Consider the following 57,671-nt stretch of genomic DNA (forward strand, 5'->3'; position numbering starts at 1 on the left):
GCTCCAGCGAGTGCATCGTGGGCCTCCTGAACCAAGGCGACGAGGAGCAGGGCGCGCGTGTCTGGCAATGCCTGACCAGTGCTGGCGAGCAGTGGCAGGACCACCCCCGACTTCCTCCCCGTCTGGGAGAACCCTTAACTCGCGCAGGTCCGTATGCAACTTGCGGGTGGCTGACGCCTTTGCGGATGGTCGACACTACGCCCGGCGGCGCTGAAAGCGTGAGGTTGGAGTGGCCCGAACCGCCCCTCAGCCGCTCCTCCTGGCCAGCGCCGCCGATGTCCTGGAGGCGTCCCGATCACGCGGCGCTGCCCCTGACTCGGCGAGTAGGGGTACGACTAGAGATCTTCAAGTGTGCGGGTTACGTGGGGTCGTGACGGTTGTCGTGGTTCGCGCTATGCCGGAGGGGTGAGGTATCCCGATGGCGGTGGGCTGACGGCCGAGGAGCGCGATCGGCGTGAGCAAGTCCGGCTCGCGGCAGCTGACTTGATCGATGCGGGGGCCAGTGACCGGGAGGTGGCCCGGCGGTTCCGGGTGACCCGGATGTCGGCGAACCGCTGGCGCCGGGCCCTGGCCTCGGGCGGCCGTCAGTCGCTGGTCTCCAAAGGCCCCGGTGGCGCCCGCTGCAAGCTGAGCGCCGGTCAGCTGCGTGCTCTGGAGGTGGTGCTGGAGGCGGGTCCGGCCGTGTGGGGCTGGAGTGACCAGTGCTGGACGCTGGCCCGCATCGGCGAGATCGTGCGCCGCCGTTTCGGTGTTGAGTACACGCTGGCCGGGCTGGATCTGCTGCTGCATCGCATCGGCTGGAGCGTGCAGGTCCCGGCCCGCAAGGCCACCGAGCGGGATGAGGCGAGGATCGCCGCGTGGAAGGACGAACAGTGGCCCGTCATAAAAAGAGGGCGGCGGACCTGGGCGCCTGGCTCTGCTTCGAGGACGAGGCAGGTCAGGGCCTGAGGCCGCCCAAGGGCCGCACCTGGGGGCGCCGGGGCCGCACTCCGGTCGTGAAGGTCACCTCCGCGGGCACCAGGCGGGTCTCGATGGCGGCGCTGATCTGCACGAAAGCCGACCGCAGCCCACGGCTGATCTACCGTATCCACCTGGACCGCGGCCCCGCCAAAGGCCGGCGCAAGGGCTTCACCGAGACCGACTACGCCCGCCTGCTCGATGCCGCACACCAGCAGCTCGGCGACCCCATCGTCTTGATCTGGGACAATTTGAACACCCACGTCAGCGGCACCATGCGACGGCTGATCGCGGCGCGATTATGGCTGACCGTCTACCAGCTGCCGCCGTACGCACCGGAGTTCAACCCGGTCGAGGGCGTGTGGTCGCACCTGAAGAGATCCCTGGCCAACCTCACCAAACACAGCCTCGACCAGCTCACCGCACTGGTGAAGACCCGGCTGAAACGTATGCAGTACCGGCCCCACCTCATCGAGGGACTCATTGCCAAGACCGGGCTCGACCTCCAACCGCCGTAACCCCAGCCATTGAAGATCTCTAGCAGTACTGCCCAGGCAGGTTGGTCGAGTTAGTGCTCTGACACCGTCTGAATCGGGTGAGGGGTGAAGGCCTCCGGTTGTGGAGTGGAGCTGTCGAAGAACCGCTCCGCCAACCAGGAGGCTGAAACCGTGGGCGGCATCAGCCCGCATGAACGGACTGGGGCCCAGCCGAGCACGTCGGCTGGGCCCCAGTCATGTCCCGGACTACGCGTTGTCGGGCGAGCAGAGGGCGTTGGTGTTGATCTTCCCGCGCTGCAGCTGCGCGTTGTGCGGTGCGTTGAGGCCGCCGTCGGTGACGTAGAGGTGGCCGTCACTGACCGCGGTGGCGCTGGGAGACGCCAGGCCGTCGGCGTGGGTCAGAACCGCCTTGACCTTGCCGTCCGGGTAGATCACGGACACCTTGTCAGGAGCGTTCTGAGCGGCGAAGACCACGTCCGAGTGGGCGTTCAGGAAGCTGAAGTCGTCGACGCCGTCGATGTTCTTGGTGACGACGTGGATCCCGCCGGGCTTGCCGTGCGCCGTGACCGGGATGCGCAGCAGGCTGTCCTTCGCGAGGTTGGATACCCAGACCGCTCCCTTGTGGAAGCGCAGGCCGTTGGCGCCGAAGGGCACGGCCTCGGACGAGACGGGGGCCAGCGCGGCATTGGTCAGCCACGCCTTCGCCTTTCCGCCCGCCACCGGGACGGCCCAGATCGTGCTCTTCAGGCTGTCGGCGACGTAGATGGTGCGCCCGCTCGGGTCGAGGGCCATGCCGTTGGGCAGGCCGTCGGTGGGCAGTGCGGCGAGCCGCTTCGGAGCCTTGCCGGGCGCGATCTTCCATACGCCGGAACGGGCAGCGCTGGACGACCAGACGTTGTAGTAGACCGTGCCGTCCTTGCCGCGGATGTTGCCCGTGATGCCGTCGCCCTCGGCGGACGTGGCGAGGACGGTGCGGTGGCCGGAGGTCGAGATGCGCACCAGCTTGGGCGCCCTCTTGGCCGCCGCGCCGATCATGGACAGCGTGATCGAGCGGTCCGGGTTGATGGTGATGTTCTCCGGGATCTCTCCCGCGGCGTAGTCAAACTTGGCCACCGTCTGGACGTGGCTGATGACGGGCGCCGGAGCGGCGGCGAACGCGGAGGGCGCGGACACCAGGACCGCCGAGACCGCGGTGAGGACCGTGGCCGCGCGGATTCTCTTCTTCAGGGTGGATGAGCTATAGGACATGAAGCTTCCTTGCGTTGCCGACTGCTGCCCGGCGTGCACGCCGGGCAGCAGTCGGGAGGGCACATGGGGGCATTCGGTGATGACTGGCCGCGAGGGCCTCATCGCAGGTGGCTGCACCGGGAAACGCGCCCCGGGGCCGAGCCGATGACAACCGGGATGGCCGTGGCGGAGTCCGCGTACAGTGCTCCTGAGGGGCTGAACCACGACGGTTGAGCAAGCGGCTGAGTTTCGCCTGCGCTCCCTGCTGGCTGCCGCTTTGATTCTTGCAGCGGAAGATCAGCGGCGCCATACGCCAGGGGGGCCGTGTCGCTGCCAGGAACAGTGCTCCCTCTCAACCTGGTGACGGGGCGACGGACAGCCAGGGGCTGCCTGGTCAGCTTGTGTCGTGCTGGGAGCGGGCTGCTCGGTTCTCGGCTCCCGCTGTGTCCAGAAGCGTCAGTTTGTAGTGGTCGGGAGTGCCGGGCTCGGCGTAGAAGGCCACGAGGCGTTGTCTGTGCGTGCCTTCGATCTGCATCGACTGGTAGCCGGGGGAGAGGTCGCCGACCTCCGGATGGTGGAACGTCTTGTTGCCGTGGGTGTGCAAGCGGACGGCGTAACCGTTCCAGAGATCCGTGAATTCCGGGCTCTTGCCGAGGAGTTCGTCGACGAGCTCGGCCAGGCCCGGTGCGCCGGGCTCCAGACTGTGCAGGGAGCGCAGGCGGCCGACGGCGGCACAGACCTGGTCGTCCCAGTCGTCGAACAGCTTGGGCGCTTCCGGGTGGAGGAAGACGTAGCGCACGATGTTGCGCTGGTGCGGTGGCCAGTCCGCCATTCCGGCGAACAGCCGCAGGCCTCCGGGGGTGCAGGCGAGGATGTCCATGAGGCGCCCGACCACGTATGCGGGGTACGGGCGCAGGTTCTCCAGCAGGAGCGCCATGCCGGGTCGGACGGTTTCCCTGAGGGTCGCATCGGGGGTCAGTGGGACCGCGCCACCGAGGTGGGAGACCAGGACTCGCATGTGTTCGTGCTCGGCGGGGTCAAGGCGCAGGGCTCGGGCGAGTGCGTCAACGACTGAGGGGCTCGGGTTGCACTCCTTGCCGCGCTCAAGCCGCACGTAGTAGTCCACGCTGACGCCGGCGATGGTAGCGAGTTCCTCGCGGCGCAGGCCGGGTGTGCGCCGCACGCCCGGTCCGGTCGGCAGTCCAACCGCTTGCGGGGTCACTCTCGTGCGGTGGGCTCGCAGAAAGGTTCCCAGCTCCGTGCTGTTGTTGCCGTCGCGCTCACGTGCCATGTCCATAGTGTGCCATTTTGTCTCTATTGAGGTCATGGGCTGTGGGTATAGCGCGGGGTGCCGACTTGATCCCCTCTGCCGGCAGGCGCCCTAGTACTGCAACGGTGCTTGTTCTGATTGCTGGGCAGCTTTCAGGGGCTGTGTCCGCGTCGTTTGTAGTGACTGGTGCGGGCTTGCTGTTGCCGTCTGCGGCGCCATGTCGACCAGTGCAGGATGTGGTCGACCGGGGTGGGGCGGCGGTCGGTGAGGCGGGTGATCAAGCGTCTGATCTCGCCGAGGCTGAGGTGGATGAGCTGGGAGGATCCGTTTCTGCTTTGTCGGCGTCGAGTTCTCGGGCCCGCAGGACGGTCAGGCAGGCGTGGGCGGCCATGGCCAGGGTCATGTGGCGGTGCCAGCCGGGATAGCGGCGGACCTGGTAGTCGTCCAGGCCGCATTCCTGCTTCGCACTCTGGAAGCATTCCTCCACCGCCCAGCGGCTGCCCGCGATGCGGATCAGCTCATCCAGCGTGGTGTCGGCCGGGCAGTAGGCGATGTAGTAGGAGATCTCCTCCGGGCGGCTGACGCTGCGGCGGGCGATCACCCAGTGCCGGCGGTCGGGTCGGTGCCAAGGGCGGACCTCGACGCGGGCCCAGTCGTAGATCCGCTGTCCATGGGCACCTTGGCCGCAGGAGCGGCGCTTCCACTTCTGCCGGGCCAGGCCGGGGAACAGGTCATGGACGGGGTGGTCGAGGGCCCAGCGGGTGACGACGGTGTCGTGGCGGGTGGTGGCCATGACGTGGAAGACGTCCGCCTGCTCCAGCTCGAAGCGCCAGCCCTTGCTGAAGCCGTAGGCGGCATCCGCGGTCACCCATCCGAACGGAATCTTCTCCGCGATCGCCCGGCGGACCATTGCCTTGGCCATGGCCACCTTCGTCTCGAAGGCGACGCTGCCGTCGATGCCGGCCTGTCGGCACCGTTCCCGGTCGTCCGTCCATGACGTGGGCAGATACAGGCGGCGGTCGATCAGCGTGCGTCCGCGGCCGGTGGCGTAGGCGAGGAACACACCGACCTGGCAGTTCTCGGTGCGGCCCGCGGTGCCGGAGTACTGCCTTTGCACGCCGGCCGAACGGATGCCCTTCTTGAGGAAGCCGGTGTCATCGACGATCAGGACGGCATCCCGGTCTCCGAGATGTTCCACGACGTACTCGCGCACGTCGTCCAGGACCTCGTCGGCGTCCCACTCGATCCGGTTCAGCAACCGGTGGATGCGATCGGGGCCCGCGTGCCCGGCCTCCTCCGCCAGCGTCCAGCCGTTCTTCCGCTCCAGCGGCGCAACCAATCCCCGCATGTATGCCAGCGCCGACTGACTCGGCTCCGACCGGCTGAACCGGTGCACGAACCGCCCGTGCACAGCGTCCAGTTCGCTCGCCCACAACCTGACATCAGCAAGGTCCCCACCCATAACCTCACCAACGACTGACCTGGCCAGCAGTCACGGCAAGCACCGTTGCAGTACTAGTCGGCTTACGCAGCCGCATCGTCCTGGGCTGCGGCCGATGGACGGTTCGGCCGGGCGGCGGGCGCCTGCGACGGCTGGGAGCCGAGCATGTCCAGGAGGACCAGGGCGTCGTGCTCGGGCGTGTCCGGTTCGGCGAAGAAGGCGACCAGACGGTGGCCCGGGGTGCCTTCCAGGTGCATGGACTGGTAACCAAGAGTGACGTCGCCGACCTCGGGGTGAAGGAGGGTCTTGCGACCGTGCGCGTGTGTCCTGATGTCGTGGCGTTCCCACAGCCGGGCGAAGTCCGGGCTCTTGAGGAGGAGTTCGCCCACCAGCTGAGTGAGGTCCGGTGCGTCCGGGTCTGTTCCCGCGAGTGCGCGCAGCCGGGCGACGCTGCCGCGCACCTGGGACCCCCAGTCGTCGAAGAGCTCGCGGGCGGCAGGGTGGAGGAAGACGTAGCGGGCGATGTTGCGGTCCTTGACCGGCCACTTCTCCATCTCGGGGAGCAGACGCAGCCCGCCGGGATTCCACGCGAGCACGTCGGTGGTGCGGCTGAGCACGCACGCGGGGTAGGGGCGCAATCTCTCCAGCAGCAGTTTGGTGCCCGCTCGGACCGTCCGTGACGGCGACGTCCGGGGTTCGGGGACGCTGCGGGCGGCCAGGGCCGCGAGGCTGCGCAGGTGCTCCTGCTCGCCGTCGTCCAAGCGGAGGGCCCGGGCGAGAGCGTCGATGACGGCGGGGCTCGGGCGGGTCTCCTTGCCGCGTTCGAGACGGGCGTAGTAGTCGACGCTGATGCCGGCGAGGGTGGCGATTTCCTCGCGCCGCAGGCCAGGGGTGCGGCGCGGCCCGGTACCTGCCGCGAGCCCGGCCTCGGCAGGCGTCAGCCGAGTGCGGCGGGCGCGCAGAAAGCGCCCCAGCTCGGTGCCGTCGCTGGAGGTGTGCTCACGTGTCATGTCCTCCAGTGTGGACACACCGGCCGAGGCACGGGAGGGATCTGGGGGGCCCTGTCACTCCCCGGCACGACACGGCCTGCCATGTCGTACGTCACTCCCGCAGGGTGGATAGCAGTGCCGAAGACGTGCCGACAGCGCTTGTCGCCTTCGCCGCCGTACCGGTCGGGTGCGAGGACCCGCCCCGGGCGGAGATCGACAGGCACCGGACCGCCGTGAGAGCACCCGCGAGAACAGAGACGAGGGGTTCGGAACATGAGCACAGACGCGAAGGAAGTAGTCGTCGTCATCGGCTCGGGCAGCATCGGCCTTGCCATCGCCCGGCGTGTCGGTGCCGGCCGCACCGTGCTGCTCGCCGACTACAGCGACAAGGCGGCCGAAGCCGCAGCCGAGCGCCTCCGGGGTGAGGGACACGAGGTGACGACCCACGTCACCGACGTCGCCGACCACGCTGCGGTCGAAGCCCTGGCCGACGCCGCGGCCGCCCTGGGGCCGGTCACCCAGGTGGTGCACACCGCCGGTGTTTCTCCCACCCAGGCCAGCATCGACCGGATCCTGCACGTGGACCTCGTGGGCACCGCGATGGTCCTCGACGCCTTTGCCCGCGTCATCGCACCCGGCGGCGCCGGCATCGTGATCGCCAGCATGGCCGGGCACCGGGAGAGCCCCTACGCGCCGGAGATCGAGCACGCCCTCGCCACCACCGAGACCTCGAAACTGCTGGAGCTGCCCTTCCTTCAGGCGGAGAAGATCGGCACGACCGTGCACGCCTACGCGCTCTCCAAGCGGGCCAACTCGCTGCGGGTGCAGACGTCGGCCGTCGCCTGGGGCAAGCGAGGTGGCCGCGTCAACGCCGTCAGTCCCGGCGTCATCATCACGCCGCTCGCCCTGGACGAGCTGTCCGGACCCCGTGGTGAGTGGTTCGAGCAGGTGCGGAAGGTGTCGCCGGCCGGACGCTTCGGTACGTCGGACGAGGTCGCCGACGCGGCGGTCTTCCTCCTCGGCCCGCAGGCCGGCTTCATCACCGGCGCCGACCTCCTGATGGACGGCGGAGTGACCGCGGCCCTGCGCACCGGTGAACTGACCATCCCCTGACCGGCGAAGAGCCCGGCACACCCACTGGACGACGTCCTTTCCCACGCAAGTCGCGGAGAAGGACACCAGGTCCCTCGGACCCGTAGGAGACGAACCATGGCAACAACACCTCTGACCGTGCTGGTGGTCGGCGCGACGGGCAGCATCGGACGCCTCGTCGTGGCCGAGTCGCTCGCCCAGGGCCACACGACCCGCGCACTGGTACGCGACGCGGCCAAGGCCGGACGGCAGCTCCCCTCGGACGCGGAGCTCGTCGTCGGCGACGTCACACAGCCCGACACCCTGACCAAGGCCGTGGACGGGGTCGACGCGATCGTGCTCACGCTCGGGTCCTACGGCAGCGCGCACTCCTCGCCGGAGAGCGTCGACTACGCCGGTGTCCGCAACATCCTGTCCGCCCTGAACGGGCAGACGCCCCGCATCGCGCTGATGACCGCCATCGGGGTCACCGCCCGCGGCAGCGCGTACGACCACCTGCTCGACTGGAAGCGCCGCTCCGAACGCCTGGTCCGGGCCAGCGGGCTGCCCTATACCATCGTGCGGCCGGGCTGGTTCGACATGCATGCCCCCGACGAGCGCCAGCTTGTCTTCCTCCAGGGCGACACCCGGCGCTCGGGCAGCCCCTCCGACGGAGTCATCGCCCGCGAACAGATCGCCCAGGTGCTGGTCCGAGCCCTCACTGCCCCCGAGGCCACCCATCGCACCTTCGAGCTGGTTGCGGAAAAGGGCCCTGCCCCCAGTGACCTGGGACCGCTGTTTGCCGCACTGACTGAGGACACCCCTGGCGCCCTGGACGCGGCCCGCGACGAGGCCAACATGCCCTTGGCGCGGGAACCGCAGGGCGTGCGCGACGATCTCGATGCCGTCTCGAAGCTCCGGAACAGCTCCTCATGACCGAGAACGCGACCCCCGCGCAACGGTTGATCGGTGACACCGCTCCGAAGCTCGTCGAACTGACCGACGAGGTCCTCTTCGGCGACGTGTGGGCCCGCGAGGAACTCTCCCCGCGCGACCGCAGCCTGGTCACCGTCACCGCATTGGTGGCTCTGTACCGCAACGAGCAGCTCGGCTCGCACCTGCGTCGCGCCCTGGACAACGGCCTGACCACGGAGGAACTGGCCGAAGCCATCACCCACCTGGCGTTCTACGCGGGATGGCCCAACGCCATGAGCGCCGTCACCCAGCTCAAGGCGATCGTCGAAAACCCGGACACGCCCCGCTGAGCCGTACTCCGGCCGACGGTCCCCCCCCCACGTCCCGGAGAGGAACTATGGAAATCCTCAAACACCCACCCACCACCAAGGCGCCCGACGACTGGTTCACCGGCGACGTCTGGTTCGACGTCATCTACGCCGGCGAGGAACCGTCCCGGATGCGCGCCAACACGGTGCGCTTCTCGCCCTGCGCCCGCACGGACTGGCACTCCCACGCGAGAGGCCAGACCCTGCACATCCTCTCCGGAGTCGCGCTGATCGGTACCCGGGACGGCACCGTCATCGAGGCGCACCCCGGCGACACGATCCACACCCCGCCGGGCGAGGAGCACTGGCACGGCGCCACCCGCGACCACTTCATGACCCACCTGGCCCTGTGGGAGGGCACCGGCCCGGGCGGCGGCCCGGAGACCTCCTGGCTGGAGAAGGTCGACGACGCGGAGTACGACGCGCCGCGCAGCCGCACCCGCTGACAACCAATTCGACGACAAACGAACTGGGAACAGGACCATGCGAGCAACACTGATGTACGGCGCCGGCGATGTCCGCGTCGAGACCGTGCCCGACCCGAAGATCCAGCAGCCCACCGACGCGATCCTGCGTGTGCTGCGCGCCTGTATCTGCGGCAGTGACCTGTGGCCGTACGGCTCCATGCCCGCCTCGGAAGACGGCGCGCGCATGGGCCACGAGTTCCTCGGCATCGTCGAGGAGACCGGCTCCGAGGTGTCCACGCTGCGACGCGGCGATCTCGTCGTCGCACCCTTCGTCTGGTCGGACAACACCTGCGAGTTCTGCCGCGAGGGCTTGCAGACCTCCTGCCTGCATGGCGGGCTGTGGGCCGCAGACGGCAACGACGGTGGTCAGGGAGAGGCCGTGCGGGTGCCGCAGGCGGACGGAACGCTCGTCAAGCTGCCGGTCGGCGAGGACTCCGCCCTGCTTCCCTCCCTGCTCAGCCTGTCCGACGTGTTCTGCACCGGGCACCACTGCGCCGTCACCGCGGGCGTTAACGCCCGAACGACCGTCACGGTCGTCGGTGACGGCGCCGTCGGCCTGTCCGCCGTCCTCGCCGCCAAGCGGCTCGGCGCCGAACAGATCATCCTCATGGGTCGGCACACGGGCCGCACTGACCTTGGACGGGACTTCGGAGCCACCGAAGTCGTCCCCGAACGCGGCGAAGAAGGCATCGAGCGCGTTCGCGAACTGACCGGCGGTCACGGCACGCACACCGTGCTGGAGTGCGTGGGCACCCTGCCCGCCCTGGAGATGTCGCTGGGCGCCGTCCGACCCGGCGGTACGGTGAGCCGGGTGGGTGCCCCCCAGTACACCGATGTGCCCCTGGGATTCCCGGAGTTCATGAACAACATCACCCTGACCGGTGGTGTCGCCCCGGCACGCGCCTATATCGAGGAGCTGATGCCGGACGTCCTGGAGGGCCGGATCGAACCAGGTCGTGTCTTCGACCGCACCGTCGGTCTGGACGAGGTGCCCGACGGCTACCGGGCCATGGCCGACCGCGAGGCGCTGAAGGTTCTCGTCAAGCCGTAGGCCCGAGGCGAGGCAGACAGGTCAGGGGGCCGTGCCGCATGGCACGGCCCCCTGCGGGTTCAGCCGGGCTGGGCTTCCCTCGACGTCGACTCGGCCCGCACCGGCTCCCGGTCGAGCCGGACCATCACGTCGTAGCCCGGCGTTCCCGGAGCGGCGTGATACGCGACGATGCGTTGCCCGAAGGTCCCCTCCGGCTGAAGCGAGTGATAGCCGAGGGTGAACGTTCCGGCGTCAGGGTGGTGGAACGTCTTGAGGCCATGACTGTGGCCCCTGACGTCGTAAAGCTCCCACAAGCGGGCGAAGTCCGGGCTCTTCGTAAGGAGTTCGTCGACCAGGCCGGTGAGATCGGGAGCGTCCGGCTCGACGCCGGCCAGGGTGCGCAAACGGGCGACACAACCGCGGATCTGGTTCTCCCAATCCTCGAAGAGCTCGCGCGCGGTGGGGTGAAGGAAGACGTAGCGCACGATGTTGCGCTGTCCTTCCGGCCAGTCCTCCAGACCTGCCAGCAGGCGCAGTCCGCCGGGGTTGGTCGCGACCAGGTCCATGGTCCGGTTGACGATGTGTGCCGGATACGGGCGCATGGCCTCCAGCAGCAGATGCAGACCCGGTTCGACGGAGGGGTCGGTCTCATGGGGCGTCAGCCGCGTCGTTCCACCACGCGCCGCGCACGCGGCGAGTTCGCGCAGATACCGGATCTCGGGTTCGTCCAGCAGCAGCGCAGAGCTGAGAGCGTCGACGACGGACGTGCTGGGGTTGGTCTCACGGCCGCGCTCTAGCCGTGTGTAGTAGTCGATGCTGACACCGGCCAGGGTGGCCAGTTCCTCTCGGCGCAGACCCGGAGTGCGGCGTAGGCCCGCGCCTTCGGGAAGGCCCACGTCAGCGGGGGTGACTCGGGCACGGCGGGCCTTCAGGAAGTTGCCCAGCTCGCTGCCACCAGTGTTGCCGTTGCGCTGCTCACGTGCCATGAGATCGAGTTTTGCAGCCCTGTGACCAGGGTGACAGCCACGAGGGGGGCCCTGTCGCACCCTGGAACACCGCTCCCCGGCACAGCACGGCCTGCCGCCCGGCGCCTGTCGCGAGCAGGCTGGATGCCGTCCGGGAAAGTCGGACGCCGCCACACTCCCAGAGGAGACGATCTTGTCCGGTCCCGCCGCCCCCACCCGGTCATCGACCGGCGTCGCGGGGAGCCACCCAGGCGGCGCCAGCGCTCGCTGGGCGCTGGCGGCCGCGCTCCTCGGCTTCTTCGTGATGACCCTCGACGCCTTGATCGTCAACGTCGCGCTGCCCGAGATCGGCGGGAGCTTCGACGCGGGCATCACCGGTCTTCAGTGGGTCGTCGACGGCTACACCCTCATGTTCGCCGCACTGCTCCTGTCCGCCGGGGCGATCGCCGACCGGATGGGCGCGCGCGAGGCGTTCGGCGGTGGCCTCGCCCTGTTCACCGTCGCCTCGGCACTCTGCGGTTTCGCCCCGAACCTGGCTGTGCTCGTCGGCGCGCGGCTGGCCCAGGGCGCGGGCGCCGCCGTGATCGTGCCCGCCTCGCTGGCGCTGCTCCGCGAGGCATACCCCGACTCCGCCCAGCGTGCCCGGGCGATCTCGTTCTGGGCCATGGGCGGCACTGCGGGCGGGGCAGCTGGCCCGGTCCTCGGCGGTCTGCTCAGTGCCGTCAGCTGGCGGATGATCTTCTTCGTGAACCTGCCGGTCGGTCTGGCGGCGCTGTTCCTGCTGTCCCGCACCTGCCACTCGCCCCGACGCGCGGACGCCCCTTTCGACTGGACGGGACAGATCGCCGCGGTGGTGGCCATGGGCGCCCTGACCTTCGCTGCGATCGAGACCGGTGCAGCCGGCCTCGCCGCGCCACGGGTGCTGAACGCCCTCGGGCTCGCCGTGGTCGCGGCCGTGGTCTTCCTCGTCGCGCAGGCCCGTGGACGCAATCCGATGGTGCCACTGCCCCTGCTGCGCGAGCGGACCGTGGCGATCTCGGCATCGGTCGGCTTCGCCCTCAACGTCGGCTTCTACGGCATGATCTTCCTGCTGAGCCTGTACCTCCAGCAGGAGCACGGCCTGTCACCGCTGATGACCGGGCTCGCCTTCGTGCCGATGACCCTGCTGAGCGCCTTTGTCAGCCCCACGGCCGCTTGGTGTGCCGCGAAGTTCGGCCCCCGCATGCCTGTTGTCACCGGGCAGCTCGTCATGGCCGTCGGACTCCTACTGCTGTGCCTGCCGAACGCCTCGGCGCCCACCTGGCTGGTGGTGCTGCTGATGGTGCCGGTCGGTACTGGCGGCTCGCTGGCCGTTCCCGCGGTGACGTCCGTGCTGCTGGACCGTGTCCCCGCCGAACGCGCGGGCACCGCCAGCGGTGTCCTGAACGCCTCGCGCCAGCTCGGAGGAGCCCTGGCCGTCGCCGTCTTCGGCGCGCTGGTGGCCCAGCACGCGACCTTCTTCCACGGCCTGCGCACCAGCCTCCTGATCGCCGCGGCCCTGGTCCTGCTCACGACGGCGGCCAGCGTGCTGCTCAGGCCCGCCCGGCAGCGGTAACCACCCCTCCGACGACGCAAGGAGCGCTCTCGATGACCACCGCCGCGAACTGGACGGACGACGAACTCGACGCCATCGGCCACGCCGAGGAGCTACGCTTCGCTGCGCCCCAACGGCGCCCAGAGCAGCTGGCGCACCATCTGGGTAGTCCGCGTCGGCGACGACGTCTACGTCCGCTCCGTCAACGGCCCCCGCTCCGACTGGTACCGCGGCACGCGCGCCCGTCAGGAAGGCCGTATCAAAGCCGGAGGCGTCAGCAAGGACGTCTCCTTCGTCGACGCGGACGAGGAGATCAACGACGCGGCCGACGCCGCCTACCGCCGCAAGTACGGCCACTACGCGGCCCACATCATCCAGCGCATCACCAGTGGCACGGCGAGTGCCACGACCATGCAGCTCGTGCCCCGCTGAACCACCGGCCGCACGGATTCGGCGGCCGGTACCCCGCAGCACCCCCAACCCCCACAGGAGAACCGCGTGCTCACCGCAAACGCGTACGTCGCGACCTCCGCGGCCGAACCGCTCACCCCCACGACCATCGAGCGGCGCGAGGCCGGACCGCGTGACGTCCTCATCGACATCAAGTACTGCGGCATCTGCCACTCCGACATCCACCACGCCCGCGACGACTGGGGCGGACAGACCTACCCGGTGGTGCCCGGCCATGAAATCACCGGTGTGGTCGCCCAGGTCGGCTCCGAGGTCACGAAGTTCGCCGTCGGTGACCGTGTCGGCGTCGGCTGCCTGGTCGACTCCTGCCGCAAGTGCGCCTACTGCAAGGCCGGCCGCGAGCAGTACTGCGCCCAGGGCGGAGGCACCCTGACCTTCGGCGACACCGACAAGTACGGCCAGGTCACCCAGGGCGGCTACTCCACCCGCATGACGGTCGACGAGGACTTCGTCCTCAAACTGCCCGACTCCGTCGACCTGGCGAACGCGGCACCGCTGCTGTGCGCGGGCATTACCACCTACTCCCCGCTCAAGCGCTTCGGCGCCGGTCCCGGGACGAAGGTCGCCGTCATCGGCTTCGGCGGACTCGGCCATGTGGCCGTGAAGTTCGCCCATGCTCTCGGCGCCGAGGTCACGGTGCTGTCGCAGTCGCTCCGCAAGCAGGACGACGGCCACAAGCTCGGAGCCGACCACTATCACGCCACCAGCGACCCCCAGACGTTCGAGAAGCTCGCCGGCATGTTCGACCTCATCATCAACACCGTGAGCGCGAAACTCGACCTGGACGCCTACCTTGGTCTGCTCGCGGTGGACGGCACCCTGGTCAACGTGGGCGCACCGGCCGAGCCGCTGTCGGTCAACGTCTTCTCCCTGCTGATGAAGGGCCGCACGTTCGCCGGCTCCCTCATCGGAGGTCTACCCGAGACACAGGAGATGCTCGACTTCGCAGGCACGCACGGCATCGGCGCCGAGGTCGAGGTCATACCTGCCGAGCAGATCAACGAGGCGTACGACCGCGTCCTCGCCTCCGACGTCCGCTACCGCTTCGTCATCGACACCACGACGCTGGCCTGATCCACGGTCGGCACCCAGAAAGCACCCCGTACAGGGGCCTCCCCCGTAACTCCCCTGTACGGGGCCCTGTCGTCATCAACAGCCCTGACCGGCAAGGCAGCCGGGCCTCGCCCACGAAGCGCGCCACCGCTTGGTCCCCAACCCGCAGTTCTTCCGGACATGGACGTGTCATGACCACTATCGCCATCATCGGAGCCGGTCCCGGCCTCGGAGCCGCCGTCGCACAACGCTTCGGACACATGGGCCACGAAGTCGCCCTCATCGCTCGCCACCAGGACCGGCTCGACTCCCTCGCTGACGCCATGGGCGCCGAGGGCATCACGGCGCGAGGCTTCGCCGCCGACGTGCACGACACCAAGTCGCTCCAGGCCGCGCTGGACGCGGCACACGCCACACTCGGCCCGATCGAGATCCTTCAGTACAGCCCCGTCCCCCGCGGCGACTTCATGCGGCACGTCCTGGACACCACCGCTGCGGACCTGACCGGGCCCGTGGAGTTCTCGCTCTACGGCCCGGTCGCCGCCGTACAGCAGGTGCTGCCCACCATGCGGGCCCTCGGCCGCGGCACGATCCTGTTCGTCAACGGCGGCACCGCGCTCGTCCCACACCCCGAACGCGCGGGCACATCCATTGCCTTCGCGGCGCAAAGTGCCTACGGTCGTCTCCTGCACGACACCCTCGCCCGTGAGGGAATCCACGTCGGCCAGCTCGTCATCCCCGGTGCGATCATCCCGGGACACCATCGCAAGGATCCTGCCGTACTAGCGGCGACGCTGTGGTCGATGCACACCGGTCGACACTGCTTCCGTCACTATGCCGAGGACCTTGGATTTTTGACCACGCCCGAACACGCCTGAAACCGACGGGGAGAAACACCGTGCTCGGCCTCGAACTGATCGTCCTCCTGGGGCTTGCCATCCTGCTCGGAGAGGGCATGGGACACCGCCTGCGCGTCGCACCACCCGTGCTGCTGCTCGTCATCGGCGCGCTGCTCGGCTTCGTCCCCGCCCTGCGCGAGGTGCAACTTCCGCCCGAGGCCGTGCTGCTGCTGTTCCTGCCGGCGCTGCTGTACTGGGAGAGCATCACCACGTCGCTGCGTCAGATCCGCCGCGACCTGCGTGGCATCCTCCTGACGGGCACCGTTCTGGTGATCGCCACCGCCGGTTGCGTCGCCGTCGTGGCCCACGAACTGGGGCTGGGCTGGGGCCCGGCCTGGGTGCTGGGTGCGGCGGTAGCGCCGACCGACGCCACCGCCGTCGGCGTCCTGGCCAAGGCCCTGCCCCGGCGCAACGTCACACTCCTGCGCGCCGAGAGCCTGATCAACGACGGCACCGCGCTGGTCGTCTACGGTCTCGCCGTCGGCATCACGGTCGGCGGTGAGCACCTGACGGTCCCGCATGTCACGTGGCTGTTCCTCGTGTCCTACGCGGGCGGCGCCGCGGCAGGCGGGCTCGTCGCCTGGCTCAGCATCCGGGTGCGCCGCCTCTTCGACGAGCCGTTGCTGGGGAACGTGGCCGCCGTGCTCACCCCGTTCGCGGCTTTCCTCCTGGCCGAAGTGATCCATGCCTCGGGAGTACTCGCCGTCGTGGTGGCCGGGCTGATCATGAGCCAGGCGTCCCCCCGGTTGGTGGGGGCGGCAACCCGGCGCCAGGGCGAGGAGTTCTGGGGACTCTCCACCTTCGTGCTGAACGGTGCGTTGTTCGTCCTGGTCGGGCTGGAGGCACAGGCCGCAGTGCGCAATCTGGACGGAGCCGACCTCACGCATGCACTGATCGCGGTCGGTGCGGTCTCAGCGGTCGTCGTGGCGGCACGCTTCGCCTTTCTGTTCACCGCGGTCTACGCGATCCGTCTGCTGGACCGCCGTCCACAGCAGCGACTGCGCCGGATGGGCCACCGGGCCCGGGTGGTGAGTGCCTTGTCAGGCTTCCGCGGCGCCGTGTCCCTGGCCGTCGCGCTGTCCGTGCCGACCACGCTGGACTCCGGCGCGCCGTTCCCCGACCGCGACACCATCGTCTTCGTCACCTCGGGCGTCATCGTCACCACGCTGGTCGTGCAGGGCCTGCTGTTGCCGGCGGTGGTCCGCTGGGCTCGCCTGCCGCAGGACACCTCGGTGGCGGAGGAACTGTCGCTGGCGGAGACCACCGCCACCGAGGAGGCACTCAAGGCGCTGCCGCAGGTCGCGGAGGCACTCGGCGCCGCTCCCGCTGTAGCCGAACGCATGCGCGAGGAGTACGAGAGCCATCTGCTGGTCCTGCGGGCAAGGGGCGGCGAGATCGACGACGCGGACGTGCTGCGCCATGACCGGCACTACACCGCACTTCGTCTGGAGCTGCTCGCCCGCAAACGTGCCACCGTACTGCGGCTGCGGGACGAGCACGAGATCGACGACACGGTGCTGCGCCAGGTGCAGCGGCGCCTCGACATGGAGGAAGTACGTCTGTCCCGGAGGCCCGCCGAATGACGCGGCGGGGAATCGTGGAACCGTGCGGGGGTGTGACAGGGCCTGTCTCACGCTCCTGATCTGCACTATCCATCACACTGTGCTCGCAACGCGCAGGAGAGAAAGGGTGCGGTCGGTGAGAAGGACAAGCAGTGCGCAGGAGAGACCGCCGACCGGGCCCCCCACGGTTCTGGTCGGCAGTCGGGTGACGACGTTCGAGCTCTTCTTCGACCTCGTGTACGTCATCACGCTCACCCGCGTCACCGAGTACATGGCCCACGAGCACAGCGGCATCGGGGTGCTCCACGGAATCCTTCTGCTGGCCCTGGTGTGGTTCTCCTGGTCGGCGTACGCGTGGCTGGGCAACCAGGCGCAGGCCGACCTGGGCGTCGTACGGCTGGGGATGACCCTCGCCATGGCCGGGGTGTTCGTGGTGGCGCTGACTGTCCCGGAAGCGTGGGACGACGCCCCGGGTGGGTTGTACGGGCCGCTGGTTCTGCCCTGCGCCTACCTGTTCGTACGCTGCGTGCACCTCGTCATCTACACGCTGCTCGCCCGCGGTGACCAGGGACTGCGGCGCCAACTCGCGGTGTCCTGGCCGCCCGTGCTGGGCGGTTCCGCCCTTCTGATCACCGGTGCGGTGATCGGCGGGCGGTGGCAGACCGTGTTGTACGCGGCGGCGATCGTGGTGGACTGGGGTGGCGTCTATCTGACCTCGCGGCGCGGCAGTTGGCGTATCCATGACGCCGGGTACTTCACCGAGCGGCACCAGCTGTTCGTCATCATCGCGATCGGCGAGTCGCTCATCGCCATGGCCGCCGGTGCCGCGGACCATCCGGTCAGCGTGCCTCTGCTGACGGCTGGCGTTCTGGGTGTAGCGGTGGCGGCAGGGCTGTGGTGGCTGTACTTCGATGTGGTGAGCCTGCTGGTGGAGCACCGGCTGGCAGAGACGCGGGGCGGCTCCCGTTTGAGTATGGCGGTGCATGCGTTCGGCTATGGCCACTTCCCCATCGTGGCGGGCATCGTGCTGACCGCGCTCGGCGTCGAGGGAGTGGTGGCGCACGCGGACAGCGGAAAGGGACTCGGCGGCTTCTACGCCGGCGCGCTGTGCGGCGGCGCCGCCACATATCTCGCGGGACTGCTGATCTTCGGCCGCATCTCCGCGGGAGTGTGGGGTCCGTTCCGCCTGGTTGCTCTGTGCCTGCTCCTCGCCTGGCTGCCGGCGGCGATCGTCCTTCCTCCGCTGGCCGGCCTGCTGGGCGTAGTCGTCTTGCTGGCGGGAGTGGCAGCCTGCGAGACCTGGCGCTACGGGGAACTACGCAGGAGTGTCCGTCCGGGACATTCCTGACTCCTTGCGCGGTCGGGTGTGGCGGCGGTGCCCCGTGTTGCACGGGGTGAGCGGAGGCGGCCTGTCAGGAACCGCCCGGTGCCGTCAGCAGGGACAGGTGTGCGAGGTCCCGGGGCGGCGCCGTCGTGACCGACCACAGCGGGGCGGGGGAGCCGTCGGCAACCGCGGCCGGTGCATCGGTCAGGTTCATCCTCTCGCGCAGACGGCCGTAGAAGTCCATAGGGCCCAGCCGGACGGCCCGCAGGCGGCGCGGGGCGGCGTACACGCCGATCCAGTCCCCGGGATCGAGGACGCCCCGCAGCTGGCCGTCGATACTGACCGCAGCCGGTCCCGACCGTTCCAGAAGACGCAGCCCGACGGGCTCGTCCGGGGCGGTGACGACCGAGCGGTCGAAGGCCATGTGCGGGGCGACGGGCGTGAAGACGAGGACCTCCGCGCGCGGCGAGACGACGGGCCCACCGGCGGCGAAGCTGTAGGCCGTCGAGCCGGTCGGTGTGGCGACGAGGAGTGCGTCGGCCGAGTAGGAGGCCAGCAGGCGGCCGGAGACGTAGACGCCGACGGACACCTGCCGGTCTCTGACCAGCTTCTCCAGCACGATGTCGTTGAGCGCGGTGACGTCCAGGGGAATGCCCCAGTCCTTGTCGACCTCGCAGTCGGGCCGCACCTGCGGCGGCGGCAGGAGCGGCCCCCGGCCGTAGGCGATGAGGGATTCCATGTCCGACGGCACCTCCAGCCGACGGGAGGCACGCAGTGCGAGCAGCATGCGGGTGTCGATCTCGAATCGGTCCTCCCGCACCGCGTCCAGTGCCGAGCGCACCGCGGTGGCCGACAACTCCGTCAGAAAGCCCACCCTGCCCAGATCGATTCCCAGGACCAGGGCGTCGTTCGCGGCCGCCAGCCGAGAGCCGCGCAGGAAGGTGCCATCGCCGCCCAAGGTGACCACGAGGTCGGGGTCGCCTGCGGCCCTCACTTCCTCGCGGGCGCTGCGCCGCCCACCGTCGTGCCACACGTCGATGTCCGCACACCGCACGTCGTGTTCCTCGCACCAGGCACGCACCAGGCCGGCCGCCTCCACGGCCTCAGGGCGTCCGCCGTGTACGACCAGGCCCAGCCGGTTCACTGTCACATCCGCCTCCGAACGATCCCGGTCACCAGGTGGTGGCCTCGGTACGCAGCACGACCCAGGTGTCGTCCCTGAGTCCGTAGCCGGTGGCCAGTTGCAGCCGCCATTCGGCCCGGGTGCCGTACACGGTCGCGTCCGTGACGGTCCGGACGACCAGGCGGGCCGTTTCTCCGTCGATGTCGAGGGTCACGTTCCTCTCGTCAATGGTGTGGTAGACGAACCGCCCCTGCTCCATCTGCGCCAGCCATTCGTCCTTCGGCTGCACGTATCCCGTCATATGGGTGAGGGTGAAGCCGTCGTCGAGGAGGGCGTCGAGTACTTCGGTGTCTCCTGCGTGCATCGCGTCGAGGTAGGCGCGGTGCACATCGAGGATCCCCTCACGGGTGCTCTGGTCGTCTGACGGTAAACGCACAGCGGGCTCCAGACGGGGGCGCGGCCCCGCTGACGGGCGTCGGCGGGGGTGGTGCTGTCGGGGACGTCGGCAGGGTTCTCTCATTGGCTCGACACCACGTTCTCAAGCGGCGACCAGCGGCCGTCGGTGACCAGACGGTCGGCCTGAGCGGGGCCCCAGCCGCCGGGCTCGTAGACGACCGGCGGCTCCTCTGGGCCGAGCATGTCACCGACGACGCGCCAGCACTCCTCGATCATGTCCATGCGGCAGAACCTTCGCGGGTCGCCCGTGACCGAGTCGGCAAGGATGTGCTCGTACGCGGTCGTGTCGTTACCGGTCAGGCGGGTGAAGTCCGCGGTCGCCGAGATCCTGTCCAGTGCCGTGGTGTCGCCCGCGTGCTGGGCGAGAAGGTCGAACGTGACGCCGGAGCGGGGCATGAGGCGAAAGCGGACGAGACCGGAGCCGGGGCTGTCGGTCCGCTCGGCAGGGAGGTGAGGGGTTACCGGCCGTGCGAGTTCTACGATGATCTCGGTGGAGGTGGTCGCCATGCACTTGCCCGCACGGATCGTGAAGGGCACGCCCGACCAGCGGTCGGTGTCCACCCAGGTACGCAGTGCGGTGTACGTCTCGGTCGTCGAGTCCCGCTTCACCCCCTTGGTGTCGAGGTAGCCCGCGTACTGACCGCGGACGTGGTCCTCGGGGCGGACGGTCCGGATTGCCTTGAGGGCGCGGGCTCGCTCCGTCAGCGTGTCCACGGCCGAGTTGGATCGTGGGGCGTCCATCACGAAGTAGGCGAGGGTCTGCAGCAGATGGTTCTGAACGACGTCACGCAGACAGCCGGTGGCATCGTAGAAGCCGCCGCGGTCCGCGACGTCGAAGTCCTCCGCCATGGTGATCTGGACGCTTCGCACATGGCGGCGGTCGAGGACGGCCTGCATGAGCGGGTTGGCGAAGCGGATGGTGAGCAGGTCCTCGACGACGTCCTTGCCGAGGAAGTGGTCCACGCGGCGCAGCCGTTCCTCGGGAAAGTGACGTGTCACCTCGGCCTGCAGGGCATGTGCCGAGGACAGGTCGTAGCCGAAGGGTTTCTCGACGACCAGGCGGGCGCCGTCGTTCAGTCCGGCGCCGGCGAGGAGTCCGGCTGCCCTGGCGTAGAGGGCTGGTGGTACTGCCAGGTAGTGGGCGAGCGTTCCCGCGCCCCGTGTCTCCTCGGCGATCGAGCGGAAACTGCGAGGCTCGTCGTAGTCGACGACGGCCAGGCGCAGCAGTCCGGCCAGCCGGGCGAACGTGTCCTCGTCGAGAGGGCCTTGCGCCTCTATCGACTCGCGGGCGTGGCGCCGCAGCCCGTCCAGGGTCCAGCCGCCGCGGGTGACGCCGACGACCGGTTCTGTCAGCAGGCCCTGGTGGACGAGTTGGTACAGGGCGGGAAGCAGCATCTTCTTGGCGAGGTCTCCGGTGATGCCGAACAGCACCAGAGCTCCGGCTCGCCCATGTGACGTGTCTGCCATGTCGCGCGTGTCCTCTCCGTGAAATCGGTTCGTACGGCGACTACTTGACGCCGCGTACGCCGGCGAGGGTGAAGGCCGCAGCCGCGGCGCACACCGCTCCCACGGCGAACAGGAGGGGGTAGTTGGCGGTGGAACCGATCAGCACCGCCCCGTACAGCGGGATCAGCATCTGCGGCAGGACCAGGCCGAGGTTGTAGACGCCCAGTTCCTGGGCGGTGTCGTCCGGGTCCGGCAGCACCCGGGTGATCATCGGGAGGTCGTCGGCGAGGTAGGCGCCCTGGCCGATCCCGATGAGCGCGAGCCCCGCGAGGAAGATCCCGAAGCTGTCGCCGACGGTGAGGAGGAGCAGTCCGGCCACGGCGGCGGCCACGCCGATCCGCAGGAAGGGCTTCAGCCGCCCGGTTCGGTCCCCGAGCGCGCCGAACAGGACGGACGCCGCGACCGATCCGGCGACCATCACCAGCGTCGACTGGAATACCTTGTCCGCGGTGGAGGCGCCGGTGAAGCCGATGCGGTCGGAGACGATGTACGTCTGGTACGTGAGGATGATGAAGACGCCGGAGAACATCAGGAACCGACTGAGGAAGGCCCAGGAGTAGGCCGGGTAGCGGCGAGGGTTCACGTAGAAGGTCTGGAGCAGTTCCTTCAGTCCCAGCCGGGGCAGGGACGCCTGGTCCGCAGGAGTGTCGGGAACGACGGCGACGAGGAACCCGGCGGTCGCGACCCCGATCAGGCCGGGCACCAGCAGCATCAGAGCGGGGCTGGACTCGGTGAGGCTCACGATGAGGGTGCCGCCGACCATGCCGATCGGCATCCCAGCGCCCATGAGTCCGCTCACCCGGCCGCGCATGGCGTCGGGTACGCGCTCGGGCAGGAGGGCCTGACAGACCATGAGGGTGCCCGACCAGCCAGCCTGCGCTAGCACCCAGCCGACTGTCAGCAGGAGCACCGTGTCGCCCAGGCCGATCAGCGCGAGGCCCGCTGTCCCCAGGACCGGACCGATGACCAGCCAGGTCCGTCTTCTGCCGAAGGCCAGCGTGGTGCGGTCGGACAGGCGGCCCAGCAGCGGTGAGGCGACCGCGCCGGCCAGGGCACCGATGGACAGGACGGTGCCCAGCATCGACAGCTTGTCACCGTGCCCCACCACGTCCACGACTCGCAGGGCCATGCTCACGGTCGGCGGGCTCATGACCGCGATGTACGCGCCGAAGTAGGCGAGGACCAAGGCCACCGGCACAATTCGCCCGGGGGCGGCCGCGCCGGTCACGGGGGCAGGGGTGTGCGGTGGACCCGTGGCGGCGTCGACCTGGCGTTCGCTACTCATCCCGACCTCGCTTACGTGCGGGCGCGCACGGTTGTGGTCCCGCACGCGCGAGTGACGGTGGAGCCCCGCGTCGACGCGGGATGTCCGAAGGGCGGATCAACGACCGAGCAGGCGCATCCCGGCCTCGTCGTGGTGGTCACCGGCTGCCGCGGGCAGGTTGTCGAGCTTCTCGATCTGTTCTGCGGTCAGGAGGATGCCGTCGGCGGCGATGTTCTCCTCCACCCGTTCGACGCGCTTGGTGCCGGGAATCGGGGCGATGTCGTCGCCCTGCGCGAGCAGCCAGGCCAGCGCTACCTGCGCCGGCGTCGCGCCGACCTCGTCGGCGACCGCCTTGACCTCGTCGGCCAGGCGGAGGTTGCGCTGGAAGTTCTCACCGGTGAACCGGGGGTTGTTCTTGCGCCAGTCCGTGTCGGCGAAGTCGTCCGTGGAGCGGATCTGCCCGGTGAGGAAGCCGTGGCCGAGCGGCGAGTACGGCACGAAGCCGATGCCCAGCTCCCGCAGCACGAGCAGAGTCTCCGCCTCGGGATCGCGTGTCCACAGGGAGTATTCCGACTGCAGGGCCGCGATCCGATGGACGGCATGGGCACGCCGGACCGTGTCCACGCCGGCCTCGGACAGCCCGAGATGACGGACCTTGCCCTCGGCCACCAGCTCCGCCATCGCCCCGACGGTCTCCTCGATCGGAGTGTCCGGGTCGACCCGGTGCTGGTAGTAGAGGTCGATGTAGTCCGTCCCGAGCCGCTTGAGAGAGCCCTCGACGGAGATGCGGATGTTCGCCGGGCTGCCGTCGACACCTTCGCGACCCGTGTGCGACATGAAGCCGAACTTCGTGGCCAGGACGACGTCGTCGCGGCGCCCCTTCAAGGCACGGCCGACGAGTTCCTCGTTGACGAAGGGCCCGTAGATCTCTGCGGTGTCGATCAAGGTGACACCCAGATCGAGCGCCCGGTGGATCGTACGGATCGACTCCGCGTCGTCCGAGCCCGCCCCGGTGTAGGCGTGCGACATCGACATCGCGCCGAGACCGATGCGGGAGACCTGAAGGTCGCCCAGCTTGATGTACTTCATCATCCGCTCCCTGTACTTCGGCTTCCCGGGGCACCCGTACATGCCCTCTCCAGGAAAACCTGATCTTCGAGCTACAGGTCAGCCTGCTGCTGATGCCGGGCGTCTGGGAGACCGCGTTGTTCCAGGGAGTGCTGTTCCGGGGTGCGACAGGGCCCCTCTTGCGGGTGGTGGACGGCGGCGACCGCTCCTTGTCGCCGCCGTCCACCATGAGCGGACCTGCTACTTGATACGGATCTCGGCGAGCTGGAGACGGTACCTGGTGGTCTCGTCCGACGCGGGCTTGCCGAGCTTCGAGGCCTTCAGACGCAGATAGCGGCCGCTCGCGGAACTGAGGGTGTAGCTCTGGGCGGCTCCGTTGGGGTTGGGTTCGGCGGTGACGGTGCGCGCGGTGGTGTAGGAGGACGAACCGTCGGACCGAGTCTGGATCGTGAAGTCGACGGGGAAGCCCGCGGTGCCGCCGCCGGCTCCGCTGGTGTCGGTGCGGGGGTGGAGGGTGACCGAGCCGATCGCCCGGTCGGCACCGAGGTCGACCTCGATCCACACCGGAGTGGCGCTGATGTCGGCGGAGGGGAAGTCGATGCTGGTGAAGCCCTTGGCCCCGGCCACGCTGGTGAGCGTGCCGTCCAGGATCCGGGTCTTACTCCAGTCGCCGTTCTCCAGCGTGTAGTTGGCGGCGACAGTGGTCGCGGCCGTGGGGACGGTGAGCGCGGCGAGCTGGAGGCGGTACTTGCTGGATTCGTCAGTGGCGGGAGTACCGAGCTTGGTCGCTTGCAGGCGGACGTAACGGGCGGTGGTGCTCTTGAAGCCGTACGTCTGCACGAGCCCACCCGGGTTGGGCTCGGCGGTGACGGTGCGCACGGTGGAGTAGGAGGAGCTGCCGTCGGCCCGGACCTGGACACTGAAGTCGACTGGGAAGCCCGCGGTGCCGCCGCCGGCGGCCGGGGTGTCGGTGCGGGGGAAGAGGCGTACGGCGTCGAGGTCGGTGTCGGCGCCGAGGTCGATCTCGACCCATACGGGGTTCGCGCTGACGTCGGCGGAGGAGAAGTCGTTGCTGGTGTAGCCCTTGGCGCCGGCCACGCTGGTGAGCTTGCCGTCGGTGAGCCGGTTCTTGCCCCAGTCGCTGTTCTCAAGGCTGTTGTTGCTGGTGACCGACCTGCCGAGGGCGACGTCGTCAAGCCTGCCCGCCCCGGTGACCGCGAACGTCCAACTGCCTGGCTGCAGGGTGAAGTAGACGTAGGAGGAGTCCTTGCTCGCATAGCTGAGGCCGGACACGCTGCCGGTGGAGGAGCCGCCCGTGAAGACGGTGGTGCCGTTGGCCTTGATGACGGGCGAGGAGCCCCCGTAGGTGGGGACACCCACCCGGGCGGTCGTGCCGCCCGGGGAGGTGAGGGTCAGAGTGACCTCGGTGCCGTCGCGGGTGATGCCGAAGCGGATGTCTCCCTCGACCGTGGGCACCACTGTGTTGATCTTCGTGAGGGTGCCGGTCTGTGGGATCACCTCGTAGGTCTCCCAGCCGGGCTTGGTGGGGCGGACACCGGCGGCGTAGGCCGACAGGGCGTACAGGGGGCCGCCGTTCCAGGCGTGGTTGTCGGTGCCTTCCGACTTGACCCATACCTCCCATAGGGTATGGCAGGCGGGGTCGGCGACCTGGGCGGCGAAGCGGTTGCGTATCCGTTCCTCGGCGACCGTGGCCGCGCCCATGAGGTAGAGCGCTTCGAGGACGTAGAACTCCATGTAGGGGCTGGCGTTGAGGTGCGTACGCAGGACCTCGGTGACGGCCTTGTACCGCGAGGCGGGGGCGAGGCCGGCGACGACGGCGAGGCCGTTGGCGCGGTCGTCGGTGTCGCGGGTGTAGCCCGGTGAGCGGTATTCGTTGCGGGTGGAGTTCCACAGGACGCGGTCGAAGTTGGCCTTGATGCTGTCGCGGCGGGACTTCCAGCCCGCCACGTCGCTGGTGTTGCCGCTGAGGTCGGCGAGTTTGGCGGCGGTGTCCAGGGCGAGGTAGTACCAGCAGTTGTCGAGGATGCGGGCGTCGATGTTCGAGCCCCAGTCCTCCCAGTCCCAGTCCCCGGCGCGGTGGTTGACCAGGCCGTCGCCGTCCAGGGTCCACAGGTCCAGGTACTTCTTCACGGCCGGGTAGGCGGCGGTGACGGCGCTCTCGTTGCCGGTGTAGAGGTAGTAGGTCCAGAACGACCACACCGAGGCGAGCATCTGTACGGGCAGTTCGGCGGTCCAGATCGTCGTGGGGACCGGGGAGTACAGCGCTCCGCTCGGCTTCTGCCAGGCCGCGAGCTGGGCGATGGCCTTCTTGCCCAGCGCGTGGGACTTGGTGTCGAAGGTGTAGAAGCCCTCCTTGAGCTGGTTGACCACATCGCCCCACCATTGGGCGCGCTCGCGGGTGGGGCAGTCCATGTAGTTGTCGCGCATGTTGACGTACATCGTGCGGGCCGCCTTGGTCCACAGGGTGTCCAGGAAGGCGTCACTGCTGCTGAACGACCCGGCGAAGTCCGTGTCGTAGCCGCTCTCGCGGTACTTCAGCTCCAGGACCGTCACGCCCGCCGGAATGGTGTACCGCACGGCCGTACCGCTCATCCAGGCCAGCGCTTCGAACTCCTGGGTGCCCCCCTTACAGACGTAGGTGGCGCGCATGTTGTACTGCGTCCCGGGCTCGATCCCGGTCAGGCCCGCGCCGTCGTCGTAGTGGTCGGTCTGGATGCCGATCACGGCCCCGGCGGGCGCGTCGACCTTCAGGTACGGGGTGACCTGGATGTTGGACGGCAGTGTTGCCGAGATCGCGGTGGAGCCCTGGCCCGTGGACGGCAGCGAGGTCGCGTTGGCGTACGACTTCAACCCCGAGTAGCGGAACTGCGGGATCGGCCGCTGCGCCAGGCCGTTCCAGGGGGCCCCGCCTGCGGCACCGAAGTCGGTCGGCGCACTCCAGCCGCTGTCGTCGAAGCCTGCGGACTCCCAGCCGGCCATCGCGGTGGCGTTGCGGGCGTCGTAGTAGACGTTCGACTCGGGCAGCCGGAAGTTGACCTGGGTACCGCTCGTGTTGTTCGAGTAGCCCGGGTGGACGGTGTGCTTCCAGGCGGTGTCGCTGACCAGCCGGGTGGTCGTCGAGCCGACCTCGACGTCCGACTGGAACAGCAGCCCGCCCTTGCCACTGCTGCTGTGCGAGAAGCCCTGCTTGCCGAAGTACCACACCAGCAGCGCGACCGTGTTGGCGCCGCTCTTCAGATACGGGGCGAGGTCGATCTCGTCGTAGTACGTGTCCGTACGGTTGGGGCCGCGCTTGAGCCCGCCCTCGAAGACCACCAGGGTGCCGTTCACCCACAGCCAGTACTTCGAGTCCGCCGCGATCTGGGTCACCGCCTTCGACGGCGCTGCGCTCAAGGTGAACGATCTACGGAACGCCACCCACTGGTTCGCGGAACTGGATGGGGCCCAGATCCACTTCGCGGTCCAGGACACGGCGGCGGACGCCAGGGGGGCGAGCTCGGACAGGAACACCGAGCCGAGGGTGGGCGCGAGCGCCACGGCTATGGCCGAGCGCAGGATGGACCGGCGGGCTACAGAGGACATGCGGGCTCCTACTGTCGATGTGCAGGGAACGGAATGAGAGGCGTCCTGGAGACCGAGGGAGGGCGATTTGACGCTCGCCGTGAATCGTTTCAGTAACGTGTTTGCAGCGGCGATTTTTGGTCGCCAAGCGAGGGGCTGTCAAGGCCTGCGCCGTCGGCATCGATCAGTAGAGAGGCCCTGCTGTGCCTAGGGATGACGCTGCCTTCCAAGAGGCACGTCGAGTGTGGTATGTGGCTGGTTTGCTGCGTCCAGAAGATGAAGAGCGTGAGTCTGGTCGCCTCGTGCCGCGCCGGTGGCATCCTGCGCAGGGCGCAGGCACGGAGAGCGGAGCATCGCCTGCCGTGGATGCGCCGCTTCCCGCCCAGTTCAGGGGGCTCGTGAGTAAGGGCCTTGTCGGAAGTGTCGGTACCGACTCGATTGGCGGCCTAAAACTGAGTCCGCTCGCCCATGAGTGCGAGGAAATCTTCTTGAAGTTGTCTACCTGGTGGCCCTGACCTGCGGCGATGCGGATTCATTCGCCTCTGGCCTGGGCGGATGGCTCTTTCCGAGCCTTTCGGTGTCATGCGGCGTTACGCGGTTGATTCTCCCCACGCGCTCCCCAGCGCCGCCCATCCTCCCCAGATTCTCCCCAGAGAGCCGTCTGCAAGAGTGCTGGTGTACTGCGCCCGGCGCTCGGGGGCGCGATGGACGCCGGTCACCTTCTGTTACCGCCGGACTGACGGCCGACACCGCGTTGTCCAGCACGATCAGGATGCGCCGCCCGGCGATCCGGCTGCGGAAGAGGTTGCTGCGCTCCTCCAGGGTTCGGAATTGTCTCCCACATCACTGACGGGTTCGTGGAAGCGAGGGTATGCGGGTCATGCGGACGGCGGCGAGGGGCTGGAGGACGGGGTGGGCTGGGGTCGGTTCGCGCAGCAGATGGCTGTGATGTCGCGAGATCTGCTGGCGCAGGATTCGGTGGGTGCCACGCTGGCGCGGATCACTGCGTCGGTCACCGAGCTGGTCGACGGCTGTGACGCGGCCGGCATCCTCGTGCTGCACGGCAAGCGGGTGGAGACGCTCGTCCCCCACCCATCAACTGGTCATCGACGGCGATCGGCTTCAGGAACGGCTGGGGGAAGGGCCGTGCTTCGACGCCGCCCACAGCTCCCGTGGTGAGCGGGTCTTCCGGATCGCCGACCTCACGGGCGAAAAGAGATGGCGAGGCTATGCACCCCGGGCCCACGCGCTGGGAGTGGGCAGCATGATGGGCTTCCTGCTGTTCACCGAGGACCAGGTTCTCGGCGCCCTGAACCTCTACTCCCGCAATCCGGGGACGTTCACCGAGGCCAGCGACCTGGCGGGGTGGCTGCTGGCCTCCCACGCCGCCATTGCCTTCTCCAGCGCCCGCTCCCACGCCCAGCTGGAACAGGCTGTTGCCACCCGCCACGTCATCGGCGAGGCCATGGGCGTCCTCATGGGCTCCCGCCACTTGGCCGAGGATCAAGCCTTCGACGTCCTGCGCCGCTACTCCCAGGAGAAGAACGTCAAACTCCGCGAAGTCGCCCGCCAGGTCTGCGAACAGGGCCACCTTTCATAGCCTGCCTACGAAGTCCCCTGCCCGGGCCTTCAGATTGCGTTGCTGAAGGGCCCGTGAAATCGCCGATTGTACTGAGGTTCCGGCGATCAGACCGGCCCGGTCGCGAGCATGTCCGCCGGTCGATCGGCAGGCGGTCCGCCGCCCTGGGCCACCTCTGCCGAGCCACCGTCACGGCCGTTCAGGAGCCTGTTACGTCTTGCAGCCTTACGGGCGTGCCGTTTTATGGGGTCGATACTCCTCACACGCTCCCCAGCAGCTCGGATTCTCCCTAGCATCCCCGGGAGAGCCATTGCCGGAGGCGGTAGTACCGCGGATCTCGCTACCACGACAGACACGCTGAGTGACTGACATGAGACAGGACTTCGTCGGGAAACGCCGGTGCGGTCAGATGTCCCGGAAGAGACTGGCAGGCCGTGTGACCTGCTGTGATGAGCGGTGGCGCGTCGTTGACCTGGGCATATCGCATTTCGGCTGTTTCACGTTCGTGCCCGTTGATGCAGCTGGAAGTCCCAGAAAAGTCCCAGTGGACTCCCGCTGCTGGCAGTCACTCCTTCGGTTTAGGCACTACAGGGGGCTTCAGCCGGACTGCCTCGCTCTTTGTGGATCTACCCCTGTGCCGGTGGCATCGCCGGCCCGCGGCGGTGGCCAAGTCCTGATCGCCGTACCACCCCTGAGCCGGCAGGGACCACGGCCTGTACCTCAGCTTCGAGCACGTCGCGGATGAGCCACCCCGCGTCGGTGGGGACCACCCGAGCGTCAGGAACTCAGTCTTGCAGGTGACCGAGCCACCCAAACGTCGGTGGGGACGACGGATGCGCGTGCGCGCGTACCTGTGGCGGGGCGAATCACCCCCGCGTCGGCGGGGACCACCAGACCCGGTACACGGCGCGCTCCCGCTCCAACGAACCACCCCCGCGTCGGCGGGGACCACTCGGGGTCGGCTGGCTTGGGCTTGGGCGGCGGCGAACCACCCCCGCGTCGGCGGGGACCACGCCAACCCCTCCGCCTTCAGGGTCCGGTGCACCGAACCACCCCCGCGTCGGGCGGGGACCACCGGGACAGGTGGACGACCGGCTTCGTGCCCGGCGAACCACCCCCGCGTCGGCGGGGACCACTTCGGCCGCTCCGGGCGGTCCGCCCCCCCCGAGGAACCACCCCCGCGTCGGCGGGACCACGAGGCGATGGGGCGGCTGCGCGAGCGTGCCATCGAACCACCCCCGCGTCGGCGGGGACCACGTGACCCGGGTGCCCGTCCTGGAGTCGACGGCCGAACCACCCCCGCGTCGGCGGGGACCACACGGTGACCTTCCCATTCGGCAGGCGCGTCACCGAACCACCCCCGCGTCGGAGGGGACCACTGCTGCTCCAGCCCCGTACCCCACGACGTCGACGAACCACCCCCGCGTCGGCGGGGACCACGACATCGGCTCCTGGGAAATCAGCGCCGCCTCCGAACCACCCCCGCGTCGGCGGGGACCACTTCTCACCTCCGTACAGCTCGATGAGCTGGTCCGAACCACCCCCGCGTCGGCGGGGACCACGTTGCCGATGGGGAAGAACAGCTCCGGGTCCTCGAACCACCCCCGCGTCGGCGGGGACCACGCGAGCTCCTGGCGGCGCTTGGCGTCGGCGTCCGAACCACCCCCGCGTCGGCGGGGACCACAGGAAGCGGAGCAGGCGTACACGTGGGGCGACCGAACCACCCCCGCGTCGGCGGGGACCACTGCCCGTGCGGCGGCGTCGGCCACGGCGTCGACGAACCACCCCCGCGTTGGCGGGGACCACCACAGCACCGCGCCGGCGCGCATCGCCTTGGCCGAACCACCCCCGCGTCGGCGGGGACCACCGGGATGTGCCCGACGGCGTGGACACGGGAGACGAACCACCCCCGCGTCGGCGGGGACCACTCAAAGGGGTGCCGGGTGACCTGCACCGGGAACGAACCACCCCCGCGTCGGCGGGGACCACGTGAACACCCCGAGCGGCGGCCGGCACCTGTACGAACCACCCCCGCGTCGGCGGGGACCACGCACTCCCCGCCATCAGCGCCACCGCGCTCACCGAACCACCCCCGCGTCGGCGGGGACCACACCAGCGTCTGCCGCAGCGCCTCAGCCTGCGCCGAACCACCCCCGCGTCGGCGGGGACCACCCGAGGGCGTATCACTGACGAAGACGTTACGCCGAACCACCCCCGCGTCGGCGGGGACCACGAGTCGCGGCCCGGCGCGCGCCCCGAGATGAGCGAACCACCCCCGCGTCGGCGGGGACCACTCGCTGTCGGCGTCACTGACGGCCCTCACGTACGAACCACCCCCGCGTCGGCGGGGACCACAACCGGATCGCGGGCGGCTCGGGCGCGGCGAACGAACCACCCCCGCGTCGGCGGGGACCACTCCATGTCGGCCATGAACTGCTCGTCGAACGGCGAACCACCCCCGCGTCGGCGGGGACCACGGCTCACCTCGCCCTCATCGTCTGATCACCATCGAACCACCCCCGCGTCGGCGGGGACCACTAGGTGGCGCCCATCTGCTTGCCGACCAGGGACGAACCACCCCCGCGTCGGCGGGGACCACGGCGACCCTGGTCATGTCGGGGTCGCGCATGGCGAACCACCCCCGCGTCGGCGGGGACCACGGCGACCCTGGTCATGTCGGGGTCGCGCATGGCGAACCACCCCCGCGTCGGCGGGGACCACGGCACCTCGGTCCGCGCCGAGGGCATCGAGGGCGAACCACCCCCGCGTCGGCGGGGACCACAGGGCGAGGGCGGCGAGGCCGGGCAGGATCACCGAACCACCCCCGCGTCGGCGGGGACCACTAGTCGGCGGGCCACGTCCGGGCCAGCGTCGACGAACCACCCCCGCGTCGGCGGGGACCACGGGCAGGCGCGGGGTGTGCAGCCGGAATGGATCGAACCACCCCCGCGTCGGCGGGGACCACGCGGTGCGCTCGTGCAGGGGCTCGCCGGCGTGCGAACCACCCCCGCGTCGGCGGGGACCACCGCCCCCCGCGAGTCGGGCGGCCCCGCGGCTCCGAACCACCCCCGCGTCGGCGGGGACCACCTCGCACCCCAGATGCCGACCGCATCCGACGACGAACCACCCCCGCGTCGGCGGGGACCACCTCGCACCCCAGATGCCGACCGCATCCGACGACGAACCACCCCCGCGTCGGCGGGGACCACCTCGCACCCCAGATGCCGACCGCATCCGACGACGAACCACCCCCGCGTCGGCGGGGACCACGCTGGGGCAACAGGTAGACCCGGCCCCGCACTCGAACCACCCCCGCGTCGGCGGGGACCACCCGGGTGGCGATGTCGCGGGTGCGGCGGAAGGCGAACCACCCCCGCGTCGGCGGGGACCACAGTTCGGCCGGCAGGTAACTGGTGGCCAACTGCGAACCACCCCCGCGTCGGCGGGGACCACTGCTGGTTGCCCTTGAGCTCCTCGATGGCGGCCGAACCACCCCCGCGTCGGCGGGGACCACCTCAGAGTCTGCGCCCCGGCGTACTCCGCTGCCGAACCACCTCCGCGTCGGCGGGGACCACGGGTGAACGTCGCCCCCAAGGCCGGGGGTGTCCGAACCACCCCCGCGTCGGCGGGGACCACGTCGACGTCGCCCTGCCGGAGATCGTGGCCGACGAACCACCCCCGCGTCGGCGGGGACCACGACGCACCCTGTACGCCGCCCACCGCCCCCTGCGAACCACCCCCGCGTCGGCGGGGACCACGCCAGCCCCTCCGCCTTCAGGGTCCGGTGCACCGAACCACCCCCGCGTCGGCGGGGACCACACTTCCTGACCTGGACTCTAGCGGTCGCTTTGCTGTCCCTTTACGTAAAGGTAGTGAGGGTGGGTGGTCGGTGTGGGGTGCACAGGTGGACTGTACCGGGCTGTGGCCTGGGGGTGTCAGTGGTGTGTGGTTGGGTCTGCGGGCGTGGGAGTGGCCGGCGTCGAGGGAGGGGGCGTGGTGAGTGGTTCGTTTGGCGTGGTGGATGAATCGGCGTGGGGGAAGTCGCGGGGTCTGGATCCGGAGTTGGGGCCGTATCCGCTGGTGAGGCATCTGCTGGATGCGGCGGCGGTGGCGTTGTTCTTGTGGGATCGCTATCTGTCGGAGGGGCAGCGGCGTTGTATCGCGGCGGGGTTGGGGATGCCGGGTGATCCGGGGCGTGCCCGGTCGTGGACTGCGATGTGCGCGGGGCTTCATGACGTGGGCAAGCTGTCGGGTTTCCAGCTGTGCGATCGCCGTGCCGGCGAGGGGCTGAGCGAGGCATTGTCTGGGGACCGGGGGCGTATCGGGGTGGAGCGGATGCCGCACGAGGTCGCTGGGATGCACGCGGCATCGGCGGTCCTTGCCGCTCTGGGGTTCCGGGACGGCGACAGCTCGGTGTACGGGGCGGCGCAAAGGGTCGCGGAGATCATCGGCGGGCATCATGGCCGGTTCCATGAGTTCGAGGGCCTCCACCCGTCGAACATGGACCTGCTGGGTGGTCCGGCCTGGGCCGCGCAGAGGGTCGCCCACGCCGGTGCGGTGTTCGATGCGTTGGGTCGGCCCCTGCCGCCCGAGGAGGTGAAGGCGCCGGCGGCGGTCTTGGTGACCGGTGTGGTGATCCTGGCGGACTGGCTGGTCAGCCAGGAGACGTATGTACGGAAGCGGCAGCAGGCACCGAAGGCTTCCCTGGCTGAGCATTTCGAGCGGTCGCGTGCGGACGCCGAGGCCCTGGTGCGTGAGGCGGGCCTGCTGCCGGTGGAGCTGGAGCGGAAGGACTTCGCCGAGGCGTACGGCATTGTCGGGGAGCCGAATCCGATGCAGCGGTCGGTCGCGGAGGAACTCGCCACCGCCGTGAGCGCGCAGGACACCTTGGCCGGGGAAGGGCGGCGGGGCGGGATCCTGCTGGTGACCGCGGCTCCGGGGGACGGCAAGAGCGAGACCGCTCTGGAGGCGGAGCGGGTGTTGTCCGCTCGGTTGGGCACGCGCGGCTTTGTGTTCCTGCTGCCGACGATGGCGACTAGTGACCAGATGTATGGACGGGTGGCGGGTGTGGTGGCCCGGCAGGCGGGGCCGGAGGCCGGGCTCACGCTGACGCACAGCATGGCCTGGTTGAACAGCGCGTACGCGGAGGACGAGCCGGGCGGGCTGCGGGTGCTGACGTGTGAGGGGGACGAGGACGGCACCGCCGGGCGTGCGCGGCGTGAGGAGTACATGCGGCCGCGGCGCTGGCTGCGCGGCGGAAAACGGCCATTGCTGGCCCAGTTCGCGGTGGGCACGGTGGACCAGGCGCTGCTTGGGGTGCTGCCGGTGCGGCACAACGCGCTGCGGCTGCTGGCCCTGTCGGGCAAGACGTTCATCGTAGACGAGGCGCACGCCTACGACCCGTATATGCAGGTGCTGTTGGGGCGGCTGCTGAACTGGCTGGGCTCGTACGGGGTGCCGGTGGTGCTGCTGTCGGCGACGCTGCCCGCGTCGGTGAGCGACCGGCTGATCAAGGAGTACCTGCGGGGGACGGGGCACAAACCGTCGGAGCTGAAAGGGCGTTCGTTCCGGGCTCCGTATCCGGGATGGCTGTACGTGGACGCCGCCGACGGCGCGTCCACCCCGATGTCGCGGGTGCGGCGCGAGGAGCAGGCGGCCGAGCGGCCCATGAAACTCCATGTCCGTATCGAGCCGGTCATCCACGGTGAGGCTGTCGGCAAGGGGCGGCTCGCGGTGATCCGGCGGCTGCTGGAGCCGGTGGCCGAAGGCGAGGGCGGTTGCGCGCTGGTGGTGTGCAACACCGTCGCGGAGGCCCAGCAGACCTATCTGAACCTGACCGAGATGTTGCCGGCGCGCGGCGAGGACGGGGTACAGCTGCTGCACGCCAGGTTCCCCGGCGATGAACGCGAACGACGCACCCAGGCGGTCACGGCAGGTCTGGGGCGGTCCGGGCCGCGGCCGAAGCGGCGGATCGTGGTGGCGACGCAGGTCGTCGAGCAGTCCCTCGACCTGGACGCGGACATCGTCATCAGCGACCTGGCGCCGCTGGCGCTGCTCCTGCAACGGGCAGGCCGCTGCTGGCGGCACGAGACCTGGTGGGCGAAACACGGCCGGCCTCAGGGACGGAACCGGCCCGCCTGGGCGACCCAGCCGCAGTTGGTCGTGCTGGACCCGCTTGCCGCAGACTGCGGGGTGCCGGCCCAGTGGGGCGAGGTGTACGCGGAGTTCCTGCTGCGGAAGACCTCCGAGGTCCTGGCCCGGCGGGGGAAGCAGCCGCTGGCGATCCCCCAGGACGTGCAGGAGCTGGTCGAAGAGGTGCACGGCGACAGCGGTGAACGGTTCGCCTGGAGTGATCCGGCGAAGTCGGCGGCTTACACCGCCTACCGGGGCAAGCAACTGGCCGAGCGCAGCGTCGGACGCGTACTCGTCATCCCCCGGACGAGCAGCGTGTCGGGACTGCACTGTCTGCATCATCTGGACGGGGCGGAAGAGGAGTGGGAGGCGGCGACCCGGCTCGGCGCCGACGCGGTGCGCCTGCTGTGCGTGTACGCCCATGCCGACGGCACCACCACCCTGGATCCAGAAGGCATCAAACTACTGCCGGGCCGTGCCGGAAATCTGACGGTCGCGGAGGTCAGGGCCGTGATGGCGCGGACCGTCCCGGTCAACGCCGACTGGTTCGAAGGAGAGTTGGCATCCCACAGGGCTCCCGACGAGTGGACGGACCATCCCCTTCTCGGGGACTTGGTCATACTGCGCCAACCGGTTCTGGCGGGCCGACCACAGTCGGTCCAAGTCGGCCGAAAGAGGATGCATCTGGATTCGGAACTTGGGCTTGTGCGAGATTAGGGCGTGGACTGCCAAGAGCCTCTCCAGGCTGGGTAGCTGGCGCCCGGAGAGGCTTTGCTCAGGAGAGCTATCTCCGGAGCCCCGGGCACCCCCGCGTCGGCGGGGACATCGGCGGCAGTGTTCAAGCCTGGCGGGCCCTTCCAGCGGAACACCCCCGCGTCGGCAGGCACTTACAGTCTCACTGGGGCTACGCCTGCAACGATCCTAGTCCCAGGCGCCGGCACGTTTCGGTGACCACGAGCAGGACTGCTCCGCAGGTCGTCGCCAAGGCCGGAGTCGGCTCGATGATCAAGATCACCACTACTAGCAACACCAGCACGATGAATGTCCAAGCGCTGGGCCATGCCGGTAACGGGTGCGGTGGTGTGTGCCGTGACAAGAGTTTCTCCTCGGGTTGCTCCGGCGGATGGTGCTCTGTCCAGTCCTGGCGATGCCCAATCGAGGTACCCACAGAGTGGGGAAGTATCAAGACAAGCGGGCCCTTCCAGCTTAGATCCATGGAGAGCGGCTGAGCCAACGGCGCCTATTCGTAAAGGAGTTCGACACATCCGGTTCTCCCGGTGCGTTGTCAGTGCGGGCTGCTTCACTGTGCCCACGGCTTCGCTTTGCACGGCGGATGCGAGGCATGGGGGCCTTTGGCGTGCCCTGATGGGGCAGGGGTGGACACCACATGGGGGAGGGGAGCATGGCGGACGGGTTCGACTTGCGGGACGAGCCGTGGATTGGGGTGCGGTGGGCGGACGGGGTGTCCGCGCGGTGCGGGCTGCGGGAGTTGTTCCACCGGGCCCACGAGATCGTGGATCTGGAGCTGCCGGTTCCGCCAGCGGCGTCCGGGCTGTTGCGGATCCTCGCGGCGATGACCGCGCGTATCGCCCGTGACGAGGTGGGTGTGCGTCTGGACGACGTGGACGCGGCGGAGGAGATCGTCTCCTGGCTGGGGGTGCGTGACCGGGTTCTTGCCGGGGGCCGGTTCGATCCTGAGGCGGTGGATGCGTATCTCGATGAGGAGGTGCCTGCCGGGCGGTTCGATCTGTTCGATCCGAAGCGGCCGTTCCTGCAGGACCCGCGCCTCGAAAAGGACTGTCTGGACGCGAAGGGTCTGCCGAATCCCTCGGGGGTGAACAAGCTGGTTTTCGGGCGGCCCACCGGGGTCAACGGGGCTGTGCTGTTCGGGCACTTCACGGACGGGGAGCCGGTGGCGGTGCCGGCGGCCGAGGCCGTCTGGCACCTGATCGCCCAGCTGTACTGCGGGCCGTCCGGGCAGTGCACGCCGCGTCGTATCACCACCGTCAAGCCCGGTAACGGGGATGCCGGGCCGCTGCGCAAGGCGGTCTCGTATCACGTGTGGGCTCCGGATCTGTTCACCAGTCTGGTCCTGGCGGTGCCGCTGCCGGGCGAGTGGCTGGAAGCGGAGGCACGGGATGAATGCCCGTGGGAGGCTGCGGAGTTGCCCGATCCCCTCGGCCCGCTGCAGGAGCCGACGTGGCCGGGGCGGCTGCTGACCGGGCACTTCCGGCACGCGGTGCTGCTGAAGCCGTCGGCGGACCACAGCCAGGTGTGCGACGCCTACATCACCTGGTCCACCCACGAGCCGCGGCACGCCGTCCGTGACCCGTACACGGTCGTGGACCGTGACAAGGACGGGCTGTTGCGGGTCCGTGAGGCGGACGGGGCGCGGGCGTTGTGGCGGGACCTGGACGCTCTGCTGCTGATGGACAGCGGACACAGCTCGCTCAGGCCCGCCGCCTTCGGTGATCTGCCGGGGCGTCTTCGGTCCCGTCTGTCGGTGCGGGCCTATGGCTTTCATCAGGACGGGCAGCAGAAGGACACGACGTGGTTCGAGGCGACCACGCCGCCGGTGCTGCAGTGGCAGGAGGAGGCCGATCCGCGCATGGCGCGCCATCTGGCCCGTTGCCACCGGGCGGCCGAGGACGTCGGCGAGCGCCTGGACTACGCCGCCCGTCTGGCGTGGAAGCTCGCCACCGACGCCAGCGCCGTGTCGGAGGCCAAGGTCAAGCTTGATCGGAGGAAGCCTGGCCCGTGGGCCATGGCGGCCGGGGGACGCTACTGGGTCGCGGCCGAGCGCGAGTTCTGGCGGATGACCGATGCCGAGCGGTGTGACAGTCCGCCGCTGCCGCCTCTGGTGAGCGCGGCACTGACCGCGCTCGACGAGGCTATCGGGACGGTCGGCCGGGCCGACATCCGCGTCGCGCGGGCCCGCACCCGCGCCCGCTCGGCCCTGCGCGCCCTCCTGCGGCCCGCCGCCTGACCACCCACCCCCACCCCCTGTTTCTTCTCTTCGAGGAGTGTGTCGTGACCACCCCACCCCCAGCTGCGGTGTCACCGCCGCCTGCCGAACAGCGGCCCTCCGACGCCTTCGTCGCCTACGTGCTGGGCCTGTGCGTGAACAAGCAGGCCCAGTCGGCTCTGCGTACCGGACTGGGCCAGCCGGTCGAGCGCTGCAACCACCTCCACCGCTACCTCGTACGGCGGCTGCCGGAGCGCATGCACCGTGACGCCCGGCGCGCCCATTACGCGGTGGCCGCGCTGATCGCCGCGCGCCCGCGCTCGGCCCGGACCGCCGACGCCGAGAGCGCCCAGGACGACGGCGGCATGCAGCACTGGTACGCGCGGGCGAACCTGGGCGCGAGCCTGGCTGCCGCAGTCAACGCGCAGGTCATCAAGGCCGGTTCGGCCGAGGGCGACCTGCATCTGTACAGCCGTCAGAGCAGTGAGGCTCTGCAGGTGCGGCTGCCGGCGATGACCCGGCATCTGCTGTCCGGCGGCGTCGCGGTGGACTGGGCGGTGCTGCTGGAGGACCTCACCTGGTGGGACCGCGACCGCGACCGGATCGCAACCCGCTGGCTGGAGAGCTACTTCCGCACCCTCCAAGCCGAGACCGCCGGCCTCGCCACTGACGCTTCTTCGACCGACCTCGCCGACTTGCCTGAGGAGAATCTCGCATGACCGCCCTGTACCTGGACCTGAGCGCCCTGCAGTCGGTTCCGGCCGCCAATCTCAACCGTGACGACCTCGGTTCGCCGAAAACCGTCCGGTACGGCAACGCCTCCCGGATCCGGGTCTCCAGCCAGTCGTGGAAACGGGTGATCCGTCACGGGGTCGAGCGCGACCTGGGGGAGAAGGCCGCCCGCACCCGGCTGGTGCCCGTGAAGGTCAGTCAGACACTGGAGCGGGCGGGGTGGCCGGCGGAGCTGGCCGAGTTCGCCGGCGCTCAGGTTGCCGCCAGTGCGGGGAAGAAGGGCATCGGTACCGAGCAGCAGGGTCACACTTCGGTGCTGTTGTTCCTGCCGGAGAGCGGGCTGGAGGAACTCGCCGCGGTCTGCGCCGAGCACCGCGACGCCCTGGAGGCGGGCCTGGGCAAGAAGAAACCCGGGCAGATCCTCCCCGTCGACCGGATCGAGGAGATCCTCAAGCGCCGGACGGCTTCCATCAGCCTGCTGGGGCGGATGCTCGCCGAACTGCCCGGCGCCAACGTCGACGGCGCCGCCCAGGTCGCCCACGCCTTCACCACCCACGCGGCCGAGCCGCAGCGCGACTACTTCACCGCCGTCGACGACTGGCTCGGCGAGGCCGACACCGGCAGCGGCCACCTGGACACCAGCGAGTTCAGCGCCGGCGTCTTCTACCGCTACGCCACCGTCAACATCACCGACCTGCTCACCAACCTGGACGGCGACGACAAGGCGGCCCGCACGGTGCTGGGCTCCTTCGCCGAGCACTTCCTGCTCTCACTGCCCCAGGCGAAGAAGAACAGCACCGCCCCCCACACCGTCCCCGACCTCGCCTACCTCGCCGTGCGCTCCCAGCGCCCCCTGTCGCTAGCTGCCGCCTTCGAGACACCGGTCAAGGACGAGGCCGGCGGCTTCGCCCGCGCTTCCCGCAAGGCCCTGTCCGGCTACGCCCAGCAGCTCAACCGGCTCACCGGCGACCGCCACCGCCCCTTCCACGGCCACGCCGCCGTCGAGGAACCCGCGAATCTTCCCGCCGAGGAGAGGGCCGACCTCACCCCCCTCGGCGCCGTCCACAACTCGTTCTACGATCTGATCGACGCCGCCCTGGAGGCAGCGGCGCTGCCCACCGCCGGGGCCGGCGCGTGAGCGGGCTGCTGCTGCGGCTGGCCGCACCCCTGCAGTCCTGGGGTGAACGCTCGGCGTTCACCCCGGACCGGGACACCGCCCCCTTCCCCACCCGCTCCGCGCTGACCGGCATGTTCGCCGCCGCCGAAGGCATCCCCCGCCACGACACCGGCGCCCTGGAGCGCTACCGGGCTCTGGAGTTCACCGTCCGTATCGACCGGCCCGGTACCCGCCTGGTCGACTACCACACCGTCGGCGGCGGACAGCCCAAGGAGAAGACCGCCGCCACCAGCGGCGGCAGCAACAAAGGCGCCGCTGTCGTCACCCGCCGCCACTACCTCGCCGACGCCGTCTTCGTCGTCGCCGTCACCGGCCCAACCGACACCACCCGTCGCATCGCCCACGCCCTGCACCAGCCGCACTGGTCCCCCTACCTCGGCCGCCGCTCCTGCGTCCCCGACGAGCCGCTCCTGCTGCGCACCCACGCCGCCGACCCCGTCGGCGACCTCCTGCACCGTGTGCCGCTCAGCTGGGACACCACCCGGCCCGCACCCACCGACGGCACCGTCCCGGTCACCGTCCTGTGGGAACACTCGCCCGAGCCGTCCGCCGTCGCTGCCGACACCGTCATGGTGCAGGACATGCCCCGCAGCTTCGCCCCCGACGGGCGCGGCCACGACCGCCGCCGCATCCACCGCACCGTGCAGCAGCTGCCCGCCCAGCTGGCGGCCCGCCCCCACGCCCTGCACAAGAAACTGATCGACTACGTCATGGAAGAGGTCCCCGCATGAGCGCCGCGCTCGCCCGGATCCGCCTCAACCCCCGCAGCCGCGCCGTCCAGCGCGACCTGCACGACGCCGCCCAGATGCACCGCACCCTGATGCGGCTGGTCCCCGACAACCTCGGCGACAGCCCCCGCCAGGCGGCCGGACTCCTGTACCGCCTGGACGAGACCGACACCACCAGCACCCTCCTCGTCCAAGCCGCCGTCCTCGACCCCGCCCGCCTGCCCGACGACTACGGCCACACCGAACTCAAGAATCTCGCCCCGATGTTCGCCGCGCTGACCAAGGGCCGACCCGTCCGCTACCGCATCACCGTCAACCCCGTCAAAACCGAACGTCTGCCCCTGGACCGCAAAGGCCAGCGCGGCCAGCGCATCCCCCTGACCGGCCAGGAAGCCGACCAGTGGTGGACCCGCCGGGCCACCGAAGCCGGCCTCGACCTGCGCACCCTCCTGCCCACCCCCCTCACCGCCGCACACCCCCGAACCGACCAGACCCTGCGCGGCCAACACCACCTCGTGCGCTACGACGGCACCGCCACCATCACCGAACCCGAAACCCTCACCCACGCCCTGCTCACCGGCATCGGCCGAGCCAAGTCCTACGGCGCCGGCCTGCTCAGCCTCGCCCCCGCACCCGCGTGAGCACCCACCCCCGGGGCGGCGAGGCCCGCAGACGCCTTGCCGCCCCCACCCTCGCCATGCTCCCGCGTATCGCGGACTCCCTGTCCTTCCTCTACCTCGACATGGTCCGCGTCGTCCAGGACGACACCGGCGTCTGCGCCCAGATCCAACTCGACGACGACCGCACCGACACCGTCTACCTCCCCACCGCCGCACTGACCTGCCTGCTCCTGGGCCCCGGCGTCTCCATCACCACCCGCGCCCTGACCACCCTCGCCCGCCACGGCACCAGCGTCATCTGCACCGGAGCCGGCGGCGTCCGCGCCTACGCCGGCATCCTCCCCGACTCCCTCACCACCCGCTGGCTCGAACACCAGGTAACCGCCTGGGCCGACCCCCACCAACGCCTCGACGTCGCCACCCGCATGTACCACCAGCGCTTCGGCGACGACACCGTCCCCCACGGCACCACCCTCGCCCAACTCCGCGGCATGGAAGGCCAGCGCATGAAGGCCCTTTACAAACTCCTCGCCCAAAAACACGGCATCGGCCGCTTCCGCCGCAACTACCACCCCGACCAGTGGCACCAGCAAGACCCCGTCAACCTCGCCCTGTCCGCCGCCAACACCTGCCTTTACGGCATCATCCACGCCGCCGTACTCGCCCTCGGCTGCTCACCGGCCCTCGGCTTCGTCCACACCGGCACCCAGCACGCCTTCGTCTACGACATCGCCGACCTCTACAAAGCCGACACCACCCTCCCTGTCGCCTTCTCCCTCCACCAGGCAACCGACCCCGAACAACAAGCCCGCCGCACATTCCGCGAGGAACTCCGCCTCATCCGCCTCCTGCCCCGCGTCATTCACGACATCCAACGACTCCTCACCCCAAACACCCCCACCGACGACACAGACGACCCGACCGAACGTCACGACGTGCGCATCGTCCACCTCTGGGACCCCAAGACCGGCATCCTCCCCGCCGGCGTGAACTACGCACCGGACAGCACCTGACATGCCCTCCATGCTCGTCATCGCCACCACCGCCGTCCCCGACCACCTCCGCGGCGCCCTCAGCCGCTGGACCACCGAAGTCGTCCCCGGCATCTTCGTCGGCACCGCCTCAGCCCGCGTACGCGACCAACTCTGGGACGCCGTCACCGAAGTCGTCGCCGACGGTGCCGCCGTCCTAGTCCACCCCGCCCCCACCGAACAGGGCTACGCCATCCGCACAGCCGGAACACGCCGCCGCGTCCCCATGGACTTCGACGGACTCACCCTCATGCGCATGACCGCTGCCCCACGACAAACCAGCCAGGCAAAGAACAAGCAAAGCGGGAGCTAAGCTGCAGGTCACGAAGTGTGGTCCCCGCCGACGCGGGGGTGAACCCCGAAGGCGGTGGCGTTCGCCGCGATGAGCATCGTGGTCCCCGCCGACGCGGGGGTGAACCGTACTCCCGAACGGTCGGGTCCCACTTCTCACCGTGGTCCCCGCCGACGCGGGGGTGAACCGCTGATCGAGTCGTTGGCGGTCATGGAGGGGTCGTGGTCCCCGCCGACGCGGGGGTGAACCGCCCTCGACTTCGCCACCGAACTGGCCGATCACGTGGTCCCCGCCGACGCGGGGGTGAACCGAGGCCGGGCAGGCGGCCGGCGGCACCCTGAAGGTGGTCCCCGCCGACGCGGGGGTGAACCGGCGAGGCATACGGCACCGGCAGCGTCGTCATCGTGGTCCCCGCCGACGCGGGGGTGAACCGAAATCGAGGCAGAACGCGAGCGGCTCGCTCTGGTGGTCCCCGCCGACGCGGGGGTGAACCGGACTGTCCGTGGCCCGCGCGTGGGCCGAGGTGGTGGTCCCCGCCGACGCGGGGGTGAACCGAAGGGCGCCATCGAGGAGCATGAGTTCCTGCTGTGGTCCCCGCCGACGCGGGGGTGAACCGGTTCCGTACGACGAGCCGCGGACCGAGTTTCGGTGGTCCCCGCCGACGCGGGGGTGAACCGTGCCAGAGGTGTACGACCAGGAGGCGGCCCCTGTGGTCCCCGCCGACGCGGGGGTGAACCGGAGCTCCGGCCCTCACGCTGCTCAACAAGGAGGTGGTCCCCGCCGACGCGGGGGTGAACCGGTCGGCCTGAACATCGCGGTCGCCAGCGACGTGTGGTCCCCGCCGACGCGGGGGTGAACCGTCCTCCCCGGCCGTCACCGGCACCACCCCCGCGTGGTCCCCGCCGACGCGGGGGTGAACCTCTGATCCGCGTCCCGAGGGAAGTAGAAGGCCAGTGGTCCCCGCCGACGCGGGGGTGAACCGCGATCAAACCGGCCGCATCAGGCAGCACGGCAGTGGTCCCCGCCGACGCGGGGGTGAACCGTCGACGGGGACCTGCCCGTCGCCCCGTCGAACGTGGTCCCCGCCGACGCGGGGGTGAACCGCGGATGGACCGGGTCGCGGGGATGCTCAGTTCGTGGTCCCCGCCGACGCGGGGGTGAACCGGCCGACTTCCAGAGCAGCAGCCGACTCCAGTCGTGGTCCCCGCCGACGCGGGGGTGAACCGGTCGTCGGCCAGTGCATCGCCGTCCTCGACGGGTGGTCCCCGCCGACGTGGGGGTGGACCGTGTGGCACCAGGGGCGGCTACCAGCGGCACCTGTGGTCCCTGCCGACGCGGGGGTGAACCGAACTCGGCCCGCGCCCGGCCAACTCGTGCTCCCCGCCGAGGCCGGGTTGCCCGGAGGGGCTCCTGTAGCTGTGCGGCTCGTGCCGCCACCCCTGGCCTGACATGAACATACAGAGCTTCTGAACAGGCACTTTGCCAACTGATTGTAGGTTCATACTTGCTGCCTGGGTCAGGCCCTGTCTAGGTGTTTCTGACTGTTTCTGGCCGCTGTTGGTCACGCGTTGGCCACGCGTGGCCAACAGCGCTTCGGTCGGGGCGAAGGCCGGAAGGCTGCCTGGGGGAGTGAGCGTTTTCCAACATCCCGATGCTGACCGCAAGTTGGACGCTCCTGCGCGACGTCGAAGCTCCTGGTAGACGGGTTCTCGACCAAGATCACCCGTGTCTGCCAGGAGCTTCACGTGCTTGTCTACCCATCCTCGATCGATCTGTCCAGCCGAACCCTGCGGTTCCTTACCCGTCAACTGACCGCGCGGCAGGCGGCGATCGGTACACGGTGGCGACGCCTGCCTGTCGGCCGCCAGGCTCTGCTGGCCCTCGCGCACCTACGGTGCGGTGATACCTACGCCCAGCTCGCTGCCGGATTCGGCATCGGGATCGTCACGGTCTACCGCTATATACGCGAAGCTGTCGAGGCCCTGGCCGCCCTCGCGCCTTCGCTCGCCGAGGCGATGCGGACGATCCGCGAGAAGGCGTTCGTGATCCTGGACGGCACCCTGCTGCCGATCGACCGGATCGCTGCGGACGCCCCGTACTACTCCGGGAAACACAAGCGCCACGGCATGAACATCCAGGTCCTCACCGATCCGTTCGGACGCCTGCTCTGGGCCTCGCCCGCCCTGCCTGGATCGACCCACGACCTCACTGCTGCCCGACACCACGGGATCATTGACGCGCTCGCCGAAGCGAGCCTGAGGTGCTGGGCGGACAAGGCGTATCAAGGAGCCGGCGGACCTGTTCGGGTCCCGTTCCGCGGTCGCCGCCTGAAGAGGTGGAAGCGCCGCCACAACACCAGTCACGCCAAGATCCGATGCGTCGGTGAACGGGCCATGGCCACGCTCAAGGGCTGGCGTCTTCTGCGGAAGCTCCGCTGCAGCACCAGCCGGATCACCGACATGGTGAAGGCCGTCCTCGTCCTTCACCACGCATCAACGTGAGGTTGGAAAACGCTCAGTCAATGTCCGGATCATCGGCCTCCTCGAGGAGGCGGGTTGCGAGGTCGTCGGCCCACTCCACGGCCCACGTGCGGAGAGCGGCGATGGTGGCATTGTCGAGACCGTAGGCCGTGAAGGCTTCGTCGTCGGTCCACTCGGCGCCCGTGAGGTTGGCCTGCAGATCCTCGAGCTCGAAGCGGCCGCGGGCGTGGCGGCGGCCGAACTCTTCGAGCTTGGCATTGGTCCAGCGGCGGGAGGCAGCGAACACGTCGATCAGGTCGCGGGGCGCTCCGCGGTCGGCGAGGGCGCGGACCTTGGTTCCGATCACGTCCTCCTCCGCGAGGACGGGCCCGTACGGGCTCTGGGCGACCGGCCGCCAGAAGATCTCCTTGAGGATGTCGACTTCGCATTCCTGCCCGGTGGCCGGGTCGGTCACGGTGAAGCGGGCGGACAGCGGGGCGGTCTCCAGCGCGTGCACCTTCCAACCGCGGGCTTCCAGGCCGGCGCGGAGCATGGCGGCGATGTCGGCCATGGGCGCCGGGTTCTCGGTGGCGACGTCGAGATCCTGGCTGGGGCGGTTCACGAGACGGTGTGCCCGCACGGCGTATCCACCGGTGAGAACCAGTGGATACGGGGAACCGAGCGCGATCACATCCGCCAGGAGCCGCGAGTGCAGCTCCGGCATGTCCGTCACGCGGCTGCCCGGGCGCGGGAGGCGAGCTGAGGGAAGGCGTCTTCCCATACGGTGCGCACGGTGCGTCCGACGAGGGTGCGCAGCACCGGCCACAGCTGGAGGAGCAGGTCCTGGTCGAGGTAGCGGGGCAGGTCGTCGTGCAGGCCCTCGTGCAGGACAGTGCGGTACAGGCCCATACGCTGGCGCGGCTTGCCCAGGTCGTACGAGGTCATCCCGGACCAGGCCATGTGCAGCGGCAGATCCACGACCCCCTGGGTCGGACCGCGCAACTCGTCCAGCGACTCCGGCAGACGGCGGCGGAACTTCTCCCGGTACAGCGCGAGGTCCTCGGCGTCCGCGCCCGAGACGTCCGTCTGGGTGTGGGTGGGGTGCTGTGGGCTGGAGGGCATGACTCCATTATGGCGGCCGGAGACAGTGCGAGGGCCATGATGCGTGAGCTGGAGTCCGGAGCGAGCGGGGGCGGATCCCCGGGTGAGCTGGTTGCCGCAGTCCTGCTCAGCCCTGAGCAGGACTGCGGCCTTGACGCTCTGGGTGTCTGCACGAAGGACGATGGGCCCCAAAACCGGCTCTGACCAGTGCTCTTCTGGGGTCCTTTTAGGCCGATACCTTTCCGATGGCGCATCACATGGAGTGTGTTGCCATCCTCGCACCAGCCTGAGAAGGGCTCGACCTGATCTTTGGTCGGTGCGTGTTGTGTGCACTGATGCCTGGGAACGGGCGGTGCGGGAACGGACGGACTCTCAGTCGCAGGGAGCGGCCGCCACCGTACCTTCCGATGGAAAGACCTACAGCAGTACAGGCTGGCCGTCATCGACGGTGGACTACACAGGATCGTCGGCGAACAGAGGCAGCCGAAGATTCTCACTGTCTGTGATGTGGCTGCAGCGGCGGCGGCGTCGCGCGGGGGTGCCGAACAGGAAGCCATGCGGGCCAGTTGCCGAAAACTCAAGGAGGGGGCAGCCATTCGTTTCTCCCCAGATTCTCCCCAGCGGCCGCCGACGTGCCAAAGACCTGGTCAGGGGCTCGTTGGAGGCAGGGCGAGGAGATCCCCCGCATCACTTCTCCCCAGGAACTCCCCACGGTCGTTTCTGACTCGATCCGCAAGGGGTGCGCGAGCAAAGTATGAACGGGAGCTGAGAGCCACCTCAAGGTTCTAGAGCCAGTCCCGCCGCTTGAAAATCACGTACAAACTGGCACAGATAATCCCCATCAAGCCGATGGCGAAGGGGTAACCGAAGCTCCAATCCAGCTCCGGCATGTCCTCGAAGTTCATGCCGTAGATGGTTCCCACGAGTGTGGGAGCAAACAGAATGGCCGCCCATGACGAGATCCGCTTGAAGTTGTCTTCCGGGACACTCTGACCTGAGGCGATGCGGCAATCACCGACTCTGACCTGCGCGCATCGTCCTTTCGGGCTCTTTCGGGATCGTGCCGCGTTGTGCAGCCCATTCTCCCCACGCGCTCCCCAGTGCGGCTCATACTCCCCGGATTCTCCCCAGGACGGCTGCCGGGTGATGGCCGCTTAGCGGATCTTGAGGGCTCGCCTAACTGGTGTGCCGGTCACGCCTCGTGAGCGATACCAGGACGGGAGACGCCGGTGCGCGAAAGAGACTGTGTCGGCGTCACACCAGGGCGTCCTCGTGGTCAGATGTCCCGGAAGAGACCCTGTGGTCCTGTGACTGCCGTGTTGGATCGGCCCGCCTCTCTGACGTGCTCAGTTGCGCTTTCGGCTGTTTCACGGCCATGCCCGTTGACGCGGCCGGAAGTCCCAGCGAGGTCCCAGCGCACTCCCTTGTCCACAGAGGCTCACCTCGGCAGTCGGCCCTTCAGGCGCATCGCTTCTCGGACCCGGTCCTGAGCGATTGTGCGCGCGGCCGTGTGCGGAGTGGTGCCCTGCCGTTGGGACTCCGACATCACGAGTGCCGTGTTCTCGGCGAGGCGTCGCGCGACGGTCGTGAAGATGGCCCCCGGGTCGGGGCGGAACGCGGAGTGGCGGGCGTCCATGGCGAACGCCGCCGCGACGATCCCGCCCGCGTTGGCGATGAAGTCGGGGACGAGGGGGATGCCGCGCTCCCGCAGGATCTCCTGGGCGCGCCGGCTCGTGGGCAGATTCGCCCCTTCGACGACCAGGCGTGCCGTCATCCGGTGCGCGACGTCGTCGTCGATCACGTCCTGGAGGGCGGCCGGTACGACCACTTCGGCGGCGACCAGCAGTTCCTCACCGGCCCGCAGCCGCGTTCCGCCGGGGTACTCGACGACGGTCTCGTCACCCACCGCCTCCCTGAGCGCCAGCAGCTTCGGTATGTCCAGGCCGTCCGGGTCGTGCAGCACGCCGCGGGCGGTCGACACGGCGACCACGCACGCGCCGAGCTCGACGAAGCGCCGCGCCGCGGCGGCGCCCACCGCGCCGAAGCCCTGGATGGTCACCCGGGCGCCGGTGAGTTCCAGTCCCGCGACCGTCGCCGCGGCGCGAGCGGACTCCGCGACCCCGAAGCCGGTGACACCGAGCTGGTCGTAGGGGACTCCGCCCAGGGCGCGGGGCGTGCCCACCGCGGCGCCGCGGTCGCCGAGTTCGTCCTGGACGACGGCGGCGTCGGCCTCGGTCAGCCCCATGTCGAGCCCGAACACATACTCCTCGGGCACCTCGTTGCGCAGGGCGCGGACGAACGCGCGCAGCGCGGCCTCCTTGCCGGACGCGGCGGGGTCGAACCGGATGCCCGCCTTGGCGCCGCCGTAGAAGATGTCGGCCGCGGCCCATTTCCACGTCATCACCCGGGCCAGCCGGGCGATCTCGCCGACGGACACCGTGGGGCTCATCCGTGTGCCGCCCTTGCCCATGCCGCGCGCGGTGTTGTCCACCACGAGGACACCCTTCATGCCGGTGCGGGTGTCGGACACGCACACGACCTTCTGCGGGCCCCACTCGTCCATCATCGCGAACGTGTCCGATGCCATCGTCACTGTCCGTCCTCACTGTTGTCGCGGTCTTCGGGGTCTGCGGGCTCGGGATGTGCTGCGCGCTCTGGGAGCTCTGCGCGGTCTGCGTGGTCCTCGTCGCCGACCAGGGCTTCGTGGAGCAGTTGGGCAAGGTGCACGGCCCGGCGGTCGGTGCCGTGGGCGATCTGGGTACGGCAGCTGAATCCGTCCGCGAGCACGCGCGTCTCCGGGTCCGCCGCCCGCACCGCCGGCAGCAGGACGCGCTCCCCGGCCGCGACGGACACCGCGTAGTGGTCACGTTCGAAACCGAAGTTGCCCGCCAGGCCGCAGCAGCCCGAGGCGAGTGCCGTGTGGTCGACACCGAGGCGTGCGAGCAGCAGCCGGTCCGCGTCGTCGCCCAGGACCGCGTGCTGGTGGCAGTGTGTCTGGCCGATCGTGCGGACCGGCAGGGCGGTCGGGCGCCAGTCGGCGGCCGGTGAGGTCAGCAGTTCGGCGAGGGTCGTGGTGGAGCGGGCGACCGCCTCGGCCCGCGGCCCCGGCAGCAGGCCCGGCAGGTCGTCCTTGAGCGCGGCGGTGCAGCTGGGCTCCAGGCCGACGATCGGCAGCCCGTCGGCGAGGGCGGGTGCGAGGCCGGTCAGGGTGTGGCGCATCATGCGGCGGGCCATGCCGAGCTGCCCCGTGGTGACCCAGGTGAGCCCGCAGCACAGGACCCGGTCCGGGATCTCGACCCGGAAACCGGCTGCCTCCAGGACTTCGGTGGCGGCGCGCGGGACGTCCGGGCTGAAGAAGTTGTTGAAGGTGTCGACCCAGAGCAGCACCCGGGGGCCGTCGGGCCGCGTCGGCCCCTGTCCGGCGAACCACGCACGGAAGGTCTGCTCGGCGAAGGCCGGCACCGCACGCTCCGCGGCGATTCCGCCGAGCCGCTTCACCGGCCCCGCCAGCCGGGACGACGTGACCCGGTTGACCAGCCCCGGCATCAGGGAGGCCACCCGGGAGGTGAGAGGGAGCCAGCCCATCGAGTAGTGCGAGGCGGGGCGCGGCCGGAAGCGGTAGTGCCGGTGCAGGAACTCGGCCTTGTACGTGGCCATGTCCACCCCCACCGGGCAGTCGCTCTTGCAGCCCTTGCAGGACAGGCACAGGTCCAGCGCGTCCCGCACCTCGGCGGAGCGCCAGCCGTCGGTGATCAGCTCGCCCCGGACCATCTCCTGGAGGATGCGTGCCCGGCCCCGTGTCGAGTCGCGCTCGTCGCCGGTGACCTGGTAGCTCGGGCACATCACCGCCGTACCCGTCGAGGCGGTGGCGCGGCATTTGCCGACGCCCACGCAGCGGCCGACCGCCCGGGCGAAGTCCCCGGAGTCCTCGGGGTGGGCGAACTCGCTGAGCAGGGGGAGACGGTACGAGGGGTGTGCCGCGCGCAGGTTGTCCGCCACGCCCTGTGGACGGACCACGACTCCGGGGTTGAGGCCGTCGGCCGGGTCCCACAGCTCCTTGAACTCCTCGAAGGCGGTGATGAGTTCGCGGCTGTGGAGCAGCGGCAGGAATTCGGCCCGCGCCCGGCCGTCGCCGTGCTCGCCCGACAGGGAGCCGCCGTGCGCGGCGACCAGCTCCGAAGCCTCCCGGACGAAGGTACGGAACGCGGTGACCCCGGCGGAGGTCGAGAAGTCGAAGTCGATACGCACATGCAGGCAGCCGTCGCCGTAGTGGCCGTAGACGATGCCGCGCCGGCCGTGCGCGGCCATCAGCGCGCGGAACTCCCGCAGATACGCGCCCAGTCGGTGCGGCGGCACCGCCGCGTCCTCCCACCCCGGCCATGCCTCCGCTCCGTCGGGCAACCGGGTCGCGAGACCGGCGCCGTCCTCACGGATCCGCCAGAGCGCCTTCTGGTGGGCGGGATCGGTGACCACGACCGTCCCCCTCGCTCCGGGCAGTTCCCCCGCGAGGCGTTCCGCGAGGGCCGTCGCGGAACGCGTGTCGGCGGCGCCCACCTCGACATACAGCCAGGCCGAACCGGCGGGCAGCTCGGCGATCGCGCCGGAGCCGCGGTTGCGGCGGACGGCGTCCACCAGACCCTCCTCGATCCCCTCCACGGCCAGTGGCCGGTGGCCGAGGATCGCGGGGACCGCGTCCGCCGCCTCGCAGGCGTCGGTGAAGCCCGCCACCAGCAGCGCACGCACCGCGGGCGGCTCGACCAGCCGCACGGTGGCACCGAGCACGATCACACAGGTGCCCTCGGTGCCCACCAGCGCCCGCGCGACATCGAACCCGTTCTCGGGCAACAGGTGGTGGAGGCCGAACCCGGAGACCTGACGGGGGAAACGCCCCAACTCCTTCCGGATGGGCTCCAGATGCCGCCGGACCAGCTCCCACAGGCCGGCGTACAGCCGCCCCTGGGGGGTGGCCTCCGCTATGACCCGGTCACGTTCGGCACGGTCCAAAGGCCCCGGACCGACCGTCATCCGGGTCCCGTCGTACAGCAGGACGTCCAGCTCCAGAACGGTGTCGACGGTTCGGCCCCAGGCCACCGAGTGCGACCCGCAAGCGTTGTTGCCGATCATGCCGCCGAGAGTGCAACGGCTGTGCGTGGAGGGGTCCGGACCGTAGGTGAGGCCGTGCCGGGCGGCCGCGTTCCGCAGGTCGTCCAGTACGGCTCCGGGCTCGACCCGGGCGGTGCGTCGGCCGGGATCGACGGCGAGGACACGGTTCATGTGCCGGGAGAAGTCCAGCACCACACCGGGGCCGACGGCGTTGCCCGCCACGCTGGTCCCACCGCCACGGCTGGTGACGGGAACACCGTGCGCGCGGCACACCCCGACGGCGGCGACGACATCCCGCGCGCTCCGGGGGAAGACCACGGCCCGGGGCACCAGCCGGTAGTTCGACGCGTCCGACGCGTACTGGGCCCGCCGTCCGCCGCCGGCATCGACATCACCGGCATCGACATCGCCGGCATCGACATCGCCGGCCACCGCGGTCGCCAGATCAGTGAGGAAAGAGGACTCGGACCATTCCATGCGCGACTTTCTAGCCGGACCCGCGAGGCGGTTCCAAGGCCCCGGAGGCCGAGAAGTGCGTAACCCCCTCTCCAGTACTCCTTAATACCGATCCGGAGAAACAAGAACGCAACGCGGACGGCGGTTAATTGCGTTCAGGTATTTCGGAGACATTGCGGCGTGCCCGCGATCACACGTGCCCTGCCCGACGTTCCCGCACACCTCAACGAACACTGCAAGGCATCTGAAGGAGTGCTGTAGCTCAGCCCCCTTGCAGGACGTTCGGTCCCGGCCCTACAAATAACGCCACACACAGCCCGTATTTCCCCTTCAGGAGGTCCAATTGCGCCGGGAAACCCTGAACGGCGGCCGAGTGGTCATTGTCGGCGGCGGAGTGATCGGCACGTCGATCGCCTTCCATCTCAGCGAGCGCGGATACCGCGATGTCGTCGTCGTGGAGCGCGGCATGCCCGGAGAGGGGACGACGGCCTACGGAACCGGCGGCATCCGCCAGCAGTTCTCGTCCCGTGTCAACGTCGAACTCGTCCAGCGGTCGCTGCCGTTCTGGCGTGCCTTCCAGGAAAAGACCGGGAAGCCCATGGATTTCCGGCAGCACGGCTATCTCTTCCTGATCTCGGACGCCGACACCCTCCAGGTCTTCGAGAAGAACGCGGAGTTGCAGAGATCTCTCGGCGTCGATGTGCGCCTGCTCGATCCCGGACAGGCGGCGGACGTTTTCCCCGGTATCCGGACCGAGGACCTGCTCGGCGCCACCTACGCCCCCGGCGACGGTTCCGGCTCACCGTCCGACGCCGTCGCCGGATATGTGTACGGGGCGCGCAGGCGCGGTGCGGAGATCCGTCAGAGGACGGAGTTCCTCGGACTCCTCACCGACGGTGACGGCGCGGTGCGAGGCGTCCGGACCAGCGAAGGGCCGATCGAGGCGGAGCTGGTCGTCCTGGCCGCCGGCCCCCAGGCCCGTACGGTGGGCGGGCTGTGCGGTGTGGACATCCCGGTGTTCCCGCACTCCCGGCAGGCGTTCGCCACCGCACCGCTGCCGGGCCTGCGGGAGGGGCTTCCGCTGGCTGTGGACATGGCGAGCGGGGCCTACGTTCACCTTGAGGCGGCGGGCACGGCGGTCGTCGGTGGCAACGACCGTTCGGCGCCCAGCACCGAGCGCGCGGTCGTCGACTGGTCCCGGGTCGAGTCCCTCGCCACCGTGCTCTCCCACCGGTTCCCCGCCCTGGAGGGACTGGAGATCGTCCGGGGGTGGGCCGGGCTGCGCGAGATGACTCCCGACGACAACGCCATCGTCGGTCCCGTCGACGAGATCCCCGGTCTCTGGGTCGCGGCGGGGTTCTCCGGCCACGGCTTCATGCAGTCCCCGGCGGTCGGCGAGGCACTGGCCGACTGGTGGCTGGTCGGCGCCCCGCCGCTGGACCTGTCCCCGCTGCGGCTGTCCCGCTTCACCGGCCGGGCGCTCGAACTCGAAACAGCCGTCTTCTGACACCACCGCGGTCCGGGCCGCGCGACGCCCTCGCCCCGCCTGCCGCCGCCCGACACCCCTGCCGTCCCTCCAACGTCCGCCACCGCCGCCATCCGTCCGCCACCGCCTCGTCCGCCACAGCCACCGCCACCGCCACCGCCACCGCCACAGCCGTCCGCCACCGCCTCGCCCGGTCCGCCACCGCCGCCGCCACAGCCGTCCGCCACCGCCTCGCCCGGTCCGCCACCGCCGCCGCCCCCCACCACCTCGCCCCGTCCGGCGCCGCCACATCCGTCCGGCGCCCCGCCGTCCCTCCGGCGGCAGCCGTCCGGCACCGCCGGCACCGGACGTCCCCCTCCTTCGTCCTCCGCCCGACACCGCCGCTTTCCTATGGAAGGGACTTCCATGGCCGCCGACAAAGGCCCCAACGGGGCCGAACTACTCGTCGAATCGCTGATCCGGCACGGAGTCGACACCGTCTTCGGTGTCCCCGGTGACACCGGTGTCGTCCTCTACGACGTCCTCGCCCGCCGCACGGGCGACATTCGGCACATCCTCGCCCGCGACGAGCGCCATGCCGGTTACATGGCCGACGGGTACGCCCGGACCCACCGCCGGATCGGTGTGTGCGAGGCGTCGAGCGGCGCGGGCGCCGTCTATCTGGCGAGCGGCATCGGCGAGGCGTACGCCTCCAGCGTGCCGGTCCTCGTGATCACCAGCGACATCCACCGGCGCAGCCGGGGCTCCGGCGCGATCACCGAGATCGACCAGGAGGCCCTGTTCGGCGCCGTCACCAAGTGGTGCCGGAGCGCGGAGCGGGCCGAGGACATCCCCGCGCTGGTCGCGGAGGCCGTGGCTCAGGCCACCGGCGGCCGGCCCGGCCCGGTCGCGTTGATCTTCCCGGAGGACGTCCTCGACGAGCACGCTTCGCCCGCCGTACCCGAAGGCGACTGCGCCCTGCCCGGGAGCCGCCCGCAGGCCGCCCCGTACGCGGTCGCCAGTGTCGCGCAGGACCTGGCCCGCGCCGAACGGCCGGTCATCCTCGCCGGAGGCGGAGTCCACGCGTCCGGCGCCTGGGCGCAACTGCGTGCCCTTGCCGAGCACGCCGCGATCCCGGTGGCCACCACCATCCACGGCAAGGGCGCGCTCCCGGAGGACCATCCGCTCTCCCTGGGTGTCGCGGGCGGCAACGGCTGCCGCGGCTACGCCAACGACAGCCTCGCCGAGGCCGACGCGGTGCTCGTCGTGGGCAGCCGGGCCAACTCCACCGACACCAACGGCTACACCGCCCCGCCTCGCGACCAGGGCATCAGGATCGCGCAGATCGACACCGACGCGGCCCGCGCGGGCCGCAACTTCCCCGGCGCCGTGCCCCTGGTCGGTGACGCGGCCGCGATCCTGGACCAGTTGCGCGAGCAGATCCCGCCCGCGTCCGCGGAGACCAGGGCCTGGCGGACGGCCGGAGTGGCGGGCGCCCGCGACGCCTGGGCGCGCACGGCGGCGGTCGAGCTGCCGGACCCCGGCGAGGGCCTGCTCCAGCCGCGGGACGTGATCCGTCGCCTGCGGACGGTGATGGGCGGGCGTACCTGGGTGGTCGCCGACCCGGGCACGCCGACGCCGAACCTGTCCGCGTACTGGGAGAGCGCGGGTGAGGGCTGGCGGGTGGTGATCCCGCGCGGTCACGGACCGATGGGGTACTCCATCTCCGCGGCCATCGGCGTCGCCGTGGCACACCCGGGGGAACGGGTCCTGTGCGTGACCACGGAAGGCAGCCTCGCCATGGGCGTCGGCGACTGGGAGACCGCGGCCCGGCTCGCCCTGCCCATCACCTACGTGGTCCTCGACAACACCTCCATGGCCTGGATCAAGATGCTCCAGCACCTGTTCCTCGACCAGCGCTACTTCGGCGTCGACCCCGGCCCGATCGACCCGGTCCTCCTCGCCGAGGGCATGGGCCTCCCCGGTTCCCGGGCCACCGACATCGACCACCTGGAGCTGCTGGTCAAGGAGGCCGCGGACCGCGAGGGACCGTCCGTGATCCACGTCCCCGTACCCGAGCACATGGACTCCCCGCCTCCCGTCGCCCCCTGGCAGGCCGTGCTCAGCGGCCGGTCCTCCGGCCGCCCCGTGTACTGAACATCACCTCTCCCCACCCCCGTACCGCCTTCCCCCACGGCCCCGTCCCCGACAACAATCCCGTGCAGGTTCCCGGAAGGATCCGCCCATGGAGGCACAAGCAGTACAAACCCCGCCCCCGTCCGCTCCCGCAGCCCTCGACCGGTCGACCGCGATGCGTGCCGCCCGTGCCAGCTTCGTCGGCACGGCCACCGAGTGGTACGACTACTTCCTCTACGGCAGCGCGGCCGCCGTGGTCTTCCCCACGGTGTTCTTCGCCGACCTCGGCTCCACCGCCGCGACCTTGACCTCGCTGGCCACGTTCGGCGTCGCCTTCTTCTTCCGGCCTCTCGGCGGCCTGGTCTTCGGGCACTTCGGCGACCGGATGAGCCGCAAGCAGGCGCTGGTGACCACCCTGCTGATCATGGGCCTGGGCACCTTCGCGATCGGCCTGCTGCCGACCGTCGGACAGGTCGGGGTGCTGGCCCCGATCCTGCTGGTCCTGCTGCGCGCGGTGCAGGGCATCGGCCTGGGCGGGGAGTGGGGCGGCGCCGCACTGCTCATCGTGGAGAACGCACCGGCGAAGCGCCGGGCGCTGTACGCGTCGGCCTGCCAGCTCGGCGTCCCGGCCGGACAGCTCGTCTCCGCCGGCATGATGGCGCTCTTCGCGCTCCTGCCGGACGACCAGTTCCTCAGCTGGGGCTGGCGGGTGCCGTTCCTGTTCAGTGGCGTGCTCGTCCTGGTCGGGCTCTACATCCGGACCCACCTGCCGGAACCGGCCGAGTTCCAGGCCCTCAAGGACGAGCAGAAGCGACCGAGACTGCCCATCGCCGAGGTCCTGAAGCACGCCAAGAAGCAGACCTTCCTGCTCATCTTCGTCCAGGCGGCGGCGACCATCGGCTACTACCTGTTCACCGTGTACTCGCTCTCCTACGTGAAGACCGAACTCGGGCTGCCCCAGTCCTGGGCACTCACCGGCGTACTCATCGGCGCGGGGCTCCTGCTGTTCGCGATGCCGCTGTACGCGGCTCTCGCGGACCGCATCGGACGCAAGCCGGTCTACTTCTCCGGGACCCTGTTCATCGCCCTGTTCGCGATCCCGTTCTTCTGGCTGCTGGACACCCGCGACCCGGTTCTGATCGCGCTGGCGATCACCCTGGCCCTGGTGTTCGGATACGGTCCGACCGGCGCCCTCAACAGCTCCCTCTACGCCGAGCAGTACCCGACCCGCTACCGGTACACCGGGGCATCGGTCGCCTACCAGATGTCGAGCGTGGTCGCCGGAGCCCCCGCGGCACTGGTCGCCGCGGCCCTGGTGTCGGCCACCGGATCGTCCCTGGCCGTGTCCTGGTACGTGATAGGAGCCGCCGTCATCTCCCTGACCTGCGTCCTCGCACTCAAGGAGATGAAGGGCGTCGAGCTCGCGCGGGAGTGACCGCCCAGGGAGGGTGGACAGCGGAGACCCGCGACCGCAGGCAGCGGAAACTCGCGACGGTAGCCGGCGGAAACCCGCGACCGCATGCACGGAAACCCCGACCTCGAAGGAGTCACGATGGCGGACATCGGGATCGTCATGCTGGACAACCGCGTCCCCCGCCCCACCGGTGACGTGGGCAACCCCGCCAGCTTCGCCTTCCCGGTCGCCATGACGGTCGCCACGGGGGCGGGCACCAGCCAGGTGGTCGAGCACTCGGCCGCCGGCCTGCTGCCCGCCGTCACCGAGGCCGCCACCCGTCTCCAGACGGACGGCGTGGCCGCGGTGACCACCTGTTGCGGATTCCTCGCGGTGTACCAGCGCGAACTCGCCGACGAGCTGGAGGTGCCCGTGGCCACCTCCAGCCTGCTCCAGGTGCCTCTGGTGCTCCAGACGCTGCGCCGGGACCAGTCGGTGTGTGTGCTCACCGTCAACGCCCGCACGCTCACCGACACCCACCTCGCCGCCGTCGGCATCGGACCCGTTCTCCGGGACCGCGTCCACCTGACCGGCCTGGAGCACACCGAACACCTCTTCCACGTCCTCACCGGCGACGACGAGACGCTGGACCTGGCACGTGCGGAGGCCGAGGTGGTCGCCGTGGCCCGGGAGGCGGTCGCCGCCCGCCCGGACACCGGGGCCTTCGTCCTCGAATGCACGAACCTCCCGCCGTACTCGCCCGCCGTCAGGGCCGCCACCGGCCGCCCGGTCTGGGACGCGCTCACCCTGATCGGCTGGCTGCGCGGCGGCACCACCAAAACCGGTGCCACCGGGGCTCGCCCATGTTGAACCTGGTCCACCTCCAGACCCTGCAGGCCGTGCTGAGAACGGGCTCGCTCAGCGGCGCGGCCAAGGAGCTCGGCTACACCACCTCGGCGGTCTCCCAGCAGATCGCGGCCCTGGAACGCGCCCTCGGCGTCAAGCTCTTCGAACGGGGCCCGCGCAATCTGTGGCCCACCACGGCCGCGATCCAGATGGGCGGTCACGCGGCGGCCATCCTGTCCCGGCTCGGCGAGGCTGAGGAGGACGTACGGGCGTTCGCCGACGGCAACCGGGGCCGGCTCAGGGTCGCCGCGTTCGCCACGGTGAGTGCCCAACTGCTCCCCAGGGCGTTCGCCCGGCTCGTGGCCCGGTTCCCGGGAG

General features: G+C 69.9%; 41 protein-coding genes, 2 pseudogenes and 2 CRISPR repeat arrays (1 of these 45 only partly in view). Of the genes and pseudogenes, 27 read left to right on the forward strand and 16 right to left on the reverse strand.

All coding sequences use genetic code 11. The annotated features are described in order from the left end of the window. Positions 1 to 405: 405 nt before the first annotated feature. Positions 406 to 1,475 (forward strand): IS630 family transposase gene (locus ACZ7MG_RS00475; RefSeq protein WP_471387300.1). Its coding sequence is split into 2 segments (ribosomal slippage): positions 406 to 892 and positions 892 to 1,475, totalling 1,071 coding nucleotides; the frame shifts between segments, so codons are not numbered across the junction. A 225-nt stretch (positions 1,476 to 1,700) separates the two neighbouring features. Here the strand turns inward: ACZ7MG_RS00475 and ACZ7MG_RS00480 are convergent. The 4 genes from ACZ7MG_RS00480 to ACZ7MG_RS00495 form a co-directional block, all read right to left on the reverse strand. Beyond that, a complete protein-coding gene (locus ACZ7MG_RS00480) occupies positions 1,701 to 2,702 on the reverse strand; it encodes a hypothetical protein (protein WP_471387303.1) in 1,002 nt (333 codons plus the stop codon). 373 nt (positions 2,703 to 3,075) lie between these two features. Beyond that, entirely contained in the window at positions 3,076 to 3,972 is an 897-nt protein-coding gene (locus ACZ7MG_RS00485) for a helix-turn-helix transcriptional regulator (RefSeq protein WP_471387306.1), read from the reverse strand. A gap of 256 nt (positions 3,973 to 4,228) precedes the next feature. Next, positions 4,229 to 5,413 carry an IS701 family transposase gene (locus tag ACZ7MG_RS00490; protein ID WP_471387309.1) on the reverse strand — a complete coding sequence of 395 codons (1,185 nt, stop codon included), beginning with the start codon at positions 5,411 to 5,413 and terminating at the stop codon, positions 4,229 to 4,231. 62 nt (positions 5,414 to 5,475) lie between these two features. Continuing rightward, positions 5,476 to 6,402 (reverse strand): helix-turn-helix transcriptional regulator, encoded by a 927-nt coding sequence (locus ACZ7MG_RS00495; protein ID WP_471387312.1) that lies wholly within the window; start codon positions 6,400 to 6,402, stop codon positions 5,476 to 5,478. A gap of 252 nt (positions 6,403 to 6,654) precedes the next feature. Here ACZ7MG_RS00495 and ACZ7MG_RS00500 point away from each other — a divergent pair, with 252 nt between their 5' ends. The 5 genes from ACZ7MG_RS00500 (at position 6,655) to ACZ7MG_RS00520 (ending at position 10,253) form a co-directional block, all read left to right on the forward strand. Then, on the forward strand, positions 6,655 to 7,494 hold the full coding sequence (locus tag ACZ7MG_RS00500) for an SDR family oxidoreductase (RefSeq protein WP_471387314.1): 840 nt from the start codon (positions 6,655 to 6,657) through the stop codon (positions 7,492 to 7,494). A gap of 96 nt (positions 7,495 to 7,590) precedes the next feature. Beyond that, positions 7,591 to 8,388, forward strand: a complete 798-nt coding sequence (locus ACZ7MG_RS00505; RefSeq protein WP_471387317.1) for an SDR family oxidoreductase — start codon at positions 7,591 to 7,593, stop codon at positions 8,386 to 8,388. Then, positions 8,385 to 8,717, forward strand: coding sequence for a carboxymuconolactone decarboxylase family protein (locus ACZ7MG_RS00510; RefSeq protein ID WP_471387320.1), 333 nt, complete (start codon positions 8,385 to 8,387; stop codon positions 8,715 to 8,717). Before ACZ7MG_RS00505 ends, ACZ7MG_RS00510 begins: the two co-directional genes overlap by 4 nt. A gap of 47 nt (positions 8,718 to 8,764) precedes the next feature. Beyond that, positions 8,765 to 9,181: a (R)-mandelonitrile lyase gene (locus tag ACZ7MG_RS00515; protein WP_471387322.1), complete on the forward strand. Its 417-nt coding sequence runs from the start codon at positions 8,765 to 8,767 to the stop codon at positions 9,179 to 9,181. 37 nt (positions 9,182 to 9,218) lie between these two features. Then, on the forward strand, positions 9,219 to 10,253 hold the full coding sequence (locus ACZ7MG_RS00520; protein ID WP_471387325.1) for a zinc-binding dehydrogenase: 1,035 nt from the start codon (positions 9,219 to 9,221) through the stop codon (positions 10,251 to 10,253). Positions 10,254 to 10,312: 59 nt separating this feature from the next. On the opposite strand, the gene ACZ7MG_RS00525 is transcribed toward ACZ7MG_RS00520, so the two are convergent. Further along, complete coding sequence (locus ACZ7MG_RS00525) at positions 10,313 to 11,218, reverse strand: helix-turn-helix transcriptional regulator (protein WP_471387328.1); 906 nt, start codon at positions 11,216 to 11,218, stop codon at positions 10,313 to 10,315. 172 nt (positions 11,219 to 11,390) lie between these two features. Here ACZ7MG_RS00525 and ACZ7MG_RS00530 point away from each other — a divergent pair, with 172 nt between their 5' ends. From ACZ7MG_RS00530 to ACZ7MG_RS00555, 6 genes are all read left to right on the forward strand, one after another. Beyond that, on the forward strand, positions 11,391 to 12,791 hold the full coding sequence (locus ACZ7MG_RS00530; RefSeq protein WP_471387330.1) for an MFS transporter: 1,401 nt from the start codon (positions 11,391 to 11,393) through the stop codon (positions 12,789 to 12,791). A 138-nt stretch (positions 12,792 to 12,929) separates the two neighbouring features. Then, positions 12,930 to 13,202, forward strand: a complete 273-nt coding sequence (locus ACZ7MG_RS00535) for a DUF2255 family protein (RefSeq protein ID WP_471387407.1) — start codon at positions 12,930 to 12,932, stop codon at positions 13,200 to 13,202. Positions 13,203 to 13,268: 66 nt separating this feature from the next. Then, positions 13,269 to 14,315, forward strand: a complete 1,047-nt coding sequence (locus tag ACZ7MG_RS00540) for an NAD(P)-dependent alcohol dehydrogenase (protein ID WP_471387333.1) — start codon at positions 13,269 to 13,271, stop codon at positions 14,313 to 14,315. Between the two features lie 170 nt (positions 14,316 to 14,485). Then, entirely contained in the window at positions 14,486 to 15,172 is a 687-nt protein-coding gene (locus tag ACZ7MG_RS00545; RefSeq protein ID WP_471387336.1) for an SDR family NAD(P)-dependent oxidoreductase, read from the forward strand. 20 nt (positions 15,173 to 15,192) lie between these two features. Continuing rightward, a complete protein-coding gene (locus ACZ7MG_RS00550) occupies positions 15,193 to 16,776 on the forward strand; it encodes a Na+/H+ antiporter (RefSeq protein WP_471387339.1) in 1,584 nt (527 codons plus the stop codon). A gap of 184 nt (positions 16,777 to 16,960) precedes the next feature. Beyond that, on the forward strand, positions 16,961 to 18,103 hold the full coding sequence (locus ACZ7MG_RS00555) for a low temperature requirement protein A (protein ID WP_471387342.1): 1,143 nt from the start codon (positions 16,961 to 16,963) through the stop codon (positions 18,101 to 18,103). Between the two features lie 64 nt (positions 18,104 to 18,167). On the opposite strand, the gene ACZ7MG_RS00560 is transcribed toward ACZ7MG_RS00555, so the two are convergent. The 6 genes from ACZ7MG_RS00560 to ACZ7MG_RS00585 all read right to left on the reverse strand — a co-directional run bounded on the left by ACZ7MG_RS00560 (position 18,168) and on the right by ACZ7MG_RS00585 (position 27,099). Then, on the reverse strand, positions 18,168 to 19,229 hold the full coding sequence (locus ACZ7MG_RS00560; RefSeq protein WP_471387345.1) for an NAD(+)/NADH kinase: 1,062 nt from the start codon (positions 19,227 to 19,229) through the stop codon (positions 18,168 to 18,170). A gap of 22 nt (positions 19,230 to 19,251) precedes the next feature. After that, a complete protein-coding gene (locus tag ACZ7MG_RS00565) occupies positions 19,252 to 19,638 on the reverse strand; it encodes a nuclear transport factor 2 family protein (protein ID WP_471387348.1) in 387 nt (128 codons plus the stop codon). A gap of 80 nt (positions 19,639 to 19,718) precedes the next feature. After that, entirely contained in the window at positions 19,719 to 21,125 is a 1,407-nt protein-coding gene (locus tag ACZ7MG_RS00570) for a glucose-6-phosphate dehydrogenase (protein ID WP_471387351.1), read from the reverse strand. Between the two features lie 40 nt (positions 21,126 to 21,165). Next, positions 21,166 to 22,449 carry an MFS transporter gene (locus ACZ7MG_RS00575; protein WP_471387352.1) on the reverse strand — a complete coding sequence of 428 codons (1,284 nt, stop codon included), beginning with the start codon at positions 22,447 to 22,449 and terminating at the stop codon, positions 21,166 to 21,168. 96 nt (positions 22,450 to 22,545) lie between these two features. Next, positions 22,546 to 23,517: an aldo/keto reductase gene (locus ACZ7MG_RS00580; RefSeq protein WP_471387410.1), complete on the reverse strand. Its 972-nt coding sequence runs from the start codon at positions 23,515 to 23,517 to the stop codon at positions 22,546 to 22,548. 219 nt (positions 23,518 to 23,736) lie between these two features. Then, the gene (locus ACZ7MG_RS00585; RefSeq protein ID WP_471387355.1) at positions 23,737 to 27,099 is read right to left on the reverse strand and encodes an alpha-L-rhamnosidase-related protein; all 3,363 of its coding nucleotides are present in this window, start codon (positions 27,097 to 27,099) and stop codon (positions 23,737 to 23,739) included. Positions 27,100 to 28,017: 918 nt separating this feature from the next. Between ACZ7MG_RS00585 and ACZ7MG_RS00590 the strand changes: the two are divergent. From ACZ7MG_RS00590 to ACZ7MG_RS00635, 10 genes and pseudogenes are all read left to right on the forward strand, one after another. Next, positions 28,018 to 28,678, forward strand: a pseudogene (locus ACZ7MG_RS00590) (GAF and ANTAR domain-containing protein). A 1,207-nt stretch (positions 28,679 to 29,885) separates the two neighbouring features. Then, a CRISPR array of direct repeats spans positions 29,886 to 32,476; the repeat unit is 29 nt; unit sequence CGAACCACCCCCGCGTCGGCGGGGACCAC. Positions 32,477 to 32,674: 198 nt separating this feature from the next. Further along, on the forward strand, positions 32,675 to 35,506 hold the full coding sequence (gene cas3, locus ACZ7MG_RS00595; RefSeq protein WP_471946111.1) for a CRISPR-associated helicase Cas3': 2,832 nt from the start codon (positions 32,675 to 32,677) through the stop codon (positions 35,504 to 35,506). A 685-nt stretch (positions 35,507 to 36,191) separates the two neighbouring features. Beyond that, the gene (gene casA, locus ACZ7MG_RS00600; protein WP_471386442.1) at positions 36,192 to 37,775 is read left to right on the forward strand and encodes a type I-E CRISPR-associated protein Cse1/CasA; all 1,584 of its coding nucleotides are present in this window, start codon (positions 36,192 to 36,194) and stop codon (positions 37,773 to 37,775) included. A gap of 44 nt (positions 37,776 to 37,819) precedes the next feature. Then, positions 37,820 to 38,473 carry a type I-E CRISPR-associated protein Cse2/CasB gene (casB, locus tag ACZ7MG_RS00605; protein WP_471386439.1) on the forward strand — a complete coding sequence of 218 codons (654 nt, stop codon included), beginning with the start codon at positions 37,820 to 37,822 and terminating at the stop codon, positions 38,471 to 38,473. Next, positions 38,470 to 39,624 carry a type I-E CRISPR-associated protein Cas7/Cse4/CasC gene (cas7e, locus tag ACZ7MG_RS00610; RefSeq protein ID WP_471386437.1) on the forward strand — a complete coding sequence of 385 codons (1,155 nt, stop codon included), beginning with the start codon at positions 38,470 to 38,472 and terminating at the stop codon, positions 39,622 to 39,624. The genes casB and cas7e overlap by 4 nt, the downstream gene beginning before the upstream one ends. Further along, the gene (gene cas5e, locus ACZ7MG_RS00615; RefSeq protein ID WP_471386434.1) at positions 39,621 to 40,394 is read left to right on the forward strand and encodes a type I-E CRISPR-associated protein Cas5/CasD; all 774 of its coding nucleotides are present in this window, start codon (positions 39,621 to 39,623) and stop codon (positions 40,392 to 40,394) included. The genes cas7e and cas5e overlap by 4 nt, the downstream gene beginning before the upstream one ends. Next, complete coding sequence (cas6e, locus tag ACZ7MG_RS00620) at positions 40,391 to 41,032, forward strand: type I-E CRISPR-associated protein Cas6/Cse3/CasE (protein ID WP_471386431.1); 642 nt, start codon at positions 40,391 to 40,393, stop codon at positions 41,030 to 41,032. Before cas5e ends, cas6e begins: the two co-directional genes overlap by 4 nt. A 56-nt stretch (positions 41,033 to 41,088) precedes the next feature. Beyond that, positions 41,089 to 42,024: a type I-E CRISPR-associated endonuclease Cas1e gene (gene cas1e / locus ACZ7MG_RS00625; protein WP_471386507.1), complete on the forward strand. Its 936-nt coding sequence runs from the start codon at positions 41,089 to 41,091 to the stop codon at positions 42,022 to 42,024. A 1-nt stretch (position 42,025) separates the two neighbouring features. Then, on the forward strand, positions 42,026 to 42,355 hold the full coding sequence (gene cas2e / locus ACZ7MG_RS00630) for a type I-E CRISPR-associated endoribonuclease Cas2e (protein WP_471386428.1): 330 nt from the start codon (positions 42,026 to 42,028) through the stop codon (positions 42,353 to 42,355). A 17-nt stretch (positions 42,356 to 42,372) separates the two neighbouring features. Then, a CRISPR array of direct repeats spans positions 42,373 to 43,682; the repeat unit is 29 nt; unit sequence GTGGTCCCCGCCGACGCGGGGGTGAACCG. 397 nt (positions 43,683 to 44,079) lie between these two features. Beyond that, positions 44,080 to 44,835, forward strand: coding sequence for a transposase family protein (locus ACZ7MG_RS00635; RefSeq protein WP_471386426.1), 756 nt, complete (start codon positions 44,080 to 44,082; stop codon positions 44,833 to 44,835). Positions 44,836 to 44,848: 13 nt separating this feature from the next. On the opposite strand, the gene ACZ7MG_RS00640 is transcribed toward ACZ7MG_RS00635, so the two are convergent. From ACZ7MG_RS00640 to ACZ7MG_RS00660, 5 genes and pseudogenes are all read right to left on the reverse strand, one after another. Beyond that, on the reverse strand, positions 44,849 to 45,517 hold the full coding sequence (locus tag ACZ7MG_RS00640) for a nucleotidyl transferase AbiEii/AbiGii toxin family protein (RefSeq protein WP_471386423.1): 669 nt from the start codon (positions 45,515 to 45,517) through the stop codon (positions 44,849 to 44,851). Positions 45,518 to 45,522: 5 nt separating this feature from the next. Further along, a complete protein-coding gene (locus tag ACZ7MG_RS00645) occupies positions 45,523 to 45,915 on the reverse strand; it encodes a hypothetical protein (protein WP_471386420.1) in 393 nt (130 codons plus the stop codon). Positions 45,916 to 46,679: 764 nt separating this feature from the next. Continuing rightward, a pseudogene (locus ACZ7MG_RS00650) lies at positions 46,680 to 46,871 on the reverse strand (CorA family divalent cation transporter); the annotation flags it as partial. A 461-nt stretch (positions 46,872 to 47,332) separates the two neighbouring features. Next, entirely contained in the window at positions 47,333 to 48,481 is a 1,149-nt protein-coding gene (locus ACZ7MG_RS00655; protein WP_471386418.1) for a Glu/Leu/Phe/Val family dehydrogenase, read from the reverse strand. 2 nt (positions 48,482 to 48,483) lie between these two features. Beyond that, on the reverse strand, positions 48,484 to 51,474 hold the full coding sequence (locus tag ACZ7MG_RS00660; protein WP_471386415.1) for an FAD-binding and (Fe-S)-binding domain-containing protein: 2,991 nt from the start codon (positions 51,472 to 51,474) through the stop codon (positions 48,484 to 48,486). Between the two features lie 322 nt (positions 51,475 to 51,796). On the opposite strand from ACZ7MG_RS00660, the gene ACZ7MG_RS00665 reads away from it, so the two are divergent. From ACZ7MG_RS00665 to ACZ7MG_RS00685, 5 genes are all read left to right on the forward strand, one after another. Then, the gene (locus ACZ7MG_RS00665; RefSeq protein WP_471386412.1) at positions 51,797 to 52,960 is read left to right on the forward strand and encodes an NAD(P)/FAD-dependent oxidoreductase; all 1,164 of its coding nucleotides are present in this window, start codon (positions 51,797 to 51,799) and stop codon (positions 52,958 to 52,960) included. Positions 52,961 to 53,344: 384 nt separating this feature from the next. Next, complete coding sequence (locus ACZ7MG_RS00670; protein WP_471386409.1) at positions 53,345 to 55,075, forward strand: thiamine pyrophosphate-binding protein; 1,731 nt, start codon at positions 53,345 to 53,347, stop codon at positions 55,073 to 55,075. A gap of 88 nt (positions 55,076 to 55,163) precedes the next feature. Further along, positions 55,164 to 56,489 (forward strand): MFS transporter, encoded by a 1,326-nt coding sequence (locus tag ACZ7MG_RS00675; RefSeq protein ID WP_471386406.1) that lies wholly within the window; start codon positions 55,164 to 55,166, stop codon positions 56,487 to 56,489. Positions 56,490 to 56,606: 117 nt separating this feature from the next. After that, on the forward strand, positions 56,607 to 57,317 hold the full coding sequence (locus ACZ7MG_RS00680; protein WP_471386403.1) for an aspartate/glutamate racemase family protein: 711 nt from the start codon (positions 56,607 to 56,609) through the stop codon (positions 57,315 to 57,317). Further along, positions 57,311 to 57,671, forward strand: the start of a protein-coding gene (locus ACZ7MG_RS00685; RefSeq protein ID WP_471386400.1) for a LysR family transcriptional regulator. Its footprint extends 632 nt past the window's final position; only the first 361 of its 993 coding nucleotides appear in the window; it begins with the start codon at positions 57,311 to 57,313; its stop codon lies off the right edge, out of view. The genes ACZ7MG_RS00680 and ACZ7MG_RS00685 overlap by 7 nt, the downstream gene beginning before the upstream one ends.

Source organism: Streptomyces sp. NPDC107538 (assembly GCF_055657445.1).

Bases quoted from the DNA above. Each gene is read 5' to 3' on its own strand.
- ACZ7MG_RS00480 (WP_471387303.1), bottom strand. From the start codon at position 2,702: ATGTCCTATAGCTCATCCACCCTGAAGAAGAGAATCCGCGCGGCCACG.
- ACZ7MG_RS00485 (WP_471387306.1), bottom strand. From the start codon at position 3,972: ATGGCACGTGAGCGCGACGGCAACAACAGCACGGAGCTGGGAACCTTT.
- ACZ7MG_RS00490 (WP_471387309.1), bottom strand. From the start codon at position 5,413: ATGGGTGGGGACCTTGCTGATGTCAGGTTGTGGGCGAGCGAACTGGAC.
- ACZ7MG_RS00495 (WP_471387312.1), bottom strand. From the start codon at position 6,402: ATGACACGTGAGCACACCTCCAGCGACGGCACCGAGCTGGGGCGCTTT.
- ACZ7MG_RS00500 (WP_471387314.1), top strand. From the start codon at position 6,655: ATGAGCACAGACGCGAAGGAAGTAGTCGTCGTCATCGGCTCGGGCAGC.
- ACZ7MG_RS00505 (WP_471387317.1), top strand. From the start codon at position 7,591: ATGGCAACAACACCTCTGACCGTGCTGGTGGTCGGCGCGACGGGCAGC.
- ACZ7MG_RS00510 (WP_471387320.1), top strand. From the start codon at position 8,385: ATGACCGAGAACGCGACCCCCGCGCAACGGTTGATCGGTGACACCGCT.
- ACZ7MG_RS00515 (WP_471387322.1), top strand. From the start codon at position 8,765: ATGGAAATCCTCAAACACCCACCCACCACCAAGGCGCCCGACGACTGG.
- ACZ7MG_RS00520 (WP_471387325.1), top strand. From the start codon at position 9,219: ATGCGAGCAACACTGATGTACGGCGCCGGCGATGTCCGCGTCGAGACC.
- ACZ7MG_RS00525 (WP_471387328.1), bottom strand. From the start codon at position 11,218: ATGGCACGTGAGCAGCGCAACGGCAACACTGGTGGCAGCGAGCTGGGC.
- ACZ7MG_RS00545 (WP_471387336.1), top strand. From the start codon at position 14,486: ATGACCACTATCGCCATCATCGGAGCCGGTCCCGGCCTCGGAGCCGCC.
- ACZ7MG_RS00570 (WP_471387351.1), bottom strand. From the start codon at position 21,125: ATGGCAGACACGTCACATGGGCGAGCCGGAGCTCTGGTGCTGTTCGGC.
- ACZ7MG_RS00575 (WP_471387352.1), bottom strand. From the start codon at position 22,449: ATGAGTAGCGAACGCCAGGTCGACGCCGCCACGGGTCCACCGCACACC.
- ACZ7MG_RS00580 (WP_471387410.1), bottom strand. From the start codon at position 23,517: ATGAAGTACATCAAGCTGGGCGACCTTCAGGTCTCCCGCATCGGTCTC.
- ACZ7MG_RS00585 (WP_471387355.1), bottom strand. From the start codon at position 27,099: ATGTCCTCTGTAGCCCGCCGGTCCATCCTGCGCTCGGCCATAGCCGTG.
- casA (WP_471386442.1), top strand. From the start codon at position 36,192: ATGGCGGACGGGTTCGACTTGCGGGACGAGCCGTGGATTGGGGTGCGG.
- cas7e (WP_471386437.1), top strand. From the start codon at position 38,470: ATGACCGCCCTGTACCTGGACCTGAGCGCCCTGCAGTCGGTTCCGGCC.
- cas6e (WP_471386431.1), top strand. From the start codon at position 40,391: ATGAGCGCCGCGCTCGCCCGGATCCGCCTCAACCCCCGCAGCCGCGCC.
- cas1e (WP_471386507.1), top strand. From the start codon at position 41,089: ATGCTCCCGCGTATCGCGGACTCCCTGTCCTTCCTCTACCTCGACATG.
- cas2e (WP_471386428.1), top strand. From the start codon at position 42,026: ATGCCCTCCATGCTCGTCATCGCCACCACCGCCGTCCCCGACCACCTC.
- ACZ7MG_RS00640 (WP_471386423.1), bottom strand. From the start codon at position 45,517: ATGCCGGAGCTGCACTCGCGGCTCCTGGCGGATGTGATCGCGCTCGGT.
- ACZ7MG_RS00645 (WP_471386420.1), bottom strand. From the start codon at position 45,915: ATGCCCTCCAGCCCACAGCACCCCACCCACACCCAGACGGACGTCTCG.
- ACZ7MG_RS00655 (WP_471386418.1), bottom strand. From the start codon at position 48,481: ATGGCATCGGACACGTTCGCGATGATGGACGAGTGGGGCCCGCAGAAG.
- ACZ7MG_RS00660 (WP_471386415.1), bottom strand. From the start codon at position 51,474: ATGGAATGGTCCGAGTCCTCTTTCCTCACTGATCTGGCGACCGCGGTG.
- ACZ7MG_RS00670 (WP_471386409.1), top strand. From the start codon at position 53,345: ATGGCCGCCGACAAAGGCCCCAACGGGGCCGAACTACTCGTCGAATCG.
- ACZ7MG_RS00675 (WP_471386406.1), top strand. From the start codon at position 55,164: ATGGAGGCACAAGCAGTACAAACCCCGCCCCCGTCCGCTCCCGCAGCC.
- ACZ7MG_RS00680 (WP_471386403.1), top strand. From the start codon at position 56,607: ATGGCGGACATCGGGATCGTCATGCTGGACAACCGCGTCCCCCGCCCC.